At 70.1% G+C, this 55,778-nt stretch carries 55 protein-coding genes and 1 pseudogene (1 of these 56 only partly in view); 36 read left to right on the top strand and 20 right to left on the bottom strand.

Features of this window, described 5'->3' with window-relative positions:
* The 4 genes from FGD71_RS25745 to FGD71_RS25730 form a co-directional block, all read left to right on the top strand.
* Nucleotides 1-459, top strand: partial view of a pyridoxal phosphate-dependent aminotransferase gene (locus tag FGD71_RS25745; protein ID WP_119102887.1) — the 3' portion only. The gene continues 750 nt to the left of window position 1, outside the view; the window shows 459 of its 1,209 coding nt (coding positions 751-1,209); the start codon falls outside the window, past its left edge; its stop codon occupies nt 457-459.
* A 53-nt stretch (nt 460-512) separates the two neighbouring features.
* Nucleotides 513-1,046 (top strand): HAD domain-containing protein, encoded by a 534-nt coding sequence (locus FGD71_RS25740; protein WP_119102886.1) that lies wholly within the window; start codon nt 513-515, stop codon nt 1,044-1,046.
* Nucleotides 1,047-1,122: 76 nt separating this feature from the next.
* Nucleotides 1,123-1,779 carry a hypothetical protein gene (locus FGD71_RS25735; RefSeq protein WP_119102885.1) on the top strand — a complete coding sequence of 219 codons (657 nt, stop codon included), beginning with the start codon at nt 1,123-1,125 and terminating at the stop codon, nt 1,777-1,779.
* Nucleotides 1,780-1,828: 49 nt separating this feature from the next.
* Nucleotides 1,829-2,251, top strand: coding sequence for an acyl-CoA thioesterase (locus tag FGD71_RS25730; RefSeq protein WP_119102884.1), 423 nt, complete (start codon nt 1,829-1,831; stop codon nt 2,249-2,251).
* Between the two features lie 130 nt (nt 2,252-2,381).
* Here the strand turns inward: FGD71_RS25730 and FGD71_RS25725 are convergent, their stop codons facing one another.
* Nucleotides 2,382-4,088 (bottom strand): peroxidase family protein, encoded by a 1,707-nt coding sequence (locus tag FGD71_RS25725; protein WP_181359273.1) that lies wholly within the window; start codon nt 4,086-4,088, stop codon nt 2,382-2,384.
* A 190-nt stretch (nt 4,089-4,278) separates the two neighbouring features.
* On the opposite strand from FGD71_RS25725, the gene FGD71_RS25720 reads away from it, so the two are divergent.
* Both FGD71_RS25720 and FGD71_RS25715 read left to right on the top strand, forming a co-directional pair.
* Nucleotides 4,279-4,464: a hypothetical protein gene (locus FGD71_RS25720; protein ID WP_181359272.1), complete on the top strand. Its 186-nt coding sequence runs from the start codon at nt 4,279-4,281 to the stop codon at nt 4,462-4,464.
* Nucleotides 4,465-4,593: 129 nt separating this feature from the next.
* Nucleotides 4,594-5,379, top strand: a complete 786-nt coding sequence (locus FGD71_RS25715) for an intradiol ring-cleavage dioxygenase (protein ID WP_119102882.1) — start codon at nt 4,594-4,596, stop codon at nt 5,377-5,379.
* A gap of 131 nt (nt 5,380-5,510) precedes the next feature.
* Here the strand turns inward: FGD71_RS25715 and FGD71_RS25710 are convergent, their stop codons facing one another.
* The gene (locus tag FGD71_RS25710; RefSeq protein ID WP_119102881.1) at nt 5,511-8,015 is read right to left on the bottom strand and encodes a SpoIIE family protein phosphatase; all 2,505 of its coding nucleotides are present in this window, start codon (nt 8,013-8,015) and stop codon (nt 5,511-5,513) included.
* 285 nt (nt 8,016-8,300) lie between these two features.
* Between FGD71_RS25710 and FGD71_RS25705 the strand changes: the two genes are divergently transcribed.
* On the top strand, nt 8,301-10,505 hold the full coding sequence (locus tag FGD71_RS25705; RefSeq protein ID WP_119102880.1) for an alpha-N-acetylglucosaminidase: 2,205 nt from the start codon (nt 8,301-8,303) through the stop codon (nt 10,503-10,505).
* 18 nt (nt 10,506-10,523) lie between these two features.
* On the opposite strand, the gene FGD71_RS25700 is transcribed toward FGD71_RS25705, so the two are convergent.
* The 6 genes from FGD71_RS25700 to FGD71_RS25675 all read right to left on the bottom strand — a co-directional run bounded on the left by FGD71_RS25700 (nt 10,524) and on the right by FGD71_RS25675 (nt 14,470).
* Complete coding sequence (locus tag FGD71_RS25700) at nt 10,524-11,897, bottom strand: 8-oxoguanine deaminase (protein ID WP_119102879.1); 1,374 nt, start codon at nt 11,895-11,897, stop codon at nt 10,524-10,526.
* Between the two features lie 60 nt (nt 11,898-11,957).
* Nucleotides 11,958-12,863 (bottom strand): factor-independent urate hydroxylase, encoded by a 906-nt coding sequence (gene pucL, locus FGD71_RS25695; protein WP_119102878.1) that lies wholly within the window; start codon nt 12,861-12,863, stop codon nt 11,958-11,960.
* 4 nt (nt 12,864-12,867) lie between these two features.
* On the bottom strand, nt 12,868-13,215 hold the full coding sequence (uraH, locus tag FGD71_RS25690; protein ID WP_119102877.1) for a hydroxyisourate hydrolase: 348 nt from the start codon (nt 13,213-13,215) through the stop codon (nt 12,868-12,870).
* Nucleotides 13,215-13,733 (bottom strand): 2-oxo-4-hydroxy-4-carboxy-5-ureidoimidazoline decarboxylase, encoded by a 519-nt coding sequence (gene uraD, locus FGD71_RS25685; RefSeq protein WP_119102876.1) that lies wholly within the window; start codon nt 13,731-13,733, stop codon nt 13,215-13,217. The genes uraH and uraD overlap by 1 nt, the downstream gene beginning before the upstream one ends.
* Nucleotides 13,734-13,844: 111 nt before the next feature.
* Nucleotides 13,845-14,222: a helix-turn-helix domain-containing protein gene (locus tag FGD71_RS25680; protein ID WP_119102875.1), complete on the bottom strand. Its 378-nt coding sequence runs from the start codon at nt 14,220-14,222 to the stop codon at nt 13,845-13,847.
* Entirely contained in the window at nt 14,219-14,470 is a 252-nt protein-coding gene (locus tag FGD71_RS25675) for a YkoF family thiamine-binding protein (protein WP_119102874.1), read from the bottom strand. Before FGD71_RS25675 ends, FGD71_RS25680 begins: the two co-directional genes overlap by 4 nt.
* A gap of 272 nt (nt 14,471-14,742) precedes the next feature.
* Here FGD71_RS25675 and FGD71_RS25670 point away from each other — a divergent pair, with 272 nt between their 5' ends.
* The 14 genes from FGD71_RS25670 (at nt 14,743) to FGD71_RS25605 (ending at nt 29,099) form a co-directional block, all read left to right on the top strand.
* The gene (locus FGD71_RS25670) at nt 14,743-15,822 is read left to right on the top strand and encodes an RNA polymerase sigma factor (RefSeq protein WP_240436765.1); all 1,080 of its coding nucleotides are present in this window, start codon (nt 14,743-14,745) and stop codon (nt 15,820-15,822) included.
* A gap of 88 nt (nt 15,823-15,910) precedes the next feature.
* Complete coding sequence (locus FGD71_RS25665) at nt 15,911-16,879, top strand: ABC transporter ATP-binding protein (RefSeq protein WP_119102873.1); 969 nt, start codon at nt 15,911-15,913, stop codon at nt 16,877-16,879.
* Entirely contained in the window at nt 16,876-17,646 is a 771-nt protein-coding gene (locus FGD71_RS25660; RefSeq protein WP_119102872.1) for an MlaE family ABC transporter permease, read from the top strand. Before FGD71_RS25665 ends, FGD71_RS25660 begins: the two co-directional genes overlap by 4 nt.
* Before the next feature lie 3 nt (nt 17,647-17,649).
* A complete protein-coding gene (locus tag FGD71_RS25655) occupies nt 17,650-18,465 on the top strand; it encodes an MlaE family ABC transporter permease (RefSeq protein WP_119102871.1) in 816 nt (271 codons plus the stop codon).
* A gap of 5 nt (nt 18,466-18,470) precedes the next feature.
* Entirely contained in the window at nt 18,471-19,721 is a 1,251-nt protein-coding gene (locus FGD71_RS25650) for an MCE family protein (RefSeq protein WP_119102914.1), read from the top strand.
* Nucleotides 19,722-19,732: 11 nt separating this feature from the next.
* Nucleotides 19,733-20,788, top strand: coding sequence for an MCE family protein (locus tag FGD71_RS25645; protein ID WP_119102870.1), 1,056 nt, complete (start codon nt 19,733-19,735; stop codon nt 20,786-20,788).
* Nucleotides 20,788-21,948, top strand: coding sequence for an MCE family protein (locus tag FGD71_RS25640; RefSeq protein ID WP_181359271.1), 1,161 nt, complete (start codon nt 20,788-20,790; stop codon nt 21,946-21,948). Before FGD71_RS25645 ends, FGD71_RS25640 begins: the two co-directional genes overlap by 1 nt.
* Nucleotides 21,945-23,078, top strand: a complete 1,134-nt coding sequence (locus FGD71_RS25635) for an MCE family protein (RefSeq protein ID WP_119102869.1) — start codon at nt 21,945-21,947, stop codon at nt 23,076-23,078. Before FGD71_RS25640 ends, FGD71_RS25635 begins: the two co-directional genes overlap by 4 nt.
* Nucleotides 23,075-24,361 (top strand): MCE family protein, encoded by a 1,287-nt coding sequence (locus FGD71_RS25630; protein ID WP_119102868.1) that lies wholly within the window; start codon nt 23,075-23,077, stop codon nt 24,359-24,361. The genes FGD71_RS25635 and FGD71_RS25630 overlap by 4 nt, the downstream gene beginning before the upstream one ends.
* Nucleotides 24,358-25,635: an MCE family protein gene (locus FGD71_RS25625; protein ID WP_119102867.1), complete on the top strand. Its 1,278-nt coding sequence runs from the start codon at nt 24,358-24,360 to the stop codon at nt 25,633-25,635. The genes FGD71_RS25630 and FGD71_RS25625 overlap by 4 nt, the downstream gene beginning before the upstream one ends.
* Complete coding sequence (locus tag FGD71_RS25620) at nt 25,608-26,234, top strand: hypothetical protein (protein ID WP_240436764.1); 627 nt, start codon at nt 25,608-25,610, stop codon at nt 26,232-26,234. Before FGD71_RS25625 ends, FGD71_RS25620 begins: the two co-directional genes overlap by 28 nt.
* A gap of 63 nt (nt 26,235-26,297) precedes the next feature.
* Nucleotides 26,298-27,077 (top strand): hypothetical protein, encoded by a 780-nt coding sequence (locus FGD71_RS25615; protein ID WP_119102866.1) that lies wholly within the window; start codon nt 26,298-26,300, stop codon nt 27,075-27,077.
* A 158-nt stretch (nt 27,078-27,235) separates the two neighbouring features.
* Complete coding sequence (locus tag FGD71_RS25610) at nt 27,236-28,105, top strand: TIM barrel protein (protein WP_119102865.1); 870 nt, start codon at nt 27,236-27,238, stop codon at nt 28,103-28,105.
* 100 nt (nt 28,106-28,205) lie between these two features.
* Nucleotides 28,206-29,099: a 2-hydroxy-3-oxopropionate reductase gene (locus FGD71_RS25605; protein WP_119102864.1), complete on the top strand. Its 894-nt coding sequence runs from the start codon at nt 28,206-28,208 to the stop codon at nt 29,097-29,099.
* Between the two features lie 423 nt (nt 29,100-29,522).
* Here the strand turns inward: FGD71_RS25605 and gcl are convergent, their stop codons facing one another.
* Nucleotides 29,523-31,307, bottom strand: a complete 1,785-nt coding sequence (gcl, locus tag FGD71_RS25600) for a glyoxylate carboligase (protein ID WP_119102863.1) — start codon at nt 31,305-31,307, stop codon at nt 29,523-29,525.
* 282 nt (nt 31,308-31,589) lie between these two features.
* Here gcl and FGD71_RS25595 point away from each other — a divergent pair, with 282 nt between their 5' ends.
* Both FGD71_RS25595 and FGD71_RS25590 read left to right on the top strand, forming a co-directional pair.
* Nucleotides 31,590-32,540: a hypothetical protein gene (locus FGD71_RS25595; RefSeq protein ID WP_119102862.1), complete on the top strand. Its 951-nt coding sequence runs from the start codon at nt 31,590-31,592 to the stop codon at nt 32,538-32,540.
* Nucleotides 32,541-32,591: 51 nt separating this feature from the next.
* Nucleotides 32,592-33,143: a GNAT family N-acetyltransferase gene (locus FGD71_RS25590; protein ID WP_119102861.1), complete on the top strand. Its 552-nt coding sequence runs from the start codon at nt 32,592-32,594 to the stop codon at nt 33,141-33,143.
* A gap of 52 nt (nt 33,144-33,195) precedes the next feature.
* Here the strand turns inward: FGD71_RS25590 and FGD71_RS25585 are convergent, their stop codons facing one another.
* Both FGD71_RS25585 and FGD71_RS25580 read right to left on the bottom strand, forming a co-directional pair.
* Nucleotides 33,196-34,845 carry an AMP-binding protein gene (locus tag FGD71_RS25585; RefSeq protein WP_420878347.1) on the bottom strand — a complete coding sequence of 550 codons (1,650 nt, stop codon included), beginning with the start codon at nt 34,843-34,845 and terminating at the stop codon, nt 33,196-33,198.
* Nucleotides 34,846-34,871: 26 nt separating this feature from the next.
* Nucleotides 34,872-36,596: an AMP-binding protein gene (locus tag FGD71_RS25580; RefSeq protein WP_119102860.1), complete on the bottom strand. Its 1,725-nt coding sequence runs from the start codon at nt 36,594-36,596 to the stop codon at nt 34,872-34,874.
* Between the two features lie 117 nt (nt 36,597-36,713).
* Between FGD71_RS25580 and FGD71_RS25575 the strand changes: the two genes are divergently transcribed.
* The 4 genes from FGD71_RS25575 (at nt 36,714) to FGD71_RS25560 (ending at nt 42,549) form a co-directional block, all read left to right on the top strand.
* The gene (locus tag FGD71_RS25575; RefSeq protein WP_181359270.1) at nt 36,714-37,550 is read left to right on the top strand and encodes a helix-turn-helix transcriptional regulator; all 837 of its coding nucleotides are present in this window, start codon (nt 36,714-36,716) and stop codon (nt 37,548-37,550) included.
* Nucleotides 37,551-37,688: 138 nt separating this feature from the next.
* Nucleotides 37,689-40,721 carry a helix-turn-helix transcriptional regulator gene (locus FGD71_RS25570; RefSeq protein ID WP_119102859.1) on the top strand — a complete coding sequence of 1,011 codons (3,033 nt, stop codon included), beginning with the start codon at nt 37,689-37,691 and terminating at the stop codon, nt 40,719-40,721.
* Nucleotides 40,722-40,911: 190 nt separating this feature from the next.
* Nucleotides 40,912-41,703 (top strand): S1 family peptidase, encoded by a 792-nt coding sequence (locus FGD71_RS25565; protein ID WP_119102858.1) that lies wholly within the window; start codon nt 40,912-40,914, stop codon nt 41,701-41,703.
* A 153-nt stretch (nt 41,704-41,856) separates the two neighbouring features.
* On the top strand, nt 41,857-42,549 hold the full coding sequence (locus FGD71_RS25560; RefSeq protein WP_119102857.1) for a LysE family translocator: 693 nt from the start codon (nt 41,857-41,859) through the stop codon (nt 42,547-42,549).
* Between the two features lie 16 nt (nt 42,550-42,565).
* Here the strand turns inward: FGD71_RS25560 and FGD71_RS25555 are convergent, their stop codons facing one another.
* On the bottom strand, nt 42,566-43,681 hold the full coding sequence (locus FGD71_RS25555) for a winged helix DNA-binding domain-containing protein (protein WP_119102856.1): 1,116 nt from the start codon (nt 43,679-43,681) through the stop codon (nt 42,566-42,568).
* Nucleotides 43,682-43,912: 231 nt separating this feature from the next.
* On the opposite strand from FGD71_RS25555, the gene FGD71_RS25550 reads away from it, so the two are divergent.
* From FGD71_RS25550 to FGD71_RS25530, 5 genes are all read left to right on the top strand, one after another.
* Entirely contained in the window at nt 43,913-45,085 is a 1,173-nt protein-coding gene (locus tag FGD71_RS25550; protein ID WP_119102855.1) for a magnesium and cobalt transport protein CorA, read from the top strand.
* 948 nt (nt 45,086-46,033) lie between these two features.
* The gene (locus tag FGD71_RS25545) at nt 46,034-46,459 is read left to right on the top strand and encodes an STAS domain-containing protein (protein WP_119102854.1); all 426 of its coding nucleotides are present in this window, start codon (nt 46,034-46,036) and stop codon (nt 46,457-46,459) included.
* Nucleotides 46,456-47,127, top strand: coding sequence for a hypothetical protein (locus FGD71_RS49065; RefSeq protein WP_240436763.1), 672 nt, complete (start codon nt 46,456-46,458; stop codon nt 47,125-47,127). The genes FGD71_RS25545 and FGD71_RS49065 overlap by 4 nt, the downstream gene beginning before the upstream one ends.
* A complete protein-coding gene (locus FGD71_RS25535; protein ID WP_240436762.1) occupies nt 47,124-47,885 on the top strand; it encodes an ANTAR domain-containing protein in 762 nt (253 codons plus the stop codon). The genes FGD71_RS49065 and FGD71_RS25535 overlap by 4 nt, the downstream gene beginning before the upstream one ends.
* Before the next feature lie 78 nt (nt 47,886-47,963).
* Complete coding sequence (locus FGD71_RS25530) at nt 47,964-48,680, top strand: GAF and ANTAR domain-containing protein (protein ID WP_119102852.1); 717 nt, start codon at nt 47,964-47,966, stop codon at nt 48,678-48,680.
* Between the two features lie 60 nt (nt 48,681-48,740).
* On the opposite strand, the gene FGD71_RS25525 is transcribed toward FGD71_RS25530, so the two are convergent.
* From FGD71_RS25525 to FGD71_RS25490, 8 genes and pseudogenes are all read right to left on the bottom strand, one after another.
* Nucleotides 48,741-49,712: a YihY/virulence factor BrkB family protein gene (locus FGD71_RS25525; RefSeq protein WP_119102851.1), complete on the bottom strand. Its 972-nt coding sequence runs from the start codon at nt 49,710-49,712 to the stop codon at nt 48,741-48,743.
* A gap of 213 nt (nt 49,713-49,925) precedes the next feature.
* Entirely contained in the window at nt 49,926-50,360 is a 435-nt protein-coding gene (locus FGD71_RS25520; protein ID WP_119102850.1) for a hypothetical protein, read from the bottom strand.
* Nucleotides 50,361-50,480: 120 nt separating this feature from the next.
* Nucleotides 50,481-50,822, bottom strand: coding sequence for a DUF1206 domain-containing protein (locus FGD71_RS25515; protein WP_420878346.1), 342 nt, complete (start codon nt 50,820-50,822; stop codon nt 50,481-50,483).
* Nucleotides 50,819-51,637 (bottom strand): SigB/SigF/SigG family RNA polymerase sigma factor, encoded by an 819-nt coding sequence (locus tag FGD71_RS25510; RefSeq protein WP_119102849.1) that lies wholly within the window; start codon nt 51,635-51,637, stop codon nt 50,819-50,821. The genes FGD71_RS25515 and FGD71_RS25510 overlap by 4 nt, the downstream gene beginning before the upstream one ends.
* Before the next feature lie 312 nt (nt 51,638-51,949).
* Complete coding sequence (locus FGD71_RS25505; RefSeq protein ID WP_119102909.1) at nt 51,950-52,309, bottom strand: ANTAR domain-containing protein; 360 nt, start codon at nt 52,307-52,309, stop codon at nt 51,950-51,952.
* A 48-nt stretch (nt 52,310-52,357) separates the two neighbouring features.
* Nucleotides 52,358-52,519, bottom strand: a pseudogene (locus FGD71_RS25500) (PRC-barrel domain containing protein); the annotation flags it as partial.
* Nucleotides 52,516-52,917, bottom strand: coding sequence for an ANTAR domain-containing protein (locus FGD71_RS25495; protein ID WP_119102848.1), 402 nt, complete (start codon nt 52,915-52,917; stop codon nt 52,516-52,518). The pseudogene FGD71_RS25500 and the gene FGD71_RS25495, both read right to left, overlap by 4 nt.
* 82 nt (nt 52,918-52,999) lie before the next feature.
* Nucleotides 53,000-53,278, bottom strand: a complete 279-nt coding sequence (locus FGD71_RS25490) for a hypothetical protein (protein WP_119102847.1) — start codon at nt 53,276-53,278, stop codon at nt 53,000-53,002.
* Nucleotides 53,279-53,991: 713 nt separating this feature from the next.
* Here FGD71_RS25490 and FGD71_RS25480 point away from each other — a divergent pair.
* The 4 genes from FGD71_RS25480 (at nt 53,992) to FGD71_RS25465 (ending at nt 55,632) form a co-directional block, all read left to right on the top strand.
* Nucleotides 53,992-54,174, top strand: coding sequence for a hydrophobic protein (locus tag FGD71_RS25480; RefSeq protein ID WP_119102845.1), 183 nt, complete (start codon nt 53,992-53,994; stop codon nt 54,172-54,174).
* 92 nt (nt 54,175-54,266) lie between these two features.
* Nucleotides 54,267-54,440: a CsbD family protein gene (locus FGD71_RS25475; RefSeq protein WP_119102844.1), complete on the top strand. Its 174-nt coding sequence runs from the start codon at nt 54,267-54,269 to the stop codon at nt 54,438-54,440.
* Between the two features lie 134 nt (nt 54,441-54,574).
* A complete protein-coding gene (locus FGD71_RS25470) occupies nt 54,575-55,195 on the top strand; it encodes a hypothetical protein (RefSeq protein ID WP_119102843.1) in 621 nt (206 codons plus the stop codon).
* Nucleotides 55,195-55,632 (top strand): hypothetical protein, encoded by a 438-nt coding sequence (locus FGD71_RS25465; protein WP_181359269.1) that lies wholly within the window; start codon nt 55,195-55,197, stop codon nt 55,630-55,632. The genes FGD71_RS25470 and FGD71_RS25465 overlap by 1 nt, the downstream gene beginning before the upstream one ends.
* Nucleotides 55,633-55,778 lie beyond the last annotated feature (146 nt).

Here is a 55,778-nt window from a genome sequence, read left to right as displayed (position 1 = left end):
GTGGTCACGGGCCCGCGCCAGCACGCGCGCAACTACCTCGAAGGCCTGACGATGCTGGCCTCCATGCGGCTGTGCGCCAACGCGCCCGCCCAGTACGCCATCCAGGCCGCGCTCGGCGGCCGCCAGTCCATCCGCGAACTCACCGCACCGGGCGGCCGGCTGCACGAACAGCGCGACCGGGCCTGGGAGAAGCTCAACGAGATCCCGGGCGTCTCCTGTGTGAAGCCGAAGGGCGCGCTGTACGCGTTCCCGCGGATCGACCCCAAGGTCCACGCGATCCACGACGACGAGAAGTTCGTCCTCGACCTTCTGCTGCGGGAGAAGATCCAGGTCGTCCAGGGCACCGGCTTCAACTGGCCGCGCCCCGACCACTTCCGCATCCTCACCCTCCCGCACGCCGACGACCTGGACGCGGCGATCAGCCGGATCGGGCGGTTCCTGAGCGGATATCGGCAGTAACGGTGGGGGTACGTGGCCGTTCGGCGGCCGTTCGGTCTGGGTAGCCCGTCTCCATGAGCGACCGACCGCTGCTGCTCCTCGACGTCGACGGCCCCCTCAATCCGTACGGCGCGCGGTTCATCCGCCCCCGCGGCTATGTGACGCGTCGGCTGCGGCCCTCGGACTGGCTCGCCCGGCAGGCGCCTGGTTCCCGGCTGCACCGTCGGGGTCTGCGGGTGCGGCTCAACCCGGGGCACGGGGCGCGGCTGATGGCGTTGCCGTACCAGTTGGCGTGGGCGACCACATGGATGCACGACGCCAACGAGATGATCGCGCCGGTGATCGGGTTGCCGGGTGATCTGCCAGTCATCGAGTGGCCCGAGCTGTTCGTCAGGGACCCCGAGGGGCTGTACTGGAAGACGCGGCATGTCATGGCGTGGGCGGCCGGCCGGCCCTTCGTGTGGGTCGACGACATGATCACCGATCTCGATGTGCGCCATGTCGCCGCACACCACGATGCGGCGGCGCTGCTGCTGCCGATCGACCCGCGCAGGGGGCTGCGGGAGCAGGACTTCCAGGAGCTGGAACGGTGGGCTCGCGACCTGTGACGGACGGCGGGGCGAGTGTCGGACCCGGGTCGTAGTCTTCGAATGAGCTCGCGGACAGACTCGGAGGGAGCACGCCGTGACACGTCCGCCGACCGCCGCGCAGCGGCGTGTCATCGACGCCGCCGATCCCGTGACCGGGCGGCTCAAGGGTACGGAGAGCCAGCTAGCGGCACTGGTGAAGCGTGGGCTCGCCTTCCGGCACCCGCGGCCGCCGCACGACCACTTCCTGACACCGGCGGGGCATCGGATACGGGAGGAGGCCCCTGCCGAGACGGAGGCGAAGACGGAGACGCAGGGCGCCGGTGGGCCCGCCACCACGGGAGTGTTCGCCGCCCGGGTCGGCGGCGAGGAGAGCCCGGACGCCGGGCCGTCGCGCGCACGTGAGGTGCACAGCGCCTGGCAGGGGCTCCTGGAGCTGCGGCGGATGACCAACCCGGACGGCGCCGTGGACCGGCCGTGCGCATGGGAACGTACGCATCTGGTGCAGGCCGCCGCGCTCGCGCTGGAGGCCGCGGGTCACCGGCCCGCCGGGGCGGATCCGGCCGGGGCGGACACCGAGGGCTACCGGGTGCGCGCGACGCCGCAGCCGGAGGCCGTCGCCGTGCGCGTGCCGGACACCGAGGCCCTGCGGGCCTGTGCCGCCACGCTGGAGGAGGCGGGATGGCAGGTCGGGGAGTACACGGAACCCCGTACGCGCGTCCGCTATCTGCTGGCTTCGCCGCGACGGAAGTGATCAGGACATGCCAGTCTTGGGTCGACACAGCGATCGAGAAGGGGAAACCGTGACCGAGCCGTTTTCCGTCCGAGTGACCGTCCGCGGGTACGAGACCGACATCCAGGGACACCTCAACCAGAGCGTGTACGTGAACTACGCGGAACACGCCCGCTGGTCGTTACTCCGGGCAGCCGGGATCAGCCAGGCCGGTCTCATCGCCAAGGGCGTCGGTCCCGTCGCCCTGGAGATGACCATCCGCTACCGGCGGGAGCTGCTCGCGGGTGACGAGGTGGAGGTGACGTGCGGCTTCGAGTGGAGCAAGGGCAAGACGTTCCGGATCGAGCAGACGATCCGCAAGACGGACGGCACGGTCGCCGCCGAGATCACGGCGCTCGGCGGCCTGATGGACCTCAAGGAGCGGAAGCTGGTCACGGACCCGCACGAGTACTTCCGCGCGCTGGCCTCGGATCCACGGCCGTTCAATCTCTAATACCGTTGTCGGTGACCTCGAACCGAACTGCTCCGTCCGCGACGAGCAGCAGTCACAGCTCGAAGTCGCGGCCCGCGCCCCACCACCTGGGCGGCGTTCGTGTCGTACGCCGCCCAGGCGAAGTGAGCGGCTAGCCCAGCGGGTTCAACAGATCCGCGTCGCCCTCGAAGGCGAAGAGCAGCAGGTCCGTCATGGTGAACGCGCCCTTGCGGTGGGACGGCAGGGTCGGGCGCCAGCCCGGGTGCTTCACGATCGACGTCCGGCTGCCCTCCATCGCACGGTGGAAGACCTCGGCGACGAGCGTGCCGCCGACGCCGGTGAGGCGGCCGGGGTGGCGTTCGTTCACCTCGGCCTCGCGCAGGATGTAGAACCACAGCGGGGTGTAGGCCACGAGGAGTTCCCGCTCCTCGGTGGTCAGCCCGTCGAGCGTGGCGCCGCCCCTGCCCTGGAGGATCTGGTCCGCGGTCAGCGGTTTGATGCCCATCTGGGCGGCGAGTTGGGGCCCGGTGGCCAGCTCCACCATCGTGGCCCGCGTGAGGTTGCGGAACGCGAGGTTGCGCTGTATCGGCGGCGGGGCCGGGCGGCCACGGCCGTCGAAGGTGCCGGTGGGCAGCGCGGCCAAGGGGTCGACGAGCAGGGTGTCGAGGCGCTTGGCGAGGTTGAACTCGCCCTCGGGCACGACCAGGTCGTCCCGGCTCGCCTCGCCGAAGTCGAACAGCCTGCGGAAGTCGGCGATCCAGTTGCTGGGCAGCCGCAGGTTCTCACCGGCGTTCGGGTCGTCGAGGTCGCTCAGGTCATTCGGGTTCGCCGGGTCGCCCGGAGTGAGGTTGCCCGCCGTGCCGCTGAACCGGAACAGCAGGCCGAGCGTGGCGATCCCGCCGCGCCCGCCCGCTCGGAAGACGCTGTTCCACTGGTAGGCGGTACGCACCATGCTGTGCCCGAGCCGGTAGGCGGCGACGGAGAACTCGATGGGCATGGTCGGCAGATCCCCCGGCCGGGAACGCCCCGGTACCTCGAAGTGACGGCGGCCGCGGGTGAAGACGCGCTCGACGATCCTCGGATCGACGATCCGCGGCAGGAAGTCGGTGCGCAGCATCCACTGGTAGTGCTTCACGACGGTGTCCCGGGCCGCGTGGAAGAGCCGGGGTTCGGGCACTCCGCGCTCGGCGAGCCGGTCGACGACGCGGTTGTGGAAGCGGATGAAGGCCAGGTGCAACTGGCTCACGGCCAGGTTCTCGTCGTTGCGCGCGTCCGGGATCAGCGGGGCACGCTGGTCTGCGCGCGTGCCACCGGCCGTCTCGCCGGCCCGCGGCAGGTCGAAGCCCTTCTGGTCGGTGTTGGCGGGCGGGAACTCCGGCGGGAAGGGCACGCCCAGCGTCGTACCCGTCCTGAGGTGGCCGTCGGGCTCGTAGAAACGGGCGCTGCCGGCGTGGTTCGGGCCCAGGCCGTAGAGCGAGTCGAGGTCGAGGGCGGGGCTGCGCCCTTGTAACAGCTCCTCGACGGGGACCGGCTCCCCCAGGCCCACCTGGGTCCTGTCGAGCGTCAGGTCGTGGTCGACGAACTGTCCGAGATAGGTGAAGCCTGCCGGTACCGGCGTCCCGGGCGGCCCGGAGTCCGGGTCGTCGCCGCCTGGATTGCCCGTGGTCATGGCCTCGGCGAGCTTGGCACGCAACTCCTCGTCGAGCTGGATGCCCTTCTCCTCGCTGAACCTGGAGAAACGGAAGGCCAGTTGCTGCTCGGCCGCGGTCGGTACGCGCGCGGCTGCCTGCCCTTTCTCGAACTCCAGGATCCGGCCTTCGTTGACGACGTAGTAGGTCTCGCGATGGTGTCGGTGCACGCTGTGCCCCGCTTTCTGTCCCCCGTGCTCCGCGATCGGTCCCCACCGGGCGCGGAGAGGTCATGCGTATACGTCCCTGTTGCCCGACAACGCACCACGTGCGGTGAAAGGTTCCCGGCGCCCCACTGCGACGGCCCCTTTCGCAGGCTGAGAGGATTGCGCGGACCGCAAGAGAAGAAGGGGGATGAGCATGGACGTGCTCGTCTTGTCCGGCGTCCTCGCCCTCGTCGTCGGAGGGTGCGTCTGCGTCGTGTGGGCGGCGCGGGGCGGCCCGCGCTGGGTGCGCGCGGTGGCCGCCGTGACCCTGGCGGTGGGCGAGTTGGTGCGCAAGTCGGGACGTTCGAGCGGAAGCCGGAGCTCGAGCTCAGACAACTGACTCTTCGCGGATTTGCCGGGCTTGAGATCACCGCACCCGTGCACCGGTGTCTCACAAGTGACTTGACGCACCGTCACTTTGCCGAACGCACAGCTCTTCAACAGATCGCGTCCTTACGGTGCCGTGTCCATGACAGAAACCCACACCGGTTCAGAAGCGGCCTCGATCCGACGCCGCACCGTCCTGATCGCCACCGGCGCCACGGCCGCCACCCCGGCCGTAGGCGCGGCCGCGCCTGATTCCCCCGGCACGGTCACGACGGCCGAGGGCATCGCCGGCACCGCCCCCGTCGCCGACACGGCCGTCTGCACCCTCACGAAGGAGATGACCGAGGGCCCTTACTACCTGGACGGCGCCTACGTCCGCGCCGACCTCAGAGAGGACAAGGCCGGCATCCCGCTGCAACTCACGCTCACCGTCGTCGACGACGACACCTGCGCGCCGCTCGACCAGGCCCTCGTGGAGATCTGGCACTGCGACGCGCTCGGCGAGTACTCGGGATTCGTCGGCAACAACGGGCACGAAGGGCCCGACAACGGCACGTTCCTGCGTGGCGGGGTGCTGACGGGAACGGACGGCGTCGCGAAACTCACCACGATCTACCCCGGCTGGTATCGCGGCCGCTGCGTGCACATCCACCTCAAGGTGCACACCGACGTCACCCTCACCGAGGACGGCTCCTTCGAGGGCGGCCAGGAACTCCACACCGGCCAGCTCTTCTTCGACGAGTCCGTCACCGAGGACGTGGCGACCGTGGCCGCGTACGCCGCCAACGACGTACCGCGCACCACGCTCGACCGGGACTCCATCTACGACGGCGGAGGGGCCGCATCCGGCCTGCTGACCCTGACGGCCGTGGGCAATTCACCTTCGTCGGGCTACGCGGGCGCGCTGACGGTGGGCGTGGCTTCCTGAAGGTGGAAGACGAGGCTCACCGCCCGGGTGCGACACCCGGGCGGTGAGCCGGCCTCCACCACGCAGTGCGCTGCTCGGGTGCTGCTCGGGTGCTGCTCGCCGGGATGGTGCTGATCACCGCCGGGATGGCGCTACTGGGGCACGCACGAGGGGGCGTACTGCGTGAGCAGGAGTGCGATGTCGTCCTCCCGGTCGGGAGACCGGCGGGCCTCCCGCAGCAGCGTGTCCGCCAGGTCCTCCAGGGAATCCCCGCTCGTGTCGGCCAATGAGGCCCGGAGCCGGTCGATGTCCGAGCCGATGTCCGCATCGCGCCTCTCGATCAGCCCGTCCGTATACAGGGCCAGAACCGCTCCGGGTCGCAGACGCAGCTCCGCTTCCGGATAGTCGGACGTGGCCTCCACGCCGAGCAGAGGACCGCCCGGGAAATCCAGGACCTCGGTGCGCCCGTCCGGCCGGCGCAGCAAGGGCGGACAGTGGCCCGCGCGGACCATGCGAGCGATCCCGGAGCCCGGATGGAAGCGGACGTAGCAGCAGCTGGCGAGGAGCTCGGGGTCGAGGTCGAGGAGCAGCCGGTTGGTGCTGGCGATCACGTCGCTCGGCTCATGGCCCGCGGTGACGAAGGCCCGTACCGCGCTGCGCAGCTGCCCCATGGTGGCCGCGGCGGCGACGTTGTGCCCCTCGACGTCCCCGACGATCAGCGCGACCTCTTCGCCGGTGGGGATGACGTCGTACCAGTCGCCTCCGATGTCCATCCCCCGGGTGCCCGGGAGGTAGCGTCCGGTGACACGGATGTCCGGCAGGGCAGGCAGCCGCTGCGGCAGCAGTGCGGTCTGCAGGCCGCGGGCGAGGGCGAATTCGGCGTCGTAGAGCCTGGCGCGTTCCAGTGCCTGGGCGATCAGGCCGCCCAGCGCGGTGAGGACGCCACGCTCTTCGTCGGGGAACCGGTGGGCGTCGTCGAAGCCGAGGATGCAGGCGCCGACCGGGCGGTCGGAGGCGATGAGCGGGAGGAACGCCCAGGCGGCGGCTCCATCGGCCGGGAGCCCGGGGTACGTGTCGAGCAGCTTCTGCCGGGACTCGACGAACAGGGGAGCGCCGGAGGTGAGCGCGTCCGTCACGGGCAGCCGGGCGTGGAGTGGTCTGCCTTCGAACCAGGTGAGAGAGCCTTCGGGGTAGCCGCGTCGCGCGAGCAGGTGCAGGCCTTGCTCCTCCACCACCGAGATCGCCAGCTTCTGGCCGCCGAAGGCCGGCAGCAGCTGCTCGGCGACGGCGTCGCACACCTCGTGCACGGTGACGGCCTCGGTGAGGGCGCTGCCCAGCTGGAGTACGCGGTACAGGGCACCCAGCCGTGGACGGGCGGGCAGAGGCGAGGGGGAGACGGGTGAATCCTCAGCCGCGAGAGGTGCTCCGGGTCCTGTCTCGGCCGGGACCGGCTGTCTGACGGGGGCCGCCCACCCCGTCATGCCCTGCGCCCCGGGGTGGAGGGAGAAGACCAGCCACTCGTCGGGCGGGCGGCGGACCAGGAAGGAGACCGGTTGCTGGGAGACCATGGCCGCCCGGTACCGGTCCTCGTAGGCGGGGTCGGCCAGCCAGGGCAGGGCGTCCCAGAGGCGCCGGCCGATCAGTTCGTCGTGGCGGACCCGCAGCAGTTGCTCAAGGCTGTGATTGGCATAGGTGACCTGTCCGTCCGGGGAAAGCGCGAAGAAGCCGTCCGAGAGCCGCTCGATCGCCGCCACGGCGGCCATACCGGCCCCGGAGTCGAGCACGGCACCGACCAGATGGGACGACGCCCGCGGGTCGTCGGGGCTCTCGGGCACCCGGCCCCACAGCTCCACGACACGGTGGGCGGCGCCGGCGTCCCGCACGCGCAGGCAGTGGGCGAGCACATACCCCTCCTCGACCGCGGTACGGGCGGCGGACCGGAAGCCGGCCAGATCGGCGGGGTCGATCCTGGCCGCCAGGGTGGCCGCTCGTCCGTCGAACTCACGAGGAGCCATCCCGAAGATCGCGCACAGCTCGTCATCCGCCGTGAGAGCGCCGGTATCGAGGTTCCAGTCGAACAGGCCCACCCGTGCCACCGGAGCGGACAGCACCGGAACCACCACCGGGACGGTTCTCGCATCGCCCTCGCCGAGAGCCCGTCGTGCGCGCAGTTCAGCGAGGGTGGCGCCCAGACGGTCGGCCGCGGAGCGCAACAGCCGACGCTGCGTCTTCGACAGCCCGGCCCGCTCCCGCCCGGCCGTCCACACGACGGCCATGGCTCCGAAGCTGTCCTTTCCCGCTCTCACGGGCACTGAGGCGGAGCCGAACGCATAGGGCAGGGCAACCGCGAGCTGAGGGAAGCGCCGCATGGTCTCGTCCGCGTCGGTCAAGTGGACCATGCGTCCGGAGCGGAACGCCTCCGCCACCGGGATATGACTGTTCACCGGGATCCGCCGCCAGCCGCCGAGCAGGGAGGGCGGCGTCCCGGCCGCCGCGGTCAGTACCAGCGAGCGGCCGTCGCTCGAGACCAGGAACACGCTTCCGGCGTGCGCTCCGGTCACTTCGACGGCTCGGCTGACGGCACCGGCCAGTGCGTCGTCGCGCTCGGGCGATTCGCTGACACTCGCGGCTCCGAACGGGTACGAGGCCGCTGCCATACCGTTGGCCGACACCCTGTCCTCAATCCATCTGCGGCTTTTTCATATTTTAGGACGGTTTCTCACGTTTCCATCCGCGGCAAGCCATCCGCGTCGGCTGCCGGAACGCGCGAGCTGCCGGGCGAGTGAAACAGTCGGCCAGTTCATGGCGGGTTCTGCTCCTTGTGGCCGTACATACACGCTCAGGACCCGGAGCAACGGGTACCCCTCCCCCACGGCATTCCCCCACCCGTGGCCCCTCCGCGGCCCCACCCGTGAATCGCCCGTGAAACGGAGGACCCGCCCATGCCGCTCGCCCGTCGTGCGTTCCTCACCGTGGTTGCCGGATCGGCCACCGGTGTCGTCGCCTGTTCAGGGACACCCGTGGACGGTGTCCCAGGCGAGGAGGAGGCCCCCATGAACCAGACGACAGCGGCGAGCCGGGCTGCCCGGCGGCTGCTCCCGCGCCACTGGCGGCAACTGCGCTTCGAGACGACGGGCCCGGCCGACACGTTCCGGGTGTCGGGCAGGAGCGGGCGGATCACCATCCAAGGCGGCACGCCGGGCACGCAACTCACCGGTTTGCGCTGGTACTTGAAGCACGTCACACACGCCAACATCAGCTGGGCCGGCGAGCAACTCGACCTGCCTGCGCGGCTGCCCGGCCTCGACAACACGGTCACCCGGCAGGCCAACGTCCCGCACCGCTTCGTCCTCAACGACACGAACGACGGCTACACGGGCGCGTACCACGACTGGTCGTACTGGGAGCGCGAGCTCGACGTCCTGGCGCTGCACGGCTACAACGAGGTGCTGGTGTACACGGGCGCGGACGCGCTCTACCACCGGCTCTTCCAGCGGTTCGGCTACACGGACGAGGAGCTGCGCGGTTGGATCGCGGCCCCGGCCCATCAGCCGTGGTGGCTGATGCAGAACCTGTCCGCCTTTCCGTATCCGGTCTCCCGCCAGCTGCTCGACGCGCGGGCCGCTCTCGGCCGGCGGATCACCGAGCGGGTACGGGAGTTGGGCATGACCCCGGTGTTCCCGGGCTTCTTCGGTACGGTCCCGCCGGGCTTCGCCGACCGGAACGAGGGCGCGCGGACGCTCCCGCAGGGCACATGGATGGGGCTCGCGCGGCCCGACTGGCTCGACCCGCGGACCGACCACTTCGCGCGGGTGGCGGCCGCCTTCTACCGGATCCAGGACGAGATGTTCGGGTCCTCGACCCTCTACAAGATGGACCTGCTGCACGAGGGCGGCGACCCCGGAGACGTACCGGTCGGCGAGGCGGCGAAGGGGGTCGAGAAGGCGCTGCGGGCCGCGCGTCCGGACGGGATCTGGGTGATCCTCGGCTGGCAGCGCAACCCGCCGAGGGCGATCGTCGATGCCGTCGACAAGTCCCGCATGCTCGTCGTCGACGGTCTGTCGGACCGTTTCCCCACGGTCGTCGACCGCGAGTCCGACTGGGGCGACACCCCGTACGCGTTCGGCTCCATCTGGAACTTCGGCGGTCACACGGCGATGGGCGCCAACACCCGGGACTGGGTGGACCTGTACGGCAAGTGGCTTGCCAAGGAGGGCAGCACCCTGCGCGGTGTCGCACTCATGCCGGAGGCGGCGGACAACAATCCCGCCGCCTTCGACCTGTTCTCCGAACTGGCCTGGGAGAACGGAGGCATTGACCTCACCACGTGGTTCAGGGACTGGGCGCACGCACGCTACGGAGCACGCGATCCGCACGCCGAGGCCGCGTGGGACATCCTGCGCCGCACCGCGTACGGCACGACCCGCGCCGACTCGTGGAGCGAGGCCGCCGACGGTCTGTTCGGAGCGCGCCCCTCACTCACGGTCAAGAAAGCCGCCAAGTGGTCGCCCAAGCAACTCCGGTACAACGCCGAGGACTTCGAGCCCGCGCTCGGCGAGCTCCTGAAGGTCGCACCGCGTCTTCGGAAGTCCTCCGCGTACCGCTACGACCTCCTCGACGTGGCCCGTCAGGCCGTCGCCAACCGCAGCCGGGTGCTCCTCCCACGCCTCAAGGAGGCGTACGACGCGGGGGACGCCGACGAGTTCAGCCGGCTGACCCGTGACTGGCTGGCGCTGATGGACGTACTGGAGGCCCTGCTGGCCACCGATTCCCGGCATCTGGTGGGCCGTTGGGTGACCGACGCGCGGGCCTGGGGTGCGGACGCGGCCGAGCGGGAACGGCTGGCCTACGACAATCTGTCGCTGCTGACCGTGTGGGGCACCCGGCCGGGCGCGGACGCGGGACTGCGCGACTACGCCAACCGGGAGTGGGCGGGCCTGGTCGGCGGGCTCTACCGACTCCGCTGGTCGACGTACTTCGACGAGCTGCGGGCCGCGCTGAAGGAGGGCCGGAAGCCGAAGTCCCTCGACTGGTTCGCGATCGAGGACCGGTGGACGCGGAACCCGGGCCGCCTGGCGACCCTGCCGGCCGGCGACACCTACGAAGCGGCCGCCCGGGTCCGCGACCAGCTCACCGCGACGTCCTGAGCAGGGGGCTGGAGACCATCAGCCCTGCGCGGCGATCCGCGCAAGGCGCCGGGCCTCGTCCCGCGTGGAGCGGGCGATGGCCTCCTCGTCGACATGTGACAGCCTGCCGTCCTCGACGATCTGCCGGCCGCCCACGAAGGAGGCGGTGACCGGCGCGGCGGCGCCGAAGACGAGGGCGGTGACCGGGTCGGGGATCGACGAGTGGGCCAGCGTGTCGAGCTTCCACAGCACCAGGTCGGCGAGCTTGCCCGGCTCCAGCGAGCCGATCTCCCGTGCCCTGCCGAGGACTTGGGCGCCGCCGTAGGTGCCGAGACGCAGGGCCTGACGGGCGTTCAGGGCTGCTTCCCGGTGGCCGCCGAGACGGTTGATGAGGAGGGCGTTGCGCAGCTCGGTGTGGAGTTCGCCGGACTCGTTGGACGCGGTGCCGTCGACGCCGAGGCCGACCGGGATGCCGGCCGCCAGCATGTCGGGGACCCGCGCGATCCCGGCCGCCAGACGGGCGTTGGACGAAGGACAGTGCGCCACCCCCGTCTTCGTACGGGCGAAGGCGGCGATGTCGGAGTCGTTCATGTGGACGCAGTGCGCCATCCACACGTCCTCGCCGAGCCAGCCCGTCGACTCGAAGTAGTCGGTCGGCCCCAGGCCGAACAGTTCCTTGCAGAACTGCTCCTCCTCGACGGTCTCCGAGCCGTGCGTGTGCAGCCTTACGCCCTTGCGTCGCGCCAACTCGGCGCCCTTCCGGAGAAGTTCGGTGGAGACGGAGAACGGCGAGCAGGGAGCGACCGCGATCTGCGTCATGGCACCGAAGGACGCGTCGTGGTGCTCGTCGACGGTCGCCTCGGTGGCGGCGAGCGCGCCTTCGAGGGTCTCGACGGCGAAGTCGGGCGGAAGACCGCCGTCCTTCTCGCTGCGGTCCATGGAGCCGCGGGCGAGGGTGAAACGGACTCCCATCTCCCGGGCGGCGCGGATGATGGATCCCGACAGGTCCCCGGAGCCCTGCGGGAACACGTAGTGGTGGTCCATCGTGGTGGTGACACCGCCCCGGGCCATCATCGCGAGCGACCCCTGGGCGGCCGCGTACGTCATCCGCTCGTCGATGCGCGCCCAGATCGGGTAGAGCGCCACGAGCCAGTTGAAGAGGTTGTGGTCCGTGGCGAGGCCGCGGGTGATCCACTGGTAGAAGTGGTGGTGCGTGTTGACCAGGCCGGGGGTCACGAGATGGCCCGTCGCGTCGATACGGCGTACGACGTTCTCCAGTCCCTCGGGGGCCTTGCCGGCGCCGAGCGACTCGATGCGGTTCCCCGCGATGACGACATGGCCGAAGGCGTGCTCGGTGTCGTCGGCGTCCACGGTCGCGATCGCACAGTTCTCGATGACGATGCGCTGAGCCATCGTTCGTCCTCTACTTTCCCTCTGCTGTCCAGGTCCGTGTCCGCCTCGGAGGTTGCTGACTCAGAGGTTGCTGAGATCCACCGGGATCCTCGCCTCGCAGCCGTCCCTCAGGACCGTGGCCTCGATCAGGCCGTACGGGCGGTCGGCGGCGAAGTACACAGCTCCGTCGGCGGTGTCGTTCTTGAGCCCGAACGGCTCCAGGTCCGCGAGGAAGTGGTGCTTGTTCGGGAGCGAGAAGCGAACCTCGTCGATCTCGTCGCGGTGGTCGATGATGCGCGCGCCCATGCGGTAGAGGGTCTGCTGGAGCGACAGCGAGTACGTCTCCGCGAAGGCCCGGAGCATGTGCTCCTTGACCTGCTCGTACGACGTGTCCCAGTCGGGGGCCTCCTGCTCGTCGTCGGTCCAGTTGAAGCGCCAGCGGCTGGAGACCTCGGTGGCCAGGATGCGGTCGTACGCCTCGGGGAGGGTCGTGTACTCGTCCTTGACGTAGCCCCAGAACTCGGAGTTCGTCGAGTTCATCACGACGAGGTCCTTGAGCCCGGAGACGACCTCCCACCCCTCGCCGTCGTACGTGATCTGCGTGAGGCGGGTCTCCTGTCCCTTGCGGACGAAGGAGTGCGCGCCCTGTCCGGCGTTCTCGATGCGCTCCCAGGCGTATTCCTCGATACGGATGCGTGCCGTCCTGATCGGCTCCTGGCTCGTCACGAAGTGGCGGGCGAGGTGGATGCCGAACTGCTCGGCGGACTCGATGCCGTACTGCTTGGCGAAGGCGTACACCGTGTTCTTGGTGGTGTCGGTCGGCAGGACGTTCGCGTTGGAGCCGGAGTAGTGGACCTCCTCCATGTCGCCGGAGAGCGACACGGAGACGTTCAGGTCCTTGATGTGATGGGTGGCACCGTCCCGCGTGATCTTGACGACTCGGTTCTCGGCCTTGCCGTACTGGTTCTGTCCCAGGATCGTGGGCATCTAGCTAGCTCCCTCGGTAAACGGAGTAGCCGAACGGGTTGAGCAGCAGCGGCACGTGGTAGTGCTCGCCCCGCACGACGGCGAAGGTGACCGCCACCTCCGGGAAGAACGCATCACCGTCCCGGTGTGCGGAGAGGTACGCGCCCGTCTCGAAGCGGAGCCGCACATGCGTGGCGCCCTGTGGTGGTACCGGGAGGTCCTTGCAGCGTCCGTCGGCGTCCGTGGCGGAGGAGCCGAGCTCCGTCCACTCGGCCTCTGCGGCTTCGCGTGCCGACAGCGAGACGGGCACGCCTTGGGCGGGGCGGCCGATGCTGGTGTCCAGGATGTGGGTGGACACCGATGCGGTACTCATCAATCGTCGTCCTCTTGTTCCACGAGTCGGGCGAGGCGGATGCGGTTGATCTTGCCCAGTTCGGTGCGGACGATCTCGCGCTCCCGCTCGGGCGAGTTGCCGATCCGTTCCTTGATCGCGTCGCGCATCTGCTCGCCGGTGCGGCCGGTGGCGCAGATCAGGAAGACGTGGCCGAACCTGTCCTGGTACGCCAGGTTCAGCTCCAGCATCTCGGCCTTCAGCTCCTCGGAGGCGCCCGCCATACCGCGCTGTTCCCGGGCCGAGGCCGGATCGCCGGGCTTCGGGCGGCCGATCGGCGGGTGCCCGGCCATGGCTTCCTCCAGGTCCGCGGTGGTCAGCTCCGCCATGGCGGCGTCACTGGCGCGGAAGAGGTCGTCGGCCGTGGCGTACGGGCGGCGCGCGAGCAGCCTGCGCCCCCATTCCACCGATGCACACGCCTCGTGGAGCGCCCCGGCGGCGGCGTGCTCCTCCAGGGCGTTGAACCGGGTGAGGCCCGGCGTCGAAGAACTCGAGATCACGGGACCAGCTAACGCCCCACAGCGACACGACGTCAACAGTTTGTTGAAAAAACCAGCCCGCCAGGACTGCCAGCTCGGGCGGTGCTCGGGCGGTGCTCGGGCGGGCCAGGCTCAGTCGCCCTTCGTCGCGTTCTCCCGGTTCAGATAGTTGTAGACGGTGAAGCGGCTCACGCCGAGGGCGCTTGCCACCGTCTCCACGCCATGGCGTACGAAGAACGCTCCGCGCGCCTCCAGGGTGCGGACGACCTCCTGTTTGGCCTTGCGGTCGAGTTCGGCCAGGGGCTTGCCCTGCTTGCGCTCCAGGGCGGCCAGGATGTGGTCGAGCGAGTCGGCGAGCTGGGGCAGGCGTACGGCGACGACGTCCGCGCCCTCCCAGGACAGGACGACGTCGTCGGGGCCGGCCTGCCCGGGCGGCAGCATCTCGCCGCCCATGGCGTCGACCAGCGGCTTGACCGCCGTGACGAAGGGGTCGTCCCCCAAACCGGTCACCGATCGCCCTCCTCGATCACGTTGACCTGCAGCGAGACCCGGGTGGCGCCCGCCTCCAGGGTCTTGCGCAGCAGCGCGTCCACGGCGGTGAGCAGCGTGTCGGCGCCACCCTCTGCCGTGTTGCCGAACGGGCCGACGTCCACGGCGTCCAGTTCGGCCGCGTCGATGACCTCGCGGGCGACGAGCGCGTGCGGCGGCACCTCGTCGAGGTCGAAGGGCTCGGTCGTGAATTCCACTCTCAGTCGCACACTGCCCCCAGAACCACCGTCTGACCTGCACCCGCGGCGACAGAGCCGGTTGGCCCGCCACGAGGCGACCCTAACCACTGACCGGCGATAACGGCCAGAACTCGATGAGCGCCGCCCCCTCCACAACCGCGGATACCGGACGGTAATGTCGCCAACCGCCGGGCAGCACGGGTCCGGCGGGCGAGCGCGAAGGGGCCTCGATGGCGTCGGACATGCCTGCGGAGATGCCTACGGGCGGGCCTCCGGACGTGCCTGCGGACATGCCTGGGGAAATGGCTGCGCAGGCACAGGCCGCCCATGACCGTTGGCAGCACATGTGGAGCCACCGCGAGCAGTTGCTCAAGGTGGCCCGGCGTAGATCGATGAGCCCGGAGGACGCCGAGGACGCCGTGCACGAGGCGATGCTGCGGGCCGCGGAACGCCCGGATCTCGACGACGAGCGCCTCGCCGCCTGGCTGACGACCGTCACGATGCGGTTGTGCGTCGACCGCTACCGCCAGGTCAACCGCGAGGCCGAGGTGCGCACCAGCCCGACGCTGTTCGCCCCCGGACCGGTGCCGGTCGAGGAGGCGGTGTGCGACCGGGCGGAGGCCAAGTGGCTGGCCGTGCGCAGCGGGGAACTGCCCGCCCGCCAGGCGGAGGCGCTCCGGCTGAAGTCCGAGGACCTGGACGTCGGCCAAGTCGCCGTTCGGATGGGGCTGAGCTACCGCACCGTCGAGTCGCTGCTGGCCCGGGCCCGGCGGACGCTGCGCAACTCGCTGGCCGGAACGCTCGGGCTCGCCCTGTTCCTGTGCGGACGCGGCCGGCCGCGAGCGGGCGGACACGCCCAGGCCGTGGCGGTGGCCTCCACGGCGGTGACCCTGGCGGTGGCGGGGCTGGTCATCCCGTACGCGGCCGACTGGGGCGGCGACCGTACGCCGCCGCGCCCCGGCAAATCGGAGTCCACCGAATCGCTCCGGCCGGACGGCGACAGCCGGGCGACGCCCCCGGACACGCGCGACCACCCGGCCTCCTCGGCGGTGCCCGGCCCGGGCACCACTGATTCTTCCGGTGACGGGTCCCTCATACCGCTGTCCGTGCCGCCCCTGCCGGAGGTCTCGCTGTCCCCGCTGCCGACGCTGCCGGCCCCCGGGGTCCCGGAAATTCCCGAGGTCCCTGAGGTCCCCGAGGTTCCCGAACTGCCCGAGGCGCCGCAGGTGCCCTCGCTGCCGAGCGCGCCCGCTGTCCCGCAACCGCCGGGCGCCCCTGACCTGCGGGTCACGTCCACCGCCCCGGAGGCCGTGGACGCTGTGTCCGCACCGTCCGACGCGCCCTCCCTCAGCGGCGTTCCCACCCTCGACGCCCTCCCGTAAAAAAATCTCGCGTTCGCAGCGACGGACGCCCCGCCCCTCCCCGTAGAGCAGATGTCGGAGCTGCTCCACGGCTGAAGGGTAGGACCGGATGGGTGTCGAGATCTGTGTGGAAGGGCTGACCAAGTCCTTCGGTCACCAGGTCATCTGGCAGGACGTGTCGCTGACGCTGCCCGCCGGGGAGGTATCGGTCATGCTCGGCCCCTCGGGCACGGGCAAGTCGGTGTTCCTCAAGACGCTCGTCGGGCTGCTGAAGCCGGACCGGGGCTCGATCCGGGTGGCGGGCCGGGACATCACCGGGCTCCGTGAGCACGACCTGTACGAGGTGCGGAAGCTGTTCGGTGTGCTGTTCCAGGACGGCGCGCTGTTCGGCTCGATGAGTCTGTACGACAACATCGCCTTCCCACTGCGCGAGCACACCCGTAAGTCCGAGAGCCAGGTCCGGCGGATCGTGCTCGAGAAGATGGACATGGTCGGGCTGATCGGCGCCGAGGAGAAACTGCCGGGCGAGATATCCGGCGGGATGCGCAAGCGGGCCGGTCTGGCCAGGGCCCTGGTTCTCGACCCCCAGATCATTCTCTTCGACGAGCCCGACTCGGGCCTCGATCCGGTGCGCGTCGCCTATCTCAATCAGCTCATCGTCGACCTCAACGCCCAGATCGACGCGACGTTTCTGATCGTCACGCACGACATCGCCTCGGCCCGCCAGGTGCCGGACAACATCGGGCTGCTGTTCCGCCGCGAGCTGGTCATGTTCGGGACCCGCGAGAAGCTGCTGACCAGCGACGAGCCCGTCGTACGGCAGTTCCTGAACGGCCGGATGCAGGGGCCGATCGGCATGGCGGAGGAGAAGGACGCCGCCCAGGTGGAGCAGGAGCTGGCGCAGCTCGGTGCCGGCGGGCACACGAAGGCTCCCGGCAGTCAGGCCATGACTCCCCGCCTGCTGCCGGGTCCGGGCATCCCCCGCCCGCCCCGCTGGGAGGCGATCGCGAGACGCGAGGCCGCCCTCCACCCGGGCCTTCACCCGGGCCCGTACGGGAAGGAGGTGGCGGACGCATGAGCCTGTCGCCGACCGGAGCGCTGCGGCACTCGGGCCATCTGTTCGCGATGGCCCTGGACGTCGTGTGGGCCATACCCCGACGGCCTTTCCAGGCGAGGGAGTTCATCCAGCAGGCCTGGTTCGTCGCGAGCGTGACGATCCTGCCGACGGCCCTCGTCTCGATCCCCTTCGGCGCGGTGATCGCGCTGCAGATCGGCAGCCTCACCCGGCAGTTGGGGGCCCAGTCGTTCTCGGGCGCCGCCTCGGTGCTCGCCGTACTGCGCGAGGCGTCGCCGATCGTCACCGCGCTGCTGATCGCGGGCGCGGGCGGCACGGCGATCTGCGCGGATCTCGGGGCGCGCAAGATCCGCGAGGAGATCGACGCGATGCAGGTGCTGGGCATCGACCCGATCCACCGCCTCGTCGTACCGCGTGTGCTCGCGTCGATGGTGGTGGCGGTGCTGCTCAACGGCCTGGTGTCGGTCGTCGGGGTCGCGGGCGGCTATTTCTTCAACGTCGTCCTGCAGAACGGCACACCGGGCGCGTATCTCGCCTCCTTCACCACCCTCGCCCAGCTCCCCGATCTGTGGGCGGCCGAGCTGAAGGCGCTCGTCTTCGGGGCGATCGCCGCGATCGTCGCCTCGTACAAGGGACTTACCGCGAAGGGCGGGCCGAAGGGTGTGGGCGACGCGGTGAACCAGTCGGTGGTGATCACCTTCATGTTGCTGTTCGTGACGAACTTCGTGATGACCGCCGTGTACTTCCAAGTCGTTCCGCAGAGGGGCTAGTCGATGCGAATCCTCGACCGCCCGTTGCGGTCCCTCGAAGAGCTGGGCACTCAACTGGTCTTCTACGGCCGCTCTTTGGCGTGGACCGGCCGCACCCTGCGCCGCTACAAGAAGGAGGTCCTGCGGCTGCTGGCCGAGGTGAGCTTCGGCCGCGGCGCGCTCGCGGTGGTCGGCGGCACGGTCGGTGTCATCGCCTTCCTGTCGTTCTTCACCGGCACGGAGGTCGGCCTGCAGGGGTACGCGGCGCTCAACCAGCTCGGCACCTCCAACTTCGTGGCGTTCCTGTCGGCGTACTTCAACACCCGGGAGATCGCCCCGCTGGTGGCCGGACTCGCGCTGTCCGCGACGGTCGGCGCCGGTTTCACCGCGCAGCTCGGCGCGATGCGGATCAGCGAGGAGACCGACGCGCTGGAGGTGATGGGCGTCCCCTCGCTGCCGTTCCTGGTGACGACCCGGATGATCGCCGGTTTCGTCGCGGTGATCCCGCTGTACGTGGTCGGGCTGCTGTCCTCCTACTTCGCCGCCCGCACCATCACCACCGGCTACTACGGACAGTCGGCGGGCACCTACGACCACTACTTCCAGCAGTACCTGCCCCCGGTCGACGTGTTGTGGTCCTTCGGCAAGGTGATCGTCTTCGCCGTCGTGATCATCCTGGTGCACTGCTACTACGGCTACCACGCGAGCGGCGGCCCGGCGGGGGTCGGCGTCGCGGTGGGCCGCGGCGTGCGGACCTCGATCGTCGCCATCAACGTCCTGGACTTCTTCCTCAGCCTGGCGATCTGGGGCGCCGACACGACCGTACGGATAGCGGGGTGAGTGCCGTGAGAGTGCTGAGACTGCGGGTGTACGGCCTTGTGTTCATCGCCGTGCTCGCACTGCTGCTGTCGCTCGCCGTGGCCGTCTACCAGCAGGCGTTCACCCCGGTAGTACGCGTCACGCTGGAGGCCGACAGCCTCGGCAACCAGCTCGATCCGCGCGCCGACGTCAAGCTGCGCGGGCTGCTGGTCGGCGAGGTGCGCGCGGTGCGGGCCGATGGTGAGAAGGCCACGCTGGACATCGCGCTCAAGCCGGAGCAGGTCGGGCAGATCCCCTCCGACGTGCATGCGCGGCTGCTGCCCAAGACGCTGTTCGGCGAGAAGTACGTCGATCTCGTGGCGCCCCGAGGCTCCTCGGCCCGGCCCATCCGCGCCGGGGACGTCATCACCCAGGACCGCACCAGGGTCGGCATGGAGCTGCAGCAGTTGTTGAACGACTTGCTGCCGCTGCTGCGGACCGTGCAGCCCGGCAAGCTCAACGCCACGCTCTCGGCGTTCTCCACCGCGCTGGAGGGACGCGGGGACCGGATCGGCGACAATCTCGTCCGCGTCGAGGGCTATCTGCGCCGCCTCAACCCGCACATGCCCTCGCTGCGGGAGGACATCGCACGGTTCGCCGACGTCGCCGAGGTGTACGGCGACGCGGCACCCGACCTGATGAAGATCCTGCACAACACCGTCACCACCAGCCGCACCCTCGTCGACAAGCGGGACCGACTGGCCGCCGCGCTCACCGCGACCACCGGCGTCGCGGGCACCGCGGAGGACTTCCTCGACGAGAACGGCGACCGGCTGATCACCCTCGGCCGGGTCTCGCGGCCCACGCTGGACCTCTTCGCCCGCTACTCGCCCGAGTACCCCTGCCTCCTCGACGGCCTGGTCCGGCAGGAGGCGGCATCGGAGGAGGCGTTCCGGGGCGGCAAGATGCGCATCACCCTGGAGGTCGTCCGGCAGCGGTCCGCGTACGAACCCGGTGAGGAACCGCGCTACGGCGAGCGGTCCGGACCCGACTGCAGAGGCCTTCCGGGCCCGCGGGTGCCCGGGCCCGACACCCGCCTCAACGACGGTACGAAGCGGGGAAGTTCGGGTGGCGGCACAGGGCCGGGCGGGGTCGGGGTGTCCGCCACCGAGGCCGAACAGCGCGCGGTCGGATCGCTCGTGGCGCCCGTTCTGGGCGTGCCCGCCGACGAGGTACCGCCGGTCGCGACGCTGCTGTTCGGACCGATGGCCCGCGGAACGGCGGTGACCGTCGCATGAGGACGAGGATCATGAGCAAGAGGACAAGGACGAGGACGACACCCGCACGCCGGGCCGCCGCGCCGCTGGTCAAGTTCGGCCTCTTCGCGGTGGTGACGATCCTGGCGACGGCTCTGCTCGCCGCCACCATCGTCAACATCTCCTTCGCCCCCGAACACACGTACCGCGCGGTGTTCAGCGACGTCACGGGGCTGGAGGAGGGCGACGACATCCGGGTGGCCGGGGTGCGGGTGGGCGAGGTCGAGGACGTGACGATCAAGGACCGGACCCTGGCCGAGGTCGCCTTCACCGTCCGCGCCGACCGTCCGCTGCTGCGCAGCACCGGCGCGATCGTCCGCTACCGGAACCTGGTCGGGCAGCGGTACATCGCGCTGACCGAGGGTGCGGGCGACGGGACCCGGCTACGGCCCGGCGGCACGATCCCGCTGTCCCGGACCCGGCCCGCGCTGGATCTCAACGCGCTGCTGAACGGCTTCAAGCCGCTGTTCGCCGCGCTCAGCCCGAAGGACGTCAACCAGCTCGCCACGGAGATCGTGAAAACGCTGCAGGGCGAGGGCGGCACCGTCAACAGCCTGCTCGCGCACACGGCCTCGCTCACGACCACGCTCGCGGGCCGCGACCAGCTCATCGGTTCCGTGATCGACAACCTCAACACCGTGCTGAAGACGCTCGACCGGCGCGGCGCCCGCTTCTCCGGGCTGCTCAAGCAGCTGCGGCGGGTGATCTCCGGACTGTCCGCCGACCGCAAGCCCATCGGCAACTCGCTGGTGAGTATCGGTGACCTGACCGCGGCCACCTCGGGACTGCTCGAGGACGCGCGCCCGCCGCTCAAGGACGACATCGCCGGGCTGACCGATCTCACCGGCACGCTGAACAAGAACGAGAAGACCGTGGAGGGCGTCCTGAAGAGGCTGCCGAACAAGCTCAACGAGCTGACGGGGACGGCGTCCTACGGCTCGTGGTTCAACTTCTACCTCTGCGACTTCGACGGCCGCATCGTGCTGCCCAAGACGCGGCAGGTCCTCACTCCCGAGCTGCATGTGGCGAGGGCGAGGTGCGGCCGGTGATGAGGCGCATCCTCGGGCGCGGTTCCCGCGCCCGCCGGCCGGAACCACTGGTGAAGGTACGAGTCGAGCCGCCGAAGCTGCTGAGGTTCCTGCGGCCGAGACTGCCGAGGATCCGGCCGCCGAGGCTGCCCCGGATACGGCTGCTGCCTCGTGCGGTCCCGTTCCGGGTGGGGGCACCTCCCAGCGCTGGCTGGGGGAGTAACCCCGTCGTCATCGGCGCTGTCGGTCTCACCACCCTCGCGCTGCTGGCCGTCGCCGCGTTCAACGCCGACAGTCTCCCGCTGATCGGCGGCGGCCGGACGTACAGCGCGGCCTTCTCGGAGGCGGGCGGGCTCAAGGCGGGCGACGAGGTGCGGATCGCCGGGGTGAAGGTCGGCAAGGTCGAGGAGGTCGACCTGGACGGCGACCACGTCAAGGTCACCTTCAAGGTCAAGGGCGATCCGGGATTCGGCACGGCGACCGGTGCGTCGATCCGGGTCAAGACGATCCTCGGCGCGAAGTACCTCGCGCTGCATCCGAAGGGGCCGGGGCAGTTGACGGCCGGCAGTGAGATCCCGCTGCGGCGGACGGTCGCCGCGTACGACGTCGTGCAGGCCTTCAGCGATCTGACCACCACGACGGAAGAGGTCGACACTCAGCGGCTCGCGAAGGCGCTGGACACCATCTCCACCACCTTCCAGGACTCGCCGACCGAGGTACGGGCGTCCATCAAGGGGCTGTCGAAGATCTCCAAAACGGTGGCCTCACGCGACAAGGCGCTGCGCGAACTCCTCGACCACGCCGACGGCGTCACCGGGGTGCTGGCCGCTCGGTCCAAGGACTTCACCGCGCTGGTCGAGGACGGCGACAAGCTCTTCAAGGAGATCAGCAAGCGGCGCAAGGCGATCCACAAGCTGCTCAAGAGCTCCGCCGCGCTGGGCATCCAGCTCTCCGGCCTGGTCGAGGACAACAGGAAGGAGATCGGGCCCGCGCTCAAGGGCCTCAACACCTTCGTGAAGATGCTCGAACGCAACCAGTCGAGCCTCGACCGGAGCGTCAAGCTGCTCGCGCCCTATGTGCGGGTCTTCACCAACACCCTCGGCAACGGCCGCTGGTTCGACAGCTACATCCAGAACCTGGTCGCCGCTCCGGTGGTGCCGCGGACGGGAGACTCACGATGAACAGGCGTATCGCGCGCCGTCTTGCCCTGGTCACCGCCCTGGCGCTCGTCGCCGCGCTCGCCGTGGTGCTGTGGCCGCGTGCCGAGAGCGTGCGCGTCACCGCGTACTTCCCGCGCACCGTCGGCATCTACCCCGGCTCGGACGTCCGCGTCCTCGGTGTCCGGATCGGCGAGGTCAAGAAGATCACACCGCTGGGCGAGCGGGTGCGGGTGGAGCTGGAGTACGAGGAGGGACGCAAAGTGCCGGCCGACGCCAAGGCCGCGATCATCAACTCCTCGGTGGTCAGCGACCGTTACCTACAGCTGCTGCCGGTGTACCGGAAGGGCCCGGTGCTGCGGGACGGCGACGTGATCCCCGAGGCGCGTACGGCCGTTCCGGTCGAGCTGGACCGGATCTTCGACAGTCTGCACACCACGTCGGAGGCGCTCGGCCCGAAGGGCGCGAACAAGGACGGCTCGCTGTCCCGGCTGCTGGGAGTGAGTGCGGACAACCTCGACGGGCAGGGGGAGAACCTGAACGGGACGGTCGAGGACCTCTCGAAGGCGGTCACGACCCTGTCCGATGGACGGGGGGACCTGTTCGGGACCGTACGGAATCTCCAGGTGTTCACGGCCGCGCTGGCGGGCGACGACAAGAGCGTGCGGTCGTTCAACAGCAGCCTCGCCAAGGTGGCGAAGCAGCTCGCCGGGGAGCGCGAGGACCTCGCCGCGGCGCTGAAGCACCTCGGCACGGCGCTCGGTGACGTCTCCGAGTTCGTCAGGACGAACAAGAAGTCGCTGACCTCGAACGTGAAGGGCCTCAGCAAGGTCACCAAGGTGCTCGTCACCCAACGGGCCGCGCTGGAGGAGCTGTTGGAGGTCGCGCCGACAGGGCTGTCCAATCTGCAGAACACGTACAACGCGTCCGCCGGCACACTCGACACCCGCAACAACCCCGACGGGCCGCAGGATCCGGCCGCGCTGCTGTGCTCCGTGCTGAAGACGACCGGGGACGAGGGCGGCAAGAACCCCGACTGCCGGGACCTGGAGAAGCTCTTCGACTCCCTGCCCGAGCTGCCGCCGGCCCCCGCGGTGCCGAGCACGGGCACGGTCGACCGGACGCTGGGCGGGATCCTGGAGGCCGACGCATGAGCCTGCTGCGAAAGGGCGGGGCGGTCGCGTGGGCGGCCGTCGGTTCGATGCTGCTGTCCGGCTGCGAGTTCAACGGCTGGTACGACGTCCAGCTGCCCGGTGGCGCCGCCGCGGACGGCCACGCCTACCACGTCACGGTCGAGTTCAGGGACGTACTCGACCTGGTGCCGCAGTCCGCCGTGAAGGTCAACAACGTCACCGTGGGCGCCGTCGAGAAGGTGGAGCTGGCCGGGTGGCACGCTCGGGTGCGGCTGCGGGTCGCCGACTCGGTGAAGCTGCCCGGCAACGCGGTCGCCGAGCTGCGGCAGACCAGCATGCTCGGCGAGAAGTACGTGGCACTGTCCGCCCCGCCGGACGCCGCCCCGGTGGGCCGGCTCGGCGACGGCGACCGGATCCCGCTGTCCCGCAGCGGCCGGAACCCGGAGATCGAGGAAGTGCTGTCCGCCCTGTCCGCGCTCCTCAATGGCGGCGGAGTGGCCCAGCTCAAGACGATCACCGTGGAGCTCAACAAGGCCCTGGCGGGCCGGGAGAACCGGGTCAAGTCCCTCCTCAAGGAGCTGAACACCTTCCTCGGCGGCCTGGACAAGCAGCGCAAGGACATCGTGCGTGCGCTCAAGGGCATCGACCGGCTGGCCAAACGGCTGGGCAAGGAGAAGAAGACCATCGCCCGTGCCGTCGACACCATGCCGCCCGCACTGAAGGTCCTCGCCGACCAGCGACGCGACCTGACCAGGATGCTCACCGCGCTGTCCAAGCTCGGCACGACGGGCACCAAGGTGGTCAACGCCTCGCGGGACGACACGGTCGCGAACCTGAAGCAGCTGAGGCCGATCCTGCAGCAGCTGAACAAGGCGGGCGACGATCTGCCCAACTCCCTCGAACTGCTGACCACTTACCCGTTCCCGCGCAACGCCGTCGACGCCGTCAAGGGCGACTACGTCAACCTCAAGGTGACCGCCGACCTCGATCTGGCGGGCATCTACGGCAACCTCACCGACAAGCCCGGCGAGAAGGACGGGGGAGGCAAGGACGAGCCCGAGGGCCCGGACCTGCCCGAACTCCCGGAAGTCCCGGGCGTACCGCTGCCCACCTCACTGCCGGACACTCCGGACACCCCTGATCTGCCGGACGCACCGGCCGAGCCCTCGGCCCCCTCGGACGGCGGCCCGCTGTGCCCACCGGTGTGCACGAGCGGCTATGCCTCCTACGGAACCTCGGGCGGCCTGCCACCAGGGATCGATCTCGCGCTCGCGGAGCTCATGCTGAAGGGGATACAGCCGTGATCACACGTACGGTCAAGGCTCAGCTGCTCGCCTTCGCCACCGTCACCGCCGTCGGGGTGTCCTATGTCGGCGTCGAGTACACGGGCCTGGTGGACGGCCTCCTCGACCGCGGTTACACCGTGCGGGCGGACTTCGCCGACTCCGGAGGGGTCTTCCCCGGCGCCGAGGTCACCTATCGCGGGGTGCCGGTGGGCCGGGTCGGCGCGCTGCGGCTCACCGGTTCCGACGGTGTCTCGGTCTCCCTCGACATCGAGGACGACGGGCCGCGCATCCCGGCGGACACCCTCGCCGTGGTGGCCAACCGTTCGGCGGTGGGCGAGCAGTACGTCGATCTTCAGCCGCGCGCCTCCGGCGGCCCGTACCTGCTCGACGGCAGCTCGATCCCGCGCGACCGCACCCGGGTTCCGCTGCCCACCACTGACATGGTCCTCAGTCTCGACCGGCTGGTCACCTCGGTCGGCAAGGACGATCTACGGGTCACCGTCGACGAGTTGGGCAAGGCCTTCTCCGGCACCGGACCGCGGCTGAGCCGGCTGGTGGACTCGGGCAACTCGCTCGTCGAGTCGGCGTCCGACTCGCTCCCGCAGACCATCTCGCTGATCGAGGACGCACGGAAGGTCCTCAAGACGCAGGCGGACCAGGGCTCGTCCATCAAGTCGTTCTCCCGCGATCTGGCGGCGCTCACCGCCCAGTTGAAGTCGAGTGACGGGGATCTGCGCAAGCTGATCGGCAACACGGTGCCGGCCGCGCAGGAGGTGAACTCCCTGCTGAAGTCCACCGGGCCGCATCTGCCGGTCCTGCTGGCCAATCTCATCAGCGGCGGCCAGGTCACGCTGGCGCGGCTGCCCGGCGTGGAGCAGGCCCTGGTCACGTTCCCGGTGGTGGTCGCGGGCAGCTACACCGTCATCCCGGGCGACGGCACCACCCACTTCGGGATGGTCGTCAACGCCGACGACCCGCCGCCGTGCACCCAGGGATACGGGACAGGACGCCGCGACCCCGCCGACACCAGCACGCGCCCGGCGAACACCGACGCGCGCTGCACGGCCCCGCGCGGCAGCGACACCTCGGTGCGCGGCGCGCAGAACGCCCCCGGCGCGTCGGCCGGTTCCGGCGGCGCCGACCAGGCCGCGTACATCGCGCCATACGACCCGGAGACCGGCACCGCCACCGGTCCGGACGGAACGTCCGTCGAGATCGGCTCGACGGGCGGACAGCAGACCGTGTTCGGAAAGGAGTCGTGGCAATGGCTTCTCGTGGGACCGATGTCATGAACGAGGGTTCTGAGGACATGAACGAGGGTTCCGACATGAGCAAGGGCTCTGACATGAGCGCAGGCTCCGGCACTGGATCGGGCTCCGACGTGAGCGCGAGCTCCGACACGAGCGGCGGCCTGCGGCGCAGGGCGCTGTCGGCGGGGCTCGCCGTGACGACGGCCGTGGTGACCGCGCTGACCATCTGGCTGAGCGTCCAGCTGTACGAGCAGCACGAGGCGGACCAGCGGCGCCAGGACATCCTCGCGGCGGCCCGTCAGTCGGCGCTGAACTTCACCTCGCTCGACTACCGGCACTACGACCGGGACAGCGGGAACGTGCTGAAGGGTGCCACCGGCGACTTCAAGAAACAGTTCGCCGCGCAGACCGAGGAGCTGACCAAGCTGGTCGCCCAGAACAAGTCGGTGTCCGAGGGCCAGGTCCTCGAGGCGGGCATCGCACGGTCCGACGAGCGCTCGGCCCGTGTCCTGGTGGTCGCCGACAGCAAGGTGACCAACACCGCCGTGCCCGCCGGGGAGGCGCGCACCTACCGGTTGCAGCTCGACCTCGTCCTGAAGGGCGGCCGCTGGCTGACGTCCGACGTCGAGTTCGTCGGCTGACCGCACCCCGCCCCGCCGCGAGACCAGTCTCGTACGACCCGTAAGCCAGTGAGGAGAAAGACCGTGGCGAACCTGACCACCCGGGGGCGCGGTGCCGGTTCATCCGCCCGCCGCACCCTGACGGCGGCCGCCCGCGCGGCGGCGAAGCGCGTGGAACGCGTGGAGGGTGCGGATCGTGTGGAGCGCAAGGATCGTGTGGAGCGCAAGGATCGTGTGGAGCGCGGCTCCGTCGATACCCGACGGTCCGGGCGCACCGTGCTCATCGAGAGGCCGGACGGCTGGGACGACCCGCCCGAGCCGTCGCCGGAGTCCTTCGAGGAGGATCCTCCGGCGAGAAGGAAGGCGTACCCCGTCGTACTCGTCGTCGTGCTCGCCGTCCTGCTCGTCGCGGGTCTGATCGCGGTCGCCGTGCTCGGGTGGCAGTACCGGGACGGGCGGCGGGCCGAGCAGGCGCGGGGAGAGGCGCTCGCGGCCGCGCGGAAGGCGGCACCCGTCGTGTTGTCGTACGACCACCGGCATCTGGACCGCGACTTCGCCGCGGCGCGCGCCCATCTCACCGGGGACTTCCGTGACGAGTACGGGAAGACCACGAAGACGGTGGTGGGGCCGACAGCCAGGAAGTACCAGGGCGTGGTGAAGGCCACGGTGGTGGAACCCGCCGACGGCGCCCCCGCGGCCTCCGTCGTGTCGGCCTCGCCGGACAAGGCGGTCGTGCTGCTCTTCGTCAACCAGGTGACCAGGAGCACCCAGGTCTCAGGTCCCCGCGTGGACCTGAACCGGGTGCGGATGACGCTCACCCGTACCTCCGAGGGCTGGAAGGTGAGTGCCGTCGACGCGCTCTGATCCGTCGGCCACCGCAGCAGCGCCCCCGCGCCTCCCGCGCGGGGGCGTTCTTTCGTGGCGTGTAGCGGGCCGCACCCTTGACAGTCGTCCTGAACCACGGGCAGTCTTCCATTGAACAGAAAATAGTTTCCACAATACGGAAGGAGCGTCGCCTTCCCATGCCAGGTTCTGCATCAGGTTCGGAATGGGGCACAGCCGCAGAGCAGCGCTTCGACGTCAACCTGTCGATCCTCTTCACGGAACTCCCGCTGCTGCAACGCCCCGCGGCCGCCGCGGCGGCCGGCTTCACCGCGGTGGAACTGTGGTGGCCCTGGGTCGACTCCCCCGTCCCCGAGCGGACCGAACTCGACGCGCTGAAAAGGGCGATCGAGGACGCGGACGTCCAACTGACGGGCCTGAACTTCTATGCCGGGCAGCTGCCGGGCCCGGACCGGGGTGCGCTGTCGATCCCGGGCGAGGAGTCCGAGAAGTTCCGCGCGAACGTCGACGTGGCGGCGGACTTCGCCCAGTCCCTGGGCTGCACGGCCCTCAACGCCCTGTACGGCAACCGCGTCGACGGCGTGACACCGGACGAGCAGGACGCGCTCGCACTGGAGAATCTGGTGCTCGCGGCCCGCGCCGCGAGCCGCATCGGCGCCATCCTGCTCATCGAGACCCTCAACCGGCCCGAGTCGCCGCACTACCCGCTGGTGACCGCCTCGGCGGGCATCGGCGTCGTCGACAAGGTCAACGAGGCGACCGGCCTCGGCAACGCCAAGTTCCTCATGGACCTCTACCACCTGTCCATGAACGGCGAGGACCTCCCGTCGGTGATCGAGCGCCACGCCGCGAAGACCGGCCACGTCCAGATCGCCGACAACCCCGGCCGCGGTGCCCCCGGCACGGGGACGCTCCCGCTGGCAGACCTCCTCGGGCGGCTGAAGAAGGCGGGTTACGAGGGCTGGGTCGGCCTGGAGTACAAGCCGGGCGACCGCCCGAGCACCGAGTCCTTCGCCTGGCTCCCGCCGGAGGCACGCGCGGCCCGGTGACACAGCCCGCCACGACACCCCACGGACGAGACCCGGCGACCCGTACCAGACCAGGCCCGGCAACCCATAGACGTAACACAGGAGTCAGAGAGGCACCCTCATGAGCAGCACGCTTCCCAAGGTCGCGTGGATCGGGCTCGGCATCATGGGCTCCCCCATGTCCGAGAACCTGATCAAGGCGGGCTACGACGTCACCGGCTACACCCTGGAGCGGGACAAGCTCGACCGCCTGGCCGCCGCCGGCGGCACCGCGGCCGGATCGATCGCCGAAGCCGTGCGGGACGCCGACGTCGTGATCACCATGGTGCCCGCGTCCCCGCAGGTCGAGGCCGTCTCGTACGGCCCCGGCGGCATCCTGGAGAACGCGAGGCCCGGCGCGCTCCTGATCGACATGTCGTCCATCACCCCGCAGACCTCGATCGACCTGGCCGAGGCAGCCTCGGACAAGGGCATACGCGTCCTCGACGCCCCGGTGTCCGGCGGTGAGGCCGGTGCCGTCGAGGCCGTGCTGTCCATCATGGTCGGCGGCGACCAGGCCGACTTCGAGCAGGCGAAACCGGTCTTCGAGGCGCTCGGCAAGACGATCGTGCTGTGCGGCCCGCACGGCTCCGGCCAGACCGTGAAGGCCGCGAACCAGCTGATCGTCGCGGTGAACATCCAGGCGTGCGCCGAGGCCGTGGTCTTCCTGGAGAAGTCCGGCGTGGACCTCGACGCCGCGCTCGACGTCCTGGGCGGCGGGCTCGCGGGTTCCACCGTGCTGACGCGCAAGAAGGACAACTTCCTGAACCGCGACTACAAGCCGGGCTTCCGCATCGACCTGCACCACAAGGACATGGGCATCGTCACGGACGCCGCCCGCCGAGTCGGCGCCGCACTGCCGACCGGCGCCGTGGTCGCCCAACTCGTCGCCTCACTACGCGCCCAGGGCGACGGCGACCTGGACCACTCGGCCCTGCTGCGAGCCGTCGAGCGTCTCTCCGGCACGCACGTCTGACCTGGGCCCGCGCCCGACAGCCCTCCGGGTGGCGCCGTGGCTGACACCTGTCCTGTCGCGCCCAAGCCACAGCGCCACCCGGAGCCACACCCCGCCGCGCCCCTACTCCAGCGTGCGTACGGGGCCTACGGAACCCTCAAATCAACCTCTGAACCTGGCTCAAGGGCTTCAACTTCCCCCGGATGCGGGCACATCATTCTCGGCACGAGGCCCGCCGGCACGGGGGCGGCGGGCCTCGGAGCGGGGGTCGGGGGACTGATGAGCAGCGGTGCGCACTGGAACTGCAACTCGGGCCGGAGCTGCGGCTCGGGCGGGAGCGGGCACGGCTGAGTCCCACCTGAGGGATTTCGTGCTCCCAGGCGTGGAGAAGGGCGGCCCACCTTCCGGTCGGCCGCCCCCCGCCATCGAGCCGCAGGCGCCGTATCAGACCTTCAACGGCCTGATCGATGTCGGCGTGTGGTCCGGATCGGTCGCGATCTCCTCGAACTCCACGACGTTGCCTATGTCGTTCGTCGTCGACATCGCGATGTTGGTGACGCGCTCCAGGATCACCTCGACGACTACCGGCACCTGATGCCGGTCGGCGAGCTTCTTGGCCTGCTCGAAGGCCGCGCCCAGTTCGTTCGGGTCGGTGACGCGGAGCGCCTTGCAGCCGAGACCTTCGACGACCTTGACGTGGTCGACGCCGTAGCCGCCGAGCTCGGGCGAGTTGATGTTCTCGAACTCCAGGTTGACCTGGAAGTCGATGTCGAACGCCCGCTGCGCCTGGCGGATCAGGCCCAGGTAGGAGTTGTTCACCAGGACGTGGACGTAAGGGATCCTGTGCTGGGCACCGACTGCCAGTTCCTCGATCATGAACTGGAGGTCGTAGTCGCCGGACAGGGCCACCACGGACGCCTCCGGGTCTGCCTTGGCGACGCCGAGCGCGGCAGGGACGGTCCAGCCGAGAGGGCCCGCCTGGCCGCAGTTGATCCAGTGGCGAGGCCGGTAGACGTGCAGCATCTGGGCTCCGGCGATCTGCGAGAGACCGATCGTCGACACGTACCGGGTCTCCGGGCCGAAGGCCTTGTTCATCTCCTCGTACACGCGCTGCGGTTTGATCGGGATGTCGTCGAAGTGTGTACGTCGCTGGAGCCGGGCTCGCTTCTCCTGTGCGGAGGCCGCCCACGCACTCCGGTCCGGCAGCCTGCCCGCGGTCCTCAACTCCCGTGCCACCTCGACGAACAGCTTCAGCGCGGCCTTCGCGTCGGAGGCGATGCCGTAGTCCGGGGCGAAGATCCTCCCGATCTGAGTCGGTTCGATGTCGACATGGACGAACGTCCGGCCGGCCGTGTAGACATCCAGCTTGCCGGTGTGGCGATTGGCCCAGCGGTTGCCTACACCGAGGACGAAGTCGGACTCCAGGAAGGTCGCGTTGCCGTAGCGGTGCGAGGTCTGGAGGCCGACCATGCCGGCGTTCAGCTCGTGGTCGTCGGGAAGGACGCCCCAGCCCATGAGGGTGGGGACGACCGGCGTGCCGGTCAACTCGGCGAATTCGACGAGGAGTTCGCAGGCATCGGCGTTGATGACACCGCCGCCTGCGACGATGAGCGGGCGCTCGGACTCGCCCATGAGCGCGAGAGCCTTCTCGATCTGTGCGCGGGTCGCCGACGGCTTGTAGACCGGCAGCGGCTCGTACGTCTCCGGGTCGAACTCGATCTCCGTCAGCTGGACATCGACGGGAAGGTCGATGAGGACGGGGCCGGGGCGGGCGGAGCGCATCAGGTGGAACGCCTGCTGGAAGACGCCCGGAACCTGGGCCGCCTCCAGCACCGTGACCGCCATCTTGGCGACCGGCCTGGCGATCGAGGCGATGTCGACGGCCTGGAAGTCCTCCTTGTGGATCACGGCGGTCGGCGCCTGGCCGGTGACGCACAGGATCGGGATCGAGTCGCCGGTCGCGGAGTACAGACCGGTGATCATGTCGGTGCCGGCGGGGCCGGACGTACCGACGCAGACACCGATGTTGCCGGAGTGGGTGCGGGTGTACCCCTCCGCCATGTGCGAGGCGCCCTCGACATGGCGGGCAAGGGTGTGGTCGATCCCGCCGGAGGCCTTGAGCGCGGCGTAGAAGGGGTTGATCGCCGCGCCCGGGACACCGAACGCGTGGCTGACCCCCTCACGCTTGAGGATCTCAACTGCCGTGCGGGCAGCGGTCATACGAGCCATGGCGTACTCCTGCTCGGGCTTGCTTCGGCCGTCGGATTCGAGCTCCCGTCGCGCCCCGCGGTGAGCTGTGAATTTCCCTGGGATTCCATGAATTCCGCATAACGGAAAATTACTTCTGCTATTTGGAAGCAATGTAAGCGGCGCCCCAGGGACCGTCAAGGGAGTGCGCGCGGGTCGCCGTGACCGGGCCCACGTGTCCGTTGCCCCAACTCCCTGCCGCGGGAGGCCCGCTTGGAGGACGATGGAGGCGCAGTCCCGATGTGACGTCTCTGGAGTGGGGACATGGCAGAGAGCGTTCCGGTGCGGTGCCCGGCCTGCCGTCGCGAGCACCACTACACAGCGCCGTCCTTTCCCTGTGCGTGCGGAGCACCCGTCACGCCCGCGCTCGACCTGCGCGCGGCCCTGGAGCCCGTCACGCACCACACCTGGGACGAGGACTGGGTCACGGTTCGCTGCGCGGCCTGCGGACGAGAGGACCAGTGGCCGCGGCCCGAACTGGGCTGCTCCTGCGGGACCGTGCTGCGAGTACCGGTGACGGAGCCACCCGCACAGCGCGGGCACGCACGGCCGGCGGAGCCCGCCACCGACACGGCGCCCGCCACCCGTACGGAAGCGGACGCCGCCCAGGACCCGGGCAGCGGCGAAGAGCCCCCGATGCCGTGGGCGGACGCCGGCACAGGCCCCGAAGTCCGGGCGGCCGAAGGTACCGACGACGGGTCAGGAGCCCGGAGGGCCGATGCAGGCGCCGACCACCCGGACTCGACATCGGGCCCGGCGCCAAACCCGACATCGGGCACAGGCCCGGGCACCCCTGCCCCGCGTATCCCCCTCCCCCGCTCGGCGTCCGCGCCCCGCCCCGCCTTCCAGCCCGTGACGATCCGTACCGCCCGGGACGCCGTGACCGTCGCTGCCCTGTACCTCCGCTGGCTCGGCTATCAGGACATCCGGCGGGCCGATCAGCGACCGCCCTCGGGGATAGGACTCGCGGCACGCGGAGTCCTCGCGCAGGTCGAGCCCGCCCTGAGCCCCGCCTCACTGCGCGACGTGGAGTGCCTGTGGCTGACGGCGATGACGGAATCGGTGGGCTGCGTCTACTTCTCGCTGGCCGGATACGCGGAGGACGCCCGTTCCCGGGCCGACTCCCTCGGCATCCCCCTCTTCGTACTGGATCTCACCGGCACTCCGCAGCCGGTCAACAGCCTCGCGGACGAGCTCATCGCCGCGGGCGCCTGACCACTCCGGCCGGCCCCGACAACCGCCCTGGCCGCCCGCATACTTGACGCCATGCCCATCAGACCCGCCGCCCCCGCCGACCTCCCGCTGCTCCAGGACATCGAACGCGCAGCGGGCGAACCGTTCCGCGCCCTCGGCATGCCGGAGATCGCCGATGACGAGCCGCCCGCGCCCGCCGCGCTGGAGCGCTTCCGGCAGGCCGGGCACGCCTGGGTCGCCGAAGGGGACGGCCGCATCGTCGCCTATCTGATCGGCGAGCCCGTGGACGGCGCCTTCCACATCGAGCAGGTCTCCGTCCACCCGGACGCGGGACGACGGGGCGTGGGCCGGACCCTGATCGCGTACGCCGCCGACCGCGCACGCGACCAGGGCCTGGCCGGTCTCACCCTGACCACCTTCACGGAGGTCCCCTGGAACGCCCCCTATTACGCACGCATCGGCTTCCGCGCCCTGGACGAATCCGAACTCACCCCGGGACTACGGAAGATCCGCGCCACGGAGGCCGAACACGGCCTCGACCGCTGGCCCCGGGTCTGCATGCGCAGGGAGACAGGGCCCAGCCGCGCCCCGGGCCTGAGCGCGGCTGAGCGGCTGAGCCACTAGGCCACCAATCCACTGAGCCGCTGAGCCACTAGGCCACAAACCCACTGCGCCACTAATCCGCGTACTTCTCCCGCAGTTCGACCTTCCGCACCTTCCCGGACACCGTCATCGGGAAGGACTCCATGATCCTCAGCCGGCTGGGGACCTTATAGTGCGCCAACTGCCCGGCGCAGAAGGCTTGCAGCTCCTCGAGGGTCAGCGGGGCGCCGGGGTCGCGCGGGACGACGCAGGCGAGTACCTCCTCGCCGTACCGCTCATGAGGTACGCCCACCACCTGAACGTCGGCGATCTTCGGATGCGCGTACAGGAACTCCTCGATCTCCCGCGGATAGATGTTCTCGCCGCCCCGGATGATCATGTCCTTGATCCGGCCGACGATCTGGACGTACCCGTCGTCGAGCATCACGGCCAGGTCCCCGGTGTGCATCCAGCGCCCGGAGTCGACGGCCTCCGCGGTCTTCTCGGGCTCCTCCCAGTAGCCGAGCATGACGCTGTAGCCACGGGTGCACAGCTCGCCGGCGGACCCGCGCGGCAGCGTCACCCCGCTCACCGGGTCGACGACCTTGACCTCGATGTGCGGCAGTACGCGCCCCACGGTGCCGGTCCGGTGCTCCAGGTCGTCCTCGCGGCGTGTCTGGAGGGAGACGGGCGAGGTCTCGGTCATGCCGTAGCAGATGGAGACCTCGGCCATGTGCATCTCGGCGACCACCCGCTTCATGACCTCCACCGGACAGGGCGAGCCCGCCATGATCCCGGTGCGCAGGGAGGAGAGGTCGTATGTGGCGAAGTCCGGCAGGTTGAGCTCCGCGATGAACATCGTCGGGACGCCGTACAGCGAGGTGCAGCGCTCCCGCTCGACCGCCTTCAGTGTCGCCGTCGGGTCGAAGGACGGCGCCGGGATCACGATGCACGCGCCGTGGGAGGTGGCGCCCAGGTTGCCCATCACCATGCCGAAGCAGTGGTACAGGGGGACGGGCAGACACACTCGGTCCTGTTCGGTGTAGCCGAGGGTCCGGCCCACCCAGTAGCCGTTGTTGAGGATGTTGTGGTGCGAGAGCGTGGCCCCCTTCGGGAAGCCCGTGGTGCCCGAGGTGTACTGGATGTTGACCGGGTCGTCACAGCTCAGGTCGGCCTGGGCCATGGTCAGTTGCTCGTACGGGACGGACGCGGCGCCCGCGACGAGCGCGTCCCAGCTCGGGTCGTCGATGAAGACCGTCTCGGTCAATCGCGGGCACTTCGCGCGTACTTGGCCGACCAGGGCCCGGTAGTCGCTGCCCTTGTGGGCGAGCGAGGCGACCAGGAGTGAGATCCCGGCCTGCCCGAGCACGTACTCCAACTCGTGGGCGCGATAAGCCGGGTTGATGTTCACCATGATCGCGCCGATGCGGGCGGTGGCGTACTGGACGAGCACCCACTCGGGGCAGTTGACCGCCCAGATGCCGACGCGATCGCCCTTGCGCACACCCTTGGCGAGCAGCCCGAGCGCCACCTCGTCGACCGCGGCGCCGAACTCGGCGTAGGTCCAGCGCCGTCCGGAGGGCACGTCGACGAGCGCGTCCCGCGAGGGGTACGCGGCGATCGCCCGGTCGAGGTTGGCTCCGATGGTGTCGCCCAGGAGCGGTGTCGTACTGGTCCCGTGGGTGTAACCGGCTGTCGGGGCATCGGCCCGCTGAGTGGGACTCGACGGCCCAGGCCCACTCACCGGAGGCCCACTCACCGAAGGCCCGCTCACCGGAAGTCCTCCTCGAGGTACTCGTCGGCGGAGCCCGCGGCGGTGGCCTCGCGCAGCTCGATCCGGCGGATCTTGCCCGACACGGTCTTGGGCAGATCGGCGAACTCCAGGCGGCGGATGCGCTTGTAGGGGGCGAGGGTGGTGCGGGAGTGCGAGAAGAGGACCTTGGCGGTGTCGGGCCCGGGCTTCCATCCCTCCGCCAGCACGACGTACGCCTTCGGGACGGCGAGGCGCAACTCGTCGGGGGCGGGCACGACGGCCGCCTCGGCGACGGCCTCGTGTTCGAGGAGCGCGCTCTCCAGCTCGAAGGGGCTGATCTTGTAGTCGCTGGCCTTGAACACGTCGTCGGCGCGGCCCACGTACGTGATGTAGCCGTCCGCGTCCCGTGAGCCGATGTCGCCCGTCCGGTAGTAGCCGCCCGCCATCGCCTCCGCCGTACGGTCGGCGTCGCCGTGGTAGCCGGTCATCAACCCCACGGGCCGGGCGGACAGGTCGAGGGCGATCTCGCCCTCGTCCAGGCCCGGCATGCCCGACACCGGATCGAGCAGCTCGACACGGAAGCCGGGGCTGGGCCGGCCCATGGAGCCCGTCTTCAGCTTCTGTCCCGGGCTGTTGGACACCTGCACGGCCGTCTCGGTCTGCCCGAAGCCGTCCCGGATCGTCACTCCCCATGCCCGCCGCACCTGTTCGATGACCTCGGGGTTCAGGGGTTCCCCTGCGGCGACGGCCTCCCGCGGCGGCGTCCGCAGCTGGGTCAGGTCGGCCTGGATGAGCATGCGCCACACGGTGGGAGGGGCGCAGAAGGTCGTCACGCCCGCGCGGTCCATCTCCGCCATCAGCCGGCCCGCGTCGAAGCGCGTGTAGTTGTGGATGAAGACGGTGGCTTCGGCGTTCCAGGGTGCGAAGAGGTTCGACCAGGCGTGTTTGGCCCAGCCGGGCGAGGAGATGTTCAGGTGCACGTCGCCCGGTTTCAGGCCGATCCAGTACATGGTCGCCAGGTGCCCGATGGGGTACGACACATGGGTGTGCTCGACCAGCTTGGGGCGCGCGGTGGTGCCCGAGGTGAAGTACAGCATCAGCGGGTCGTCCGGGCGGGTGACGCCCTCGGGCACGAAGTCAGCGGAGGCGGCGTACGCCTCCTCGTACGGCCGCCACCCTGCCGGGCGACCGCCGGTCTGCGGGCAACTGCTGATGCCCGGCCAGCCTTCGGTCTCCGGTGGACCGCCGACCGAGATCCGGGTGTAACGGCCGGGCACGTCGCCGAACTTGCCGGTGTCCTCGGCGCGCACGATCACATGCCGTACGCGCCCGCGCTCGATGCGGTCGCGCAGGTCCGCGGGGCCGAGCAGCGGGGTCGCCGGGATGACGACGGCGTGCAGCTTCATCGCGGCGAGGGCCGTCTCCCAGAGCTCGACCTGGTTGCCGAGCATGACGAGGACGCGGTCCTCGGCGCGCACGCCCTGGTCGCGCAGCCAGTTGGCGACCCGGGCCGAGCGCTCGGACAGCGCGGCGAAGGACAGCTGGGTGCGTGTGCCGTCCTCCTCGACGATGTGCAGCGCGGTGCGGTCGTTGCCGCGGGCGATGACGTCGAACCAGTCGAGCGCCCAGTTGAAGAAGTCCGGGCGGGGCCAGGCGAAACCCTCGTAAGCCGTGGCATAGTCCTCACGGTGCTCCAGCAGGAAGTCCCGCGCGCTGCGGAAGCTCTCGGTGGGCGTCGTCATCTGTCCTCCTCGGACCCGGCCGCATTGCCGGGCAACTCAATGACATCGTGTAATCGGTGATGCGGGTCTCACCACCCCCGGACGGGGGTGGTGTGTTGTGGCCGAAGGGAGGAGCACGTGGCGGCGGACGTCAGCGGAGCGGTGGAGATGCGCGGCGCCCTGATGCGGCTGCGGCGCGCGACAGGGCTGCCGGTCGCGTTCGGCGGCCTGGTCGAGCCGGACAGTGGGCAGATGCGCATCAGCGAGTTGACGGGTACGGCGACGACGGCGCTCAGGGCGCTCGCGGTGTCGTCGGGCAACGGGCTCGGTGGCAAGACGGTGGCCCTCGCGCGGCCCTGCTCCGTCACGGACTACTCCTCCTCGCGGCAGATCAGCCATGAGTACGACGCCGCGGTCGCCGCGGAGGGGCTGCGGTCCGTCCTCGCGGTGCCGATCGTCGTACGCCGCCGGGTGCGCGGCGTCCTGTACGGCGCCCTGCGCACCGCCCAGCCGCTCGGCGACCGGACGCTGACCTCGGCCGTGGAGGCGGCGCGGGACGTGGAGCAGTCGCTGGTCGTGCGGGACGAGGCGCACGGCCTGCTGGCGGCGGCGCGGGAGCCGGAGACCGCCTCGGGCGCGGCGTGGGAGCAGGTCCGCGAGGCGCACGGGGCGCTGCGGGCGCTGGCACCGCGTGTCGAGGACCCGGCGCTGCGGGCCGAACTCCTCGCGGTGTGCGACACGCTGGCCGCGGCGCCGGCCTCGCCGCCCATGGCCCACGGGGTTCGCCTCTCCCCGCGTGAACTGGACGTCCTGGCCTGCGTCGCCGCCGGCACGACCAACGCCGCCGCCGCGGACCGGCTCGGTCTGCGGTCCGAGACGGTGAAGGCGTATCTGCGCTCGGCGATGCGCAAACTGGGGGCGCACACCAGGCTGGAGGCAGTGGTGGCGGCGCGACGGGCCGGGCTGCTGCCCTGAAGTCCAAAGCCATTCACGCACGCGCGCTCTGAAATCCCGTATACCAAAACTCTGTTATTTCCCTCACGGTGCACCCCTCCGAAATTCAGGGGCTCTTTGCTTAATATTGAACCGAACACGACATGAGGGAGGGTCCGCGTGCGGCGGGATTTCGAAGATCCTGTCAGACCCCGTTCCGACCAGGTCATCGGCCGGGACGAGCTGCTGACACGGGCACGTGAGCAGCTCTCCTCTGGCGGCAGCGTCCTCTTGTACGGTCCGCCCGGAATCGGAAAGTCGACCGCCCTTCGGGCACTGGCCGCGGAATACGCCGAATCGGCCCGGACCGTGTTGCGCTGCTCGGCCACCGAGTCGGAATCGCACCTCCCCTTCCTCGCCCTCGTCGATCTGCTCGGTCTCGTCGCCGACGGGGTGGCGCACGCGCTGCCGGCCCCGCAGCGCGCCGCACTCGAAGCGGCGCTCACCGGCCGTGCCGAATCGTCCCTGCACCAGGGCGGTCTGGCACTGCGCCTCGCGGTGCTGTCGGTACTGCGCGCACTCGCGGCCAAAGGCGACGTCCTGCTCGTCGCCGACGACCTCCAGTGGCTGGACGCGCCCAGCGCGGAGCTGCTCGGCTTCGCGGCCCGTCGCCTCGGCGGGCTGCCGGTACGGATGCTCGGCGCGGTGCGTACGGGCACCGAACCGAAGGAGCAGGAACACGTTCCGTATCTACGCGCGTATCCTCCGGAATCGCTCGCCCTGCGCCTGGATCCCCTCTCCCGCCCGCAGGTTTCCGAGCTCCTCGCCGCCCGCGGCTACACCGGCCTGCGCCGCTCGACCGTCCGCGACATCCACGTCACCAGCGGCGGCAACCCGCTGTTCGCGCTCGAACTCGGCCGCGCCCTGGCCGAGAGCCCGACACCGCCCCGCCCCGGCGAGCCGCTGCCGGTGCCGACCTCGCTGCGCGCGCTCGTCCTCAGCCGCCTCGACCTCCTGTCCGCCGAGGCCCGGCGCACCCTGCTCGTCGCGAGCGCCGGAGCACGCCCCACACTGGCGCTGCTGCACGCAGCGGGCCGTACGAACGCCGAGGCCGAGACGGCGCTCGCGGCCTCGCTCGGGCTGGTGGCGACCAGCGGACCGGAGGGCCAGGAGGGGGCCGTACGGTTCGCGCATCCACTCGTCTCGGCCGCGCTGTACGCGCAGGCGACGCCCCAGGAGCAGCGGGCCGCCCACTCAGCGCTGTCCACAGCGGCCTCCGACCCGATCGAGCGGGCGCGCCATCTGGCCCTGGCCACCACCGGAAAGGACGAGCGCGTCGCCGCACGCCTCGCCGAGGCCGCTGCGCTGGCCCGAGACCGTGGGGCACCCTCGGTCGCGGCCCAGCTCGGGATGCTCGCGGCGCGGCACACCCCGCCCGGTGCCCGACCCGGCGCGGACGAACGCCGGTTGAGATCGGCCGAGGACGCGCTGACCTCCGGCGACATCGACCTCGCGCGCGAAGTGGCCCGTGACGTGCTGGACCGGGCGACCGACGCGGCGGTCCGGGTGCGCGCCTGGATGGTCGTGATCGACGCGGCCGGCCAGGCCATGAGCGAGGTCGACGCCGTCTTCCCGCAGGCACTCGCGGACGCGGGCGACGACCCGCGGCTACTCGCCCTCGTCCGGTACCAACTGGCCTGGCGAGCGCTGCTCGTCGAGGGCGAGATGGCCAAGGGCCGGGAGGAGGCCGCGCACGCCGCGCGGCTCGCCGCCACCGCCGGCGACCGGAGTACCGAGTTGCTCGCCCTGTCGTTCCAGGCCCAGATGGAGACCCTGATGGGGCATCCCGATGCCTTGGCGACCGTCGAACGGGCGCTCACGGAACCCCAGGACCCGAGGGTGGCCTGCGACCACAACGGCGCGGGCGCCACCCGGTTCCGCTGGCAGATCATGAGCGACCAGCTCACCGAGGCACGTACGACGATCACCCGGCTGCTGAGCGAGGTGCGGCGGCGCGGCATGGTCGAGAGCGAGGTGCACTTCCTGCGCGGGCTCGCCGAGACCGAACTGCGCTCCGGGCACTGCGGCCGAGCGCTCGCCCTAGCCCACGAGAGCCTGCGGCTCGGACGGGACACGGGGATCGGCGAGGCGGCGGGCAACATGTTCACCTCCCTCGCCGAGGCCGCGGGCGGCGACCTGGACCGGGCGCTCGCCCTGGCGGGCGACGCGGTCAGCCGCGCCGAGGAGGACGGCGACCTGATCTATCTGTCACGTGCGCTGGGCGCGCTCGGCCATGCCCGGCTCGTGGCCGGGGACGCCGCCGGAACGGTTCAGTCGCTGCGCAGGGCACGGGAGTTGGAGCAGCGGCTCGGCATCTTCGATCCCGCACGGGGCCGCTGGCACGGCGACCTCGCCGAGGCGCTGATCCGGATCGGCGAACTCGCGGAGGCGCAGGACGTCATCGACGCCACGCGCGAGCACGCGGAGCGGCTCGGGCGCGCGAGCGTCCTCGCCGTACTGGATCGGGCCGAGGCCCTGGTGAAGGCCGCGCGCGGCGAACACGAGGCGGCAGCCCGGCAGTTGGCCTCGGCCCAGGCCCGGCTCGGACGCTTGGGGTACGGACTCGAAGAGGCGCGCGCCGCTTTGGAGTTGGCGCGGCTGCGAGTGGAGCGGGCGCAGAGGGCGGGGGCCGGGTCCGCGTCCGCGTCCAAGGCAGCGGCAGGGGCAGGGACGGGGCCGAGCGCCTACGACGAGACGGCGCGGCTGTTCCGGCGGTGCCAAGCCGCGCCATGGCTACGGCAGTTGGAAGCGGCCGTCGGGGCCTTGACCGGACCTGCCGCCTCGTCCGCCTCCGCGGACTCCACGTCCACCACGACGCCGGGGACGCCGACTGGCTCCGCCGCTCCCGCAACCTCCGCGGCTTCCGAGGCACCCGGGGCACCCTTGCCATCCGGGACATCCGCGGCCTCCGGGGTTGGCCCCGCCCCGTCGACCGCCCAGAGTGCTTGCCCGGAACTCGACCAGCTCGCCGCGACAGAGCGTCAGGTCGCCTCGCTCGTCCTGGAAGGGGCCACCAACCGCGAGATCGCCGCACGGCTGTTCATCAGCGTGAAGACGGTGGAGGCGACCCTCACCAGGGTCTACCGGAAACTGGGGATCCGCTCGCGGGTCGACATCGTGCGGTTGGCGGCGGGACAGAAGCGGACAGGGTGACCTCGAAGGTCCGAAGGGTTGGCGCTGGGCAACCGAGGGTTTTCCCTCGCCAACTCCCGCAGGGCGTTCCCTCATTGGAGAGAGTACGGGTCCGCTTCTAGCGTGGGACACGCCCCGCAGGCCGTCGCACGCCCCCCACGCACCACAGCCCCCCACAGTGCACCCCCCACCGGCACTCCTGAGGAGATCCATGTTCGGGCTCACCCTTGCCAAAAAGGCCCTCGCCGTCACCGCGGCGGTCGCCGCCGCCACGACCACCGGCCTGCTCGGCGCGACCACCGCAAGCGCCGCTCCCCAGCCCATCGTCGGCGGCTCGACGACCACGGCGTCCGCGTACCCGTACGTCATGCAGATCACCGACTCCTCGCAGAACCAGTTCTGCGGCGGCACCCTGGTCTCGGCGACCAAGGTCGTCACCGCCGCCCACTGCATGGTCGACGAGACCCCGAGCAGCGTCCGCGTGGTCGGCGGCCGCACCTACCGCAACGGCACGAACGGCACCGTGGCCCGGGTCAGCAAGATATGGATCCACCCGGACTACAGCACCGTCACGCGGGGCGACGACGTCGCCGTGCTCACCCTGTCGACGTCCATGCCGTACACGCCGATCGGTTACGTCTCCTCCTCCGACACCGGCGTGTACGCGGCCGGCACCACGGCCCGCATCCTCGGCTGGGGCACCACCAGCTCGAACGGTTCCTCCTCCAACCAGTTGCGCACCGCGACGGTCCCGACCGTCTCGAACTCCTCCTGCTCCTCCTCGTACGGTTCCCGGTTCGTCGCGAGCGACATGGTGTGCGCGGGCTACGCGCAGGGCGGCACCGACACCTGCCAGGGCGACAGCGGCGGTCCGTTCGTCATCGGCGGCCGGCTCGCCGGCATCACGTCGTGGGGCGACGGCTGCGCGGCCGCGGGCTCGCCCGGCGTCTACACCCGGCTGACGACCTTCTCGTCGCTGGTGACGACGCAGATCAACTCCTGAGCACCTCTCAGGTAACGCCAGGGGGCGTTGCGGGCCGCCACGAGCGGTTCGCAACGCCCCCGGTCCATGCAACACGGTCGGCCGGCCCACGCGCAGGCGTGGACACGTTGTCAGTGCCGCCTGATTGAATGGGTCGCCTAGGGGGTGACGGGCATGGTGTCCACAGATCGTTTCCTGGCCTTCGCGGCCATGTCACTGCTGGTGATCGTGATTCCTGGCCCCAGCGTGCTGTTCGTGATCGGCCGCGCACTCGCCCACGGCAGGCGCACGGCGATAGCCACGGCGCTCGGGAACGTGCTCGGCTCGTACGTCCTGGTCGTGGCGGTGGCCGTCGGCATCGGCTCGCTCGTCGAGCGCTCGGCCGCCGTCTTCCTGGCCGTCAAGCTGGCGGGCGCCGCGTATCTGGTGTTCCTCGGCGTCCAGGCGTTCCGCCACCGCAAGGACCTGAAGGCCTCGGCGATCGCGGCAGGGGCGACGGGTTCGCCGGAAGCGACGGGATCGGCAGGCGCGACGGGATCGGCGGGTGCGGCCCGCGGCGATCTGCGGACGGTCCTGGACGGCGCCGTCGTCGGCGTCACGAACCCCAAGGGCATCGTCTTCTTCGCCGCCATACTGCCCCAGTTCGTGGACCAGTCGGCCGGCCAGCTTCCCTTGCAGATGCTCCTTCTGGGCCTGGTCCCGATATCCATAGGCCTGGTCACGGACACCTTGTGGGGCCTGACCGCCGCCGCGGCCCGCACGTGGTTCGCGCGCTCGGACCGCCGCCTGTCGATGATCGGCGGCGCGGGCGGCTTCACCATGATCGGCCTGGGTGTGACGGTCGCGGCGACGGGCCGGGCGGACTGAGATTACGCCGGCGCCCTCAGGCGCGTACGACGGCTCCGAACCGGATGTCGTGCGAGGAGGCCGCGCTCAGCACCGACAGCATCCGCTCCCCTTCCTCGACGACCTGGTCACGCTCGCCCTTGGTGAGGGGGTCGAACGGCTCGACGGTGACCACGGCGCGGTCGCGCGACTCCTCCAGCCGCCATACGCCCCTGAGGAACCCGTCCACGAGCAACGTGCGGTAGGCCTGGTTGCCCTGCCAGCTGCGCCCCTTGTACTCGGTGGGGACCACTCGGGAGCGGTCGGCGTGCGAGAGGAGCAGGTTGTCGAACTCGGGCAGGAGGCGGGGTGGTGCGGGGGTGTCCGCGTCCGGGCGGGGCGCGTCCGGGAGGTCGAAGAGTTCGACGCCGTTCTCGTCGCGGAAGGTGATCAACTGGGGCCGCAGGCGTTCAAAGGCCTCGCGCAGCCGGGTCAGGCCCGCCCAGGTCTGCATGTCCTTGACGGAGGCGGGGCCGAAGGCGGCGAGATAGCGCAGCACGGTCGCGTCGGGCGCGGGAGCGGGCTCGGCGGGGCGGCCGAGCCAGTGCTCGGCGGTGGTGAGCGCGACCTGGCCGCTCCTGCCCCACATCCCGCGCGGCGTGACCTGGACGAGGGGCAGCCGACAGCGGGCGGCGATGGAGAGGGCCTGCGGGTCGGCTTCGGGCCACTCGACGAGCAGTGCCTCGCGCAGTTCCTTCATGGTGCGCGGCTCGGCCTCGACCAGCTCCCGGCTGATCGCGGCGAGCCGGTCCAGGTCGACCCCGGCGAGCCCGTCGCGGAAGCCGTACAACTCCCGCTCGCGGGCGGACTGCACCAGCGGCCGCAGCGTGAGGCAGTCGTCTGCGGTGTGCGTGTGGATGGTCGAGCGCAGGGTCACGATGCGTACGACCTCGCGGGCGCCCATCGCCGCCGACAGCTCCTCGGGGTCGAAGCCCTCCAGACGGGCGGCGAGCGCGTAGTACGGCGGCTTCACGTTCTGCGCCTGCAGACCGACGAGGTGCTCGACGGCGTCCTTCGCGGACAGGGCCGCGCGACGCAGGAGCAGTTGCCGCTCGAGAGTCGCACGGTTCAGCGCGCGGACGCTCAGCACAGGGGCGGTCGAGGTCTTCGTCATGCTCCGCACGCTAGCGGGACTTGCGGACACCCTCTGTCCGCAAACCTTGCCGATCTCCTACCCGATTCCCCGGCCGACCCCATGTCGGGGTCATTTGACCCGTATATCCTGCCCCAAGATCAGAGAGACAGAGCCGGAGCCGGACAGAACCAGAGCGCCGGACAGAACCAGAGAGCCGGACACAACCAGCGAGTCAGAGCCACAGACCTTCGAACACGGGAGGCAGCCGCGATGCCGGAGCGCCGAGTCCGCCCCGTACCCGCCGCGAAGAGCAGCCGGAAGTCGGCGTGGCGGCGCGCCATGACTGCGTCGGCCCCGCCGTCCGGGGAGCCACCGAAGCCCCGTCCGACCCCGTCGGCCTCGACCTCCGCGGAGCCGGCCGTCGCCAGCGTCGTCGAGGCGGCCCTCTACCGCGACGGGGTACGCGTCTCCACGCCCGGCTCACTCGCGCAGACCTTCCGTGAGCTGCGCGAGCAGCGGGACGGCATGGCGTGGATCGGTCTGGCCCGTCCGACGGAGTCCGAAATCCTGTCGCTGGCCGAGGAGTTCGACCTCCATCCGCTCGCCGTCGAGGACGCGATGGAGGCGCATCAGCGCCCCAAGCTGGAACGCTACGGCGAGACCCTGTTCGTCGTCCTGCGCGCCGCCCGCTATCTCGACGCACCGGAGGAGGTGGACTTCGGCGAGCTGCACGTGTTCGTCGGCCCCGACTTCGTGATCACGGTCCGGCACGGTGCGGCACCGGACCTCTCGGCCGTCCGCCGCCGCATGGAAAAGACACCGGAACTGTTGAAGCTGGGCCCGGAGGCGGTCCTGTACGCGATCCTGGACGCGGTGGTCGACGGCTACCTGCCGGTCGTCGCCGGCGTCCAGAACGACATCGACGAGATCGAGACAGAGGTCTTCAGCGGCGACCCGGAGGTCTCCCGCCGCATCTACGAACTCTCCCGTGAAATGGTCGAGTTCCAGCGCGCCACCCGCCCTCTGGTCGGCATGCTGCACGGCCTGATGGCGGGCTTCGCCAAGTACGACACCGACGAGGAACTCCAGCGCTACCTCCGCGACGTCGCCGACCACGTCACCCACACCAGCGAACGCGTCGACGGCTTCCGCCAGGGCCTCGCCGACATCCTCACGGTGAACGCGACGCTGGTCACGCAGCAGCAGAACGCGGAGATGCGGGCGTTGGCGGAGGCGGGCTTCGAACAGAACGAGGAGATCAAGAAGATCTCGGCCTGGGCGGCCATTCTCTTTGCTCCCACACTCGTGGGAACTATCTATGGCATGAACTTCGAGGACATGCCTGAGTTGGGCTGGAGCTTCGGATACCCCTTCGCGATCGGCTTGATGGGGGTTGTCTGTGTCAGTTTGTACGTGATTTTCAAGCGGCGGGACTGGCTCTAGGGTCCGGCAATCGCCCCTCAAGCCACTCGGACTGTTCGCTCTCGCATCGCGCGAAAACAGAGCTGTGACAAGCCCTGGGGAGAAGTGATGCGGGTGATCTCCTCGTCCTGCCGCCAACAAACCCCCTGACCAGGCCTTTTGGGCGACCGTGAACGCTGGGGAGAATCCGGGGAGGAACGAACGGCAGCCCACACCATGCGCCTGCGGCATCGAGCACGCCTGGTTTTTCGTTCGGCGCCCCCTGCGGCGCGTCACAGACAGTGACATCCATGGAGAACGCCGCGCCCTCCGGGCTCTTACGCGGCGTGGTTCGCGGGGCGAACCGAAAAGCCAAGGCACCGCGGACGCCTTCACAGGCTGTGCGGTCGCAAGGGCTACGACCTCCGCGCGTGGGGCCACCAGAGCAGTTGAAGCCGGCCCCGAAGGCGAGTGAATCCGCCGCCCCGTGCGTGAAGGTCGTCCGGCCGCGGTCTCCACCGGTTCCTGAGGTCCGGGCCGTGCGACTTGCAGCATTGTCCAGTTCAGTGCTCGGCTCGTCGGGATCGGGCTTCTACAGGGTTGAACTGTTCGGCTCCGTCATGCGAAGCCACCTCCTCGGGCAGTCGACGGACTGCCATTCCTGTTTGTGGCACTGTCCACAATCTGGGAATGGGCGGCTTCCGGCCGTCCGCCGGACTGGGGAAAGGACTATGCTGCTGTACGGACGTCCCAGACCCCGGCGGCTCGTCGTTGCTCGACACAAATGGCTACGGGGAGCGGATCTTTCGTCCGTCACCCGGCGCATCCCTGGAGGGAACTGGGTGGTCCTCTGTCCTGTCGCACAGGCTGCCGGACCGGCCGTTGCTCCACCTCCGCCGAACGTACGCCCCTGCCCGCAGCGCGCCAAGGGGGCCGGGAATCCCGGCGTCACCGCGTGCGCTGCCGGATGGTCTTCTGAACCGAGGCTTCATGCCCCTACCGCAGCTCAACGTCTACCGCCATGGTCGAAGGCACCGGGCACTGATCACCCTGGCCGGTGAGATCGACCTGGAATCGGCGCCGCTGGTGCGCGCGGCACTGGCGCGGTGTCTGAGCGACGGCTTCCGTGCCATCGACGTCGACCTCACCCCCGTCACCTTCTGCGACTGCAGCGGCCTCAACGCCTTCCTGGACGCCGCGCAGAAGACCACGGAGGCCGGCGGGACTCTGCGTCTGCACCGCCCACCACCGACACTGGGCCCATTATTCGACCTCACCGGTTCCGGGTTCCTGCTGCTTGGCGTTCCGTTCGGGAAACTGACGCATCCTCTCGGAGGTGTACCAGCCCCGGCCGCCCAAGCCCCGCCGCGCCGGACCGTTCCGTTTGCCTCTGTCCTCTCGGGCGATGCGCGGTGACGGCCCGGTCCGGGCAGGGGCAGCCGTACAAGCCCCGTGGTGGCGAACCGTCCGACGCGGACGTGGACGCGGTGCGGTTGCGTCAGGTGAACCGCTGGCAGGCGCAGGGCGTGAGCGGGGGCCTCGCGGATCTGTACGTGGACTCCCGCGAGACGTCACCCCGTGAGGCGTACCGCCGTCCCAGCCGCCGGCACTTTCTGAACCGTCTCACCGCCGACATCCGTCGGCCGGGGTTCGCCATGGTGATCGCGGAGACGGACCACCTGGTGGGATGCGCCTTCGGCTTCCCGGTGCGCAGCGACGGCTATTGGTGGCTCGGGTTCGACGGAGCACTGCCGCACAGCATCAAGCAACTCACCGAGTCGGGCGGCGTCTTCGCGATCACCGACATCCTGGTCCGCCCGCACCCGCAGGACCAGGACGTGGCCCGCCGGTTGCAGGAGCGGCTGCTGACGGATCACCAGGCGTCTCTCGGTACCACCCTGGTGGACCGGGCCGATCGCCCAACGCTCACTGCGCTCCGCTCCTGGGGATGGCTGGACGTGGGAGAGATCTGGAGGCCGATCAGCGCCATGCTGCTCCGGGTGCTGGTCCTTCCCGTCGGGGAACGTACCGCGGCGAGGCTGGAGGGCCTGGCGCCCGATGCCTGGACCCGGTGGCCCGGGTGAGGTCCGACAGCCGCTCGGCTCGTATCCAGGCGCTGGTCGTCGAGCAGGCGGCCCGACGCGGCGCCCGGGTCGGCGTGGTGGATGTGTGCACCGCGGCCGTGGCCGCGCTGCCGGTGGGCGGGGCAGGGCTGTCGGCGATGTCCCGGACCACGACGAGCCATCCGCTGTGCAGCACCGACGACATCAGCGAGCAGCTGGAGGAGCTCCAGCTCACCCTGGGCGAGGGACCCTGCGTGGACGCCTTCACACAGGGTTCCGCCATCCTGACACCCGATCTGCTGACCGGCGCAACGCAGGACCGCTGGCCCGTGTTCGCCGATGCGGCGCTGGAAGCCGGGGCACGCGCGGTGTTCGCGCTCCCCCTGCAGATAGGGGCGATCAGCCCGGGAGTCCTGGACCTGTACGCCGACGTGCCGACCGTGCTGGACGCCGAGGAGTTGGCCGACGCGCTGGCGTTCGCCGATCTCGCGACGCTGCTCCTGCTCGATACTCGGATCGACGAGACGGGCGCGCCGACCGGCGGACCGTTACCGGACCGCGGCTTCGAGGACCTGGGCGGATACCGGCCGGAGATCGACCAGGCCACCGGCATCCTCACCGTCCAGCTCGGCGTCGGCATCGACGAAGCCTTCGTCCGGCTCCGTGCTTACGCCTATACGCAGGGACGCCGACTCGCCGAGGTGGCCGCCGACGTGGTGGCCCACCGGCTCCGCTTCTCCCCCGACGCGGAACCGAGACAAACCGACGAGGAAACCTGACGCACCGGTGCCGACCGACGAACGTACTGCACTTCCCGCCCCCTCCCGGCGGGACCCGTCTCAAGCGAGGGTGTCACGATGAATCAGCAGCTCCTGGCCAAGACCTTCGTCGAGCTGGCGGACAACCTGGTCGCCGACTTCGACCTCATCGACTTCCTGCGCCTGCTCACCGATCGCTGCGTGGGCATGCTCGGCGCCAGTGCGGCCGGGGTGCTGCTCGCGGACCGCGACGGCGAACTCCGCGTCATGGCCGCCTCCGACGAACAGGTACGCCTGCTGGAGCTCTTCCAGCTCCAGAACGACGAAGGCCCCTGCCTGGAGTGCTTCCGCACCGGCACACCGGTGATCGTCCCCGACCTGACCCGCGAGGTCGACCGCTGGCCGCGCTTCGTCACGGCAGCCCACCGCAGCGGCTTCGGCGCGGTCCAGGCCCTGCCCATGCGTCTGCGCGACGAGGTCGTCGGCGCCCTGAACCTCTTCCGCGCCGCCCCCGGCCCCTTCGACCCGGCCGCCACCCTCATCGCCCAGGCCCTCGCCGACGTCGCCACCATCAGCCTCCTGCAACAACGCACCACCCACCGCAGCACCGTCCTCAACGAACAGCTGCAGACCGCACTCAACAGCCGGGTACTGATCGAGCAGGCCAAGGGGAAACTCGCCGAACGCCAGAACATCGACATGGAGCAGGCCTTCACCGCACTGCGCGGCTACGCCCGCGCCCACAACCGACGCCTGTCCGACGTCGCCCGCGCCTTGATCGACGGCTCCGAACCCCTCCCCGGCCTGGTGGCCTGACTCCGTCGCCAAAGCGGTGCCCCGTACGCAGCTGCCCAAGCACGAGGAATCACGCTCGGATCACGGGCCGTGCTTCTGGAGGCGCGGTGCTGCTGGTGCGCGGCTGCCGACTGGCGCACGCTGTGATGGGGCGTCGGCTGCGGGGCTGATCCCGGGCTCCGGGCTCTCGCCCTCGGCTGTCTCGCCGGACTGCACCGCCGTCCCCGCTGCTGTCGCTGTCCAGGCGGCGCAGTACAGCAGCAGCCTCGCCATGAGGTTGATCCACAGCACGACCGCGACCGGCACGGCGAAGGCGCCGTACATGCTCTTCGCCGCAACGCCCTGCAGGTAGCCGGTCAGCAACCACTTGAGCAGTTCGAAGCCCACCGCACCGATCAGCCCGGCGACCACGACCGCACGTCGGCCGGGATGCACCCGCGGCAGCCGGGTGAGCAGGTAGGCCAGCAGGAGAAAGTCGACGACCAGGGCGATGGCCAGGCCGGTGAAGAACAGCAGAGCGCGTCCCGCCCCGCCCTCGATACCGGCCTTGTCGGCGGCCCAGCCGACGGCACTGCTGGCGAACACCGAACTACCGATCGCGACCAGCCCGACCGCGCCGAGCCCGACCAGCACCACGGAGTCCTTGAGCTTGAGCAGGAACGGATTGCCCGGGTCCTGCTCCTTCTCCCACACCGCGCGCAGGCACCCGCGCAGAGCGCCGACCCAGTTGATGCCGATCACGAGCAGCAGCGCGCCCGCGATCAGCCCGACGGACCCGGCATGCTCGACGAAACCGTCCAGGTCCAGGAGGTCGGAGAGGCCTGGCGCCTGGGCGGCGATCTTGTCCTGGAGTTTCCCCAGCTGGTCCTCGCTCAGCAGCTCGGCACCGATCGCCGCGCTCACGGTGATCAGCGGAAAGAGGGCGACGAAACTGGTGAAGGTGACGGCCGCGGCGAGCCTGGCCCAGTGGACGGCATCCAGCCGCTCGAACGCCTGCCAAGCGTGCGTCCGCATCAGCTTTCCGATCACAGGCAGCCGTCTCGGCCATTCCATGAGCAACACCCGTTCCCTGCGTACCCCACGGCCGAGGAGAGAGTCATCCGGCGGGGAAACCCGCACCGCCTTCCGGCGTTTGAGAGCCGTGCGACGATCGCCGAGGTCTGCGCCGGAGCAAGCCGATGACGACCGCTGCGGCGCGAGGTCGTCCGGTGCGGCGACGCCGTCTGTGGGGCGCGCGGCAGGTCGCCAGGCGGCCGACCTGGATCGTCAGTGAGCGGCCCGGTGCCGGTGGCGGAACCAGTGGTCCTTGTGACGGGGGCGATCGACCAGTCCGGCAGGGTGGTCGTCATCCCTCTCCGTCTGCGCCGTCTGCGCGCGGGCGGAGTCGCGTTCGTTGATCAGAACGTCCCGTTCCTGTTCGGCTGCGGCTGTCTCGCGCCGAGACTGCTTGAGCCCGCGACGTGCGGTGCTGCCGCGACGAGCGGTGCGGCGTGCGCCGGTCAGGAGGAGGCCCAGCCCGAGCAGAGCCGCCGCCCCGACGACGAGGCCGTAGAGGAAGAGGGTGCCGGTGGAGCCGGTGACGTCGACTCCGAAGACGGAGAATCCGCCGGTGAACTCGTGGGCGCTGCCACTGTTGGAAAGAACGCCGGCGACGCCGATGACTACCGCGGCGACGAGAATGACAAGTCCGAGGATGATCATGACGTGCTCCTGGGATCTGCTTCCTGTCCCCACGGTAGAGCCGTTCTGCCCGGCACGCCACCACCATGGGTTGCGTCTACCTTGAGGATGAGGTAATGGCGAGACCTGAGGACGCCGACACTACTGGTGGACGGCCTCTGGCCGCCCACCCGCCACGACGCCAGGAGGCGTAGCGCGGGCTTCCCGCCACAACGCCATGCAGCCGAAGCCGACGACCAGCGCCCACAGCATCGCCTTCCCGAAGGGCTGCGCCGCGACCTGGGCCAGCGCACCCTGGCGGTCCGCCGACTCTCCGCCGCTGCCGAGGGCGATCCGGACGGCCAGTACACCGATCAGGACGTACACCACCCCGCGTGCGGCAAAGCCTGCCCGGCCGGCGGCAGTCAGTGTCTGCCTCTCAGTGGAGCGACGGGTGTTGGGCCTGGCGGCCCGGCGCCGCCCGTGCACCCGGGACGTCGTCACGCTGCCCTCCTCAGATCGTGGGTGTCGGCCATGACCTGGTCGTGCAGGCGTGCGCAGGTGCGGGTGATCAGACGGGAGACGTGCATCTGGGAGATGCCGAGTTGTAGGGCGATGCGGTGCTGAGTCATCTCGCAGAAGAACCTCATGTAGAGGATCTGGCGTTCGCGTTCGGGCAGTGCCTGCAGCAGGGGGCGGAGCGCCTCGCGGTTGACGACCCGGTCGAAGCCGGGCTCCATGCCACCGAGGGTGTCGGTCAGTGGGTGGCTGTCCGCGGAGTGGCCGGGCAGGGCGTCCATGGACAGGGCGGTGAAGCTCTCCAGCGCCCCCTGGCCCAGCCGTACCTCGGCCTCGGTCAGGCCGGTGTGTGCGGCGATCTCATGGACGGAGGGTTCGTGGCCGCCCCGCGAAGCGCACTCATTGCCGACGGAGCGGACCCGGCCGCGCAGCTCCTGTACACGCCGCGGCACATGCACGACCCAGAGTTCGTCACGGAAGTGCCGCTTCACCTCGCCGAGGATCGTCGGTATGGCAAAGCTCGGAAAGGCGGTTCCGCGACTGGGGTCGAAGCGGGCTACCGCCTTGACCAGGCCCAGTTGGGCGACCTGCTTGAGGTCCTCGAAGGTCTCGCCGCGATGACGGAATCGCCCAGCGAGGCGTACGGCCATCGGCATCCAGGCGCACACCACCTCCTGCCGCAGCGCAGACCTCTCAGGGCCGTCCGGCAGGGCGGCGATACAGCGGAAGGCGACGTCGGTGTCCGGTGCGTCGTCGTAGGGACGTGCGCTTCGTGGGCTCCGTGTGCGTGCGTTCGGCATGGGCGCGTGTCTCCCTGATCGGTGGCGTCGCTCACCGTGGGAGCCGGCAGACCGCAGCGCGATGGGGAGCAGCGACAGCTGCTCCCACGGGCGCGCCTCCGGTCTGAAGCACACTGGACGGCTTCCCGGACAAGCCCCTTTCAAACAGGGTCTCTGCAGCCCATCTGCGGCAATCCATCGGGGACCGCGCGGGCACAGAACGTGGAGGGCGCGGTAGCGGACTCGGCCCAGGCCTGCGACGGTTGCTCTGGACGAAGGCACCGGAGAGTTGAACCCACAGCGTCCGGTGCCGTCCGCTGGACGCGCATGTCGTCACAGCCGGTCTGCCAGATGGAGGCGCCGCAGTGCCCGGCGAAGCTCCCGCTGCATCGGTTCCGGGAGCGTCTCGTCCTTCGTCGTGGCGACCAGGGCCGCAGCCACGTCCCGGAGCTTGATGTTGCAGTGCTGCGACACGTCCACCAGCACGTCCCAGGCCCTCTCGCTGGAAGACGGTGCCAGGGCCATCACCATGCCGCGCGCCTGGTCGATCACCGCACGGCTCGCCAGCGCGCGGCCCAACTGCTCGTTTCTGGCGCGTAGTTCGACGACCTCTGTCAGTAGTGCCGTTTCCTCCGCCGAAGCCACGGCCGTCAACAGCCGCTGTTCTTCGCGGAGCGTGGTCAGCTGGCTCATGGTGCGTACCTCACAGGGCAGACATCCTGTCCGCAGGCGGTCAGCGGCGACCAGACGGTGCCGGGTGGGCAGTCCGATCCGTACGGTGGACATGGCCTGCTCATCGGTGGTGGTGTCCACATACACCCTCTCCAGGACACCGATCTTGTGCGACTCGGTGTCGACGACATCGCGGTTGCGCCATTCCCGGACGCCGACTGGGTGAATCATGGCCTTCCCCTTCCGGAGGGCTCATCCGCCGGTGGAGAGTCGCACCCCCGGTCTTCCGCGTAAAGCTGCCGCAGGGCACGCCCCAGCGCCCGCTGCATCAGCCGCGAGAGCGGCTCACCCTCCCAGGCGGCGACCATGGCTGCAGCCACCTCCGGAAGTTCGGTGTTGCACTGCCGCGAGATATCCACCAGCAGGTTCCTGGCCGGCCCACGGCGGCACGGGGCCAGGACCATCACCATGCCGCAGGCCTGGTCGATGACCGTGCGGCCGGCCAGTGCCCGCCGTAGCTGATCATTCTCGGCGCGCAGTGCGACGACATCCTGACCGGTCGCATTCTCCGCCGAGGCCTCAGCCGCCACATCCCACCGTTTCTCTGGGAGCATGGTTGTGCGATGCATGGCATCTGCCTCTCCACGATTTCCGTGCGTCCGGTGTGGCTGATGCGCCCCGGAATCTCTGGATGTCGGGCAACTTCATCGGTCACCCGCGGCGTTCATGGTCCCGACGGTCCTCGCGCCTCCAGCGCGCCCGGTGCCGACGGCTGTAGCGACGGTCCCAGCGGTCCTGACGATCCCGGCTGTTCTCGTAGTCTCGGTAGTCCCCGAGATCGGAACCGTCGCCACGGGTCCAGCCTCCCCCGCGATCGCGGCCGTGCCGGGTGGCGCCGAAGACCAACACGGCCGCGGCCACCCACCAGATGGCGTTGATGAAGCCGAGGCCGACCAAGACCACGATCAGGATGAGAAGCAGAACGAACACGGCGGGCCTCCCCGGAGCCGAACAAAGCATCACTGCCGGGGGCCGGGGCCAGTACGAACAGCGTAGCCCTCCCCAGAGATTGCGGATAGCGACCCACGTCAGCGCCTTCCGCCGGGACCAGATGGCCACTTGACATCTGTCCAGGGAGCGCGGCGAGGGCTAGCGTGTGCGGTACGGCCCGAGCCCCCGGCAGCGTCGAACGCCTCTCGCGCCCCTTCGAGGGCGCACCTTGCGCATCAGTGCCGGACACTGTCCCGCCCGCAGCGGGCCGCTCCCGCACCCGCCGTCGCTACGCGATCCCGGCGCAGCCTCGATGCGCCCCATGCGGGCACCGTCCATCCGCTGCCCGCGATGTCGCACGTATCCACCGACAGGCAATACACATGTACGCGCTGATCGTTCCCGCTTCGACCCCCTTCGTCCTGCTCGCCACCGTCATGGGCCTGTCCTGGTGGGAGGACCACATCCTGCCGGCTCCGCCGGCCGAGCCGCTCGAAGCCCCCGCCGAGGCTCCGTTTGTCCCAGCGGCCCCTGCCCAGCTCGCAGAACTCCCCCGTGTCGACACTGCGTTGACAAGGGAAGTCGTAGGGCGTTGACTGACAGCACGGTGTAGGGCTATGCCACTCCGGATCACTCGGGCGACGCATTCCACCTTCCCACTTCGCCCGGACCCCGCGGAACTCAGGAACTTCCCGCGATCTGGAGGCCCGGCGATGTTATGGATTCTTCTCCTTCTGCTGATCCTGGTGGTGTTCGGGTTCGGCTTCACCATGCAGACCCTTTGGTGGGTCGCCGCCGTACTCCTGGTCGTCTGGATCGTCGGCTTCGCGATGCGCGGGCGCGGCGGTGGCAGGCGTGGCGGTGGCGGCCGCCGGTACGGCCGCAGTCGCGGATAGCCCACACCAGGCGCTCTCCCGCCCGCGGGAACGGCGGCCTGATACGGCGATCACGCGCGGGAGCCCATCCAGCGAACGAGCAGAGGACAACCATGAGCGTCGGACGGACGATCAGGCACAAGACCCAGGCATTCAAGGGCCAGGTCACCGAACGTATCGGCCGGATCACCCGCAACAGGCGACTGCAGCGCGAAGGCAGGACCGACCGGGTCTCCGGAAATCTGAAGCAGTCAGGTGACAAGGCCAAGAACGCTTTCAGGCGCTGACCACGAACGCCCCAGGTGGTGTCCCCGTTGCGCGGACGCGACCCGACAGGCCAACGCGTAGTCAGCCGACAGGAATTGATGGGGACGGTAATGAAGCAGAAGACCCTACGAGCCGAGAGCCAGAGAAGGCAGCCATGCTCACCATCGTGATCACCGCCGTGATCGTCATCGTGGCGGTCGCCGTCCTCGTCGTCGGACGCGGCCGCATCCGGGACGGCGGCGGGCGCGGGTTGAGGCACCGCTTCGGACCCGAGTACGACCGTGCCGTCGCCGACCACGACGGCGACACAAAGGCGGCCGAGCGGGAACTCGGCGAGCGCGTCAAGCAGCACGGCTCCCTCACGGAACAACCGCTGTCACCCGAGGCCCGCGCGCAGTACACGACTCAGTGGGCCGGCGTTCAGGAGCAGTTCGTCGACTCGCCGCACAAGGCAGTCACCGAGGCGGAGGCACTCCTTGCACACCTGGCGAAGGACCGGGGCTTCCCCGGTGAACAGTTCGAGGAGCGGTTCGCCGCCCTCTCCGTCCACCACGCCGCCCATGTCCGCGGCTACCGCAGCGTGCACACGGCCGCCCGCGGCCAGAGCGGTACCGAGGAAATGCGGGAGGCCATGGTCGAAGCCCGAAGCCTCTTCGAGGCACTGGTCACCGAACAACGGGCCGACTCGGACCAGGACAGTCCGCAGACCCCCGACGACCGCGGCCACGCGCCGTGGGCACTGAACCGACGCCACGCGAAGGGAAGCAGCACCTGATGTCACACAACGCCCAACACGCACTGCACCCCCAGACCGGAAGTCCGAATCCCGCAACCCCGCGCGCCCCGCAGACACCCCGCACCGAATCCGCTGACGCACAGCGTGAACGCCACACCACCGCGGACCGCCCCGATCGCCCGCCGGGCCCGGAACTGGTCCCGCAGGGCGAACGGGACGAGCTCACCCTGCGCCTCCAACAGGCCCTGAACAACTTCGTCGACAGCCCACACAAGGCGGTGGAGGAGGCCGACGCCGTCTTCGACGACATCGCCACCCAGTTCACCAACACCCTCACCGAACGGCGCCGCGTCCTGCGCGCAAGCTGGCAGGACCAGGACACCGATGCACAGACCGAGGAACTACGGCTCGCGCTCAGGCAATACCGGGAGATCACCGAACGACTGCTGCACATGTCGGCGCCTGCCAGTCAGTAACACCGTCCTCCCCGCGGAAACCGCTGCCGCCGCAGTGACCGGTGCGTACACCACACCGGTCGGACTGCGGCGGCTGCGTTCTGGAGGCGGGGCCTACGCACGCTCAACTGCTCCTGCAGAACTTGTGCCTGGGCCGGCGCGTATCA

The sequence above is a fragment of the Streptomyces sporangiiformans genome, from assembly GCF_005768555.2.
GTDB classification, from domain to species: Bacteria; Actinomycetota; Actinomycetes; order Streptomycetales; family Streptomycetaceae; genus Streptomyces; species Streptomyces sporangiiformans.
This window is presented reverse-complemented; position numbering and strand designations above follow the sequence as displayed.

Excerpts from the sequence above, each read along its gene's own strand:
- FGD71_RS25620 (WP_240436764.1), top strand. The coding sequence starts at position 25,608 with ATGGCTTCTCGTGGGACCGATGTCATGAACGAGGGTTCTGAGGACATG.
- FGD71_RS25580 (WP_119102860.1), bottom strand. The coding sequence starts at position 36,596 with ATGACGACGCCCACCGAGAGCTTCCGCAGCGCGCGGGACTTCCTGCTG.
- FGD71_RS25630 (WP_119102868.1), top strand. The coding sequence starts at position 23,075 with ATGAGCCTGCTGCGAAAGGGCGGGGCGGTCGCGTGGGCGGCCGTCGGT.
- FGD71_RS25715 (WP_119102882.1), top strand. The coding sequence starts at position 4,594 with ATGACAGAAACCCACACCGGTTCAGAAGCGGCCTCGATCCGACGCCGC.
- FGD71_RS25670 (WP_240436765.1), top strand. The coding sequence starts at position 14,743 with ATGGCTGCGCAGGCACAGGCCGCCCATGACCGTTGGCAGCACATGTGG.
- FGD71_RS25530 (WP_119102852.1), top strand. The coding sequence starts at position 47,964 with ATGAATCAGCAGCTCCTGGCCAAGACCTTCGTCGAGCTGGCGGACAAC.
- FGD71_RS25560 (WP_119102857.1), top strand. The coding sequence starts at position 41,857 with ATGGTGTCCACAGATCGTTTCCTGGCCTTCGCGGCCATGTCACTGCTG.
- FGD71_RS25635 (WP_119102869.1), top strand. The coding sequence starts at position 21,945 with ATGAACAGGCGTATCGCGCGCCGTCTTGCCCTGGTCACCGCCCTGGCG.
- pucL (WP_119102878.1), bottom strand. The coding sequence starts at position 12,863 with ATGCCCACGATCCTGGGACAGAACCAGTACGGCAAGGCCGAGAACCGA.
- FGD71_RS25645 (WP_119102870.1), top strand. The coding sequence starts at position 19,733 with ATGAGCAAGAGGACAAGGACGAGGACGACACCCGCACGCCGGGCCGCC.
- gcl (WP_119102863.1), bottom strand. The coding sequence starts at position 31,307 with ATGGCTCGTATGACCGCTGCCCGCACGGCAGTTGAGATCCTCAAGCGT.
- FGD71_RS25495 (WP_119102848.1), bottom strand. The coding sequence starts at position 52,917 with ATGCATCGCACAACCATGCTCCCAGAGAAACGGTGGGATGTGGCGGCT.
- FGD71_RS25700 (WP_119102879.1), bottom strand. The coding sequence starts at position 11,897 with ATGGCTCAGCGCATCGTCATCGAGAACTGTGCGATCGCGACCGTGGAC.
- FGD71_RS25510 (WP_119102849.1), bottom strand. The coding sequence starts at position 51,637 with ATGCCGAACGCACGCACACGGAGCCCACGAAGCGCACGTCCCTACGAC.
- uraH (WP_119102877.1), bottom strand. The coding sequence starts at position 13,215 with ATGAGTACCGCATCGGTGTCCACCCACATCCTGGACACCAGCATCGGC.
- FGD71_RS25710 (WP_119102881.1), bottom strand. The coding sequence starts at position 8,015 with ATGGCAGCGGCCTCGTACCCGTTCGGAGCCGCGAGTGTCAGCGAATCG.
- FGD71_RS25640 (WP_181359271.1), top strand. The coding sequence starts at position 20,788 with ATGAGGCGCATCCTCGGGCGCGGTTCCCGCGCCCGCCGGCCGGAACCA.
- FGD71_RS25475 (WP_119102844.1), top strand. The coding sequence starts at position 54,267 with ATGAGCGTCGGACGGACGATCAGGCACAAGACCCAGGCATTCAAGGGC.
- FGD71_RS25550 (WP_119102855.1), top strand. The coding sequence starts at position 43,913 with ATGCCGGAGCGCCGAGTCCGCCCCGTACCCGCCGCGAAGAGCAGCCGG.
- FGD71_RS25480 (WP_119102845.1), top strand. The coding sequence starts at position 53,992 with ATGTTATGGATTCTTCTCCTTCTGCTGATCCTGGTGGTGTTCGGGTTC.
- FGD71_RS25505 (WP_119102909.1), bottom strand. The coding sequence starts at position 52,309 with ATGAGCCAGCTGACCACGCTCCGCGAAGAACAGCGGCTGTTGACGGCC.
- FGD71_RS25595 (WP_119102862.1), top strand. The coding sequence starts at position 31,590 with ATGGCAGAGAGCGTTCCGGTGCGGTGCCCGGCCTGCCGTCGCGAGCAC.
- FGD71_RS25665 (WP_119102873.1), top strand. The coding sequence starts at position 15,911 with ATGGGTGTCGAGATCTGTGTGGAAGGGCTGACCAAGTCCTTCGGTCAC.
- FGD71_RS25545 (WP_119102854.1), top strand. The coding sequence starts at position 46,034 with ATGCCCCTACCGCAGCTCAACGTCTACCGCCATGGTCGAAGGCACCGG.
- FGD71_RS25660 (WP_119102872.1), top strand. The coding sequence starts at position 16,876 with ATGAGCCTGTCGCCGACCGGAGCGCTGCGGCACTCGGGCCATCTGTTC.
- FGD71_RS25465 (WP_181359269.1), top strand. The coding sequence starts at position 55,195 with ATGTCACACAACGCCCAACACGCACTGCACCCCCAGACCGGAAGTCCG.
- FGD71_RS25565 (WP_119102858.1), top strand. The coding sequence starts at position 40,912 with ATGTTCGGGCTCACCCTTGCCAAAAAGGCCCTCGCCGTCACCGCGGCG.
- FGD71_RS25520 (WP_119102850.1), bottom strand. The coding sequence starts at position 50,360 with ATGATCATCCTCGGACTTGTCATTCTCGTCGCCGCGGTAGTCATCGGC.
- FGD71_RS25610 (WP_119102865.1), top strand. The coding sequence starts at position 27,236 with ATGCCAGGTTCTGCATCAGGTTCGGAATGGGGCACAGCCGCAGAGCAG.
- FGD71_RS25590 (WP_119102861.1), top strand. The coding sequence starts at position 32,592 with ATGCCCATCAGACCCGCCGCCCCCGCCGACCTCCCGCTGCTCCAGGAC.
- FGD71_RS25740 (WP_119102886.1), top strand. The coding sequence starts at position 513 with ATGAGCGACCGACCGCTGCTGCTCCTCGACGTCGACGGCCCCCTCAAT.
- FGD71_RS25470 (WP_119102843.1), top strand. The coding sequence starts at position 54,575 with ATGCTCACCATCGTGATCACCGCCGTGATCGTCATCGTGGCGGTCGCC.
- FGD71_RS25525 (WP_119102851.1), bottom strand. The coding sequence starts at position 49,712 with ATGGAATGGCCGAGACGGCTGCCTGTGATCGGAAAGCTGATGCGGACG.
- FGD71_RS25555 (WP_119102856.1), bottom strand. The coding sequence starts at position 43,681 with ATGACGAAGACCTCGACCGCCCCTGTGCTGAGCGTCCGCGCGCTGAAC.
- FGD71_RS25705 (WP_119102880.1), top strand. The coding sequence starts at position 8,301 with ATGCCGCTCGCCCGTCGTGCGTTCCTCACCGTGGTTGCCGGATCGGCC.
- FGD71_RS25720 (WP_181359272.1), top strand. The coding sequence starts at position 4,279 with ATGGACGTGCTCGTCTTGTCCGGCGTCCTCGCCCTCGTCGTCGGAGGG.
- FGD71_RS25655 (WP_119102871.1), top strand. The coding sequence starts at position 17,650 with ATGCGAATCCTCGACCGCCCGTTGCGGTCCCTCGAAGAGCTGGGCACT.
- FGD71_RS25605 (WP_119102864.1), top strand. The coding sequence starts at position 28,206 with ATGAGCAGCACGCTTCCCAAGGTCGCGTGGATCGGGCTCGGCATCATG.